Raw genomic sequence first — 57,671 nt, 5'->3', positions numbered from 1 at the left:
GCAGCATGGACAGTTGCGCTGGCATTCCGTCGCGTGTCACCGGCCAGATGAAGCGTCCCCGCTCCAGGCGCTTAGTGAACAGGCACAGACCATCACGGGCAGCCTACAGCACTTTTATGATGTCGCCGCGACGACCGCGGAAGATAAACAGACGACCGCTAAACGGGTCATCCAGTAACGTGTTTTGCACCCTGGAAGCAAGGTCATTGACGCTGTTGCGCATGTCCATCACGCTGGCAACCAGCCAGTTGCGTGAGCCTGCGGAGGGGGATATCACCAGTATCGCCACTGTCAGCCACTACGGTCGTATGCTGTTTTAACGCCTCTAACTGGTTCATCTCTTCACTCCATAACGAGAAAATAAGGCGGCAACAGAGCGACAGGCGCACTTTTTCCTGCGAAAGCAACGTCGCAACGCCTGAAACAGGCGAAGCCGTCAGACGGCTTCGCATGAAGATGTGAGGGGGCTTATTTTGCCTGGCACGCCTGTTCGTAATAATCGATTTTTTCCACTTTAGCGGTAGAGCCGCCACCTTCAAATTCGGACGCCATCCAGGCATTGACGATATTTTTTGCCAGCTCCGGACCAATGACGCGCGCACCCATTGTCATGATCTGGGCATTATTACTCTTACGCGCACGTTCGGCTGAGAAGGTGTCATGGCATTGTGCAGCGCGTACGCCCGGCACTTTGTTCGCCACGATGGCCACGCCGATCCCGGTGCCACACAGCAGAATGCCGCGATCGTGTTTGCCATCTTTAACGGCGTTAGCCAGCGCAAAGGCGACATCGGGATACATAGGACGCTCATTTTGCGCATCGTTGCTGTAATCCAGCACGTCGAATTGTTTCTCTTCTAAATGACGTTTGATCACATTTTTCAGTTCAATGGCCGCATCATCGGCACCAATTGCGATTGTTTTCATCGTTTACTCCAGTAGGTTACCCGGTTCAACCCGCCTATAGCGCAGGTCAAAAGATGTTCACCCCTAGCCTGCCACACCTCCGCTCATATGTTCAATAGTTGTTCATTTGTTTTTTGCGGCTCTTTTGCTTACCTTCCGGCTGGAAACCCCTTGTGTGGCCTGCTTTGCCACTGAAAGGGTGACATGAATCCGAAAAAAAATTTGTTTTGGATCATTTGAACGGTTTCACAGTTTTAACAAGTGCAGTTGAGGGATGAGCAATTATACGTGTAGTGTTCATTTGTTCGCGCAGTAATACCAATGCACAAGAAGACCCGCCGAGGACTCGAACATGCGTTACAAAAATCTTACATGTACCTGTACCGACAATGCGTACTGCGTATTGCCAACACCAACGTTCTTTTATCGCGCCCGTATCGGAGATGCGTCATGACCCAGGCAACAATGGCAGCGGTTGAACAATCCGCTGTTCGTAAAATTTCCTGGCGACTGGTTCCGTTTGTCGCCCTGATGTTCTTCATTAACTTCCTTGACCGAACCGCGATTTCTTTCGCCGGTCCCAACGGCATGACGCAGGATTTAGGGCTGACGGCGGTGCAGTTTGGTCTGGCATCCGGCGTATTCTTTATTGGCTACATCCTGTTAGAAGTGCCGAGCAACCTGGCGCTACATCGCTTCGGTGCGCGTCGCTGGCTGGCGCGGATTATGATCAGCTGGGGCATTGTGTCACTGCTGTTTACCTGGGTAAGCAGCGTGCCAGGGTTATATGGTCTGCGCTTGCTGCTGGGTATTGCCGAAGCCGGTTTTTTTCCAGGGGCGATTCTTTATCTGAGCATGTGGGTTCCGGCTCGCCATCGCAGCAAAATCCTGTCGCTTTTCTATCTCGCCCAACCGCTGACCGTGGTATTTGGTGCGCCGCTAGCGGCGGCCTTTATTGAGCAGCATGGTTTGTTCGGACTGGCGGGCTGGCGCGTGATGTTCCTGGGCGTTTCTATCCCGGCGATCCTGATCGGCATTATGGCCTTGCTCTGGCTGGTGGATTCGCCGCGCCAGGCGAAATGGCTGACCAGCGAAGAGAAAACCTGGCTGACCAATGAACTGGAAGCGGAGAGCAATGCAAAACAGCAGAAAGGCCATCAAAGTTTGCGTTCCGTCATGGGCAATGGCCGCGTATGGATGCTGTGCCTGATCTACTTTGGTTTTATTTATGGCCTGTATGCGCTGGCTTTTTTCCTGCCAACCATCATCGGTGGCTTCCAGCAGCAGTTTGGCATCACCTTTAACGTGATGCAGAAAGGAATCATTACCGGTGTGCCCTATCTGGTTGCTGCGGTCGTGATGTTCTTCTGGTCACGCGATGCGTCACGTCGCGGTTGTAAAACCTGGCATATCGCTGTTCCCGCCCTGGCAGGCGCCATCAGCGTGCCACTGGCGCTTTATATGGATTCGCCATTTACCACCATTCTGGTGATTGCGATTACCGCCAGCTCAATTTTTTCCGCCTTGCCGAACTTTTGGACCTTGCCTACGCAGTTCCTGACAGGGGCGTCTGCCGCTGCTGCCATCGCCCTAATCAACACCCTGGGCAACGTAGCGGGGTTCTCGGCGGGCTATATCACGGGCGCGCTGCACGACGCGACGCAAAGTTACACCGTACCGATGTTTGTGGTAGGCGGATTTATGCTGCTGTCAGCTGTGCTGATGCTCCTGTTAAACCGTAGCCGCCAGATTCATCCGACCTCTTTAGCACAGGAGCAATAACAATGACCTGCCTGTTTAACCAACCTTCAGCCTTTGCCTCCGAACTGATCGAAGGATTTGTCGCCGCAAACGCAGACAAAGTGCGGCAGGTGCCGGGCGGCGTAGTACGCAGTACGCGCAGCCAACCGGGCAGCGTAGCGGTTATTGTCGGTGGTGGCTCAGGGCACTATCCGGCATTTGCCGGATTAGTCGGGCAGGGGCTGGCGCATGGTGCGGCGATGGGGAACCTGTTTGCTTCGCCTTCCGCACAGCAAATTTACAATGTGGCGCGTGCCGCGGATAACGGCGGCGGCGTGTTACTGATGTTCGGCAACTATGCAGGCGATGTGCTGCATTTCGGCCAGGCGTGTGAACGTTTGCGCAGCGAAGGTATTCCTTGCGAAGTGCTGGCGGTTACCGATGACGTTTCCAGCGCCAGCGCAGATGAAATTGAAAAGCGTCGTGGTGTGGCAGGTGATCTCACGGTATTCAAAGTGGCCTGTGCGGCGGCAGAAGCGGGCCACGATTTAGCCAGCGTGTTGAAAGTGGCAAGCCATGCCAATGATCGCACCCGCTCATTTGGCGTCGCGTTTTCCGGCTGCACTTTGCCGGGTGCGTCCCATCCGCTGTTTGAAGTGGGAGAAGGCCGCATGGCGCTGGGCTTAGGCATTCACGGTGAGCCGGGGATTAAAGAAACCGACGTACCGACTGCAAATGAGCTGGCCGAGATTTTTGTGGATCGCCTGCTTAGCGAACTGCCGCAGGATATTACACAGGCGGAAGGTCAGCGCGTGGCGGTGATTCTCAATGGTCTGGGAACGGTAAAATACGAAGAGTTATTTGTTGTCTATCGTCGTGTTGCCCAACTGCTTGAAGCAGCAAAACTACAGGTTATTGAGCCCGATGTCGGCGAATTCGTCACCAGCTTCAACATGGCGGGCGCATCATTAACACTGATGTGGCTCGACGATGCGGTAGAAACCTTCTGGCGCGCGCCCACAAATGCCCCGGCTTATCGTAAAGGCAGCGTGATTGTCGCCGAACAGCTGGCGCCAGCGGAATGCGTGGAGCAGGCGCAGGAAACCTTGCCGCAGGCGAGCGCTGAATCGCAGGCAAGCGCCCAACGCGTGCTGCAACTGCTGGAAGCGGTAGCGAAAATGCTGCAAGCCAACGCTGAAAAACTGGGAGATATTGATGCGGTAGCGGGCGATGGCGATCACGGCATTGGCATGGAACGCGGCGTTTTGGGCGCGGTAGAAAAAGCGCGTGAAGTTGCCAGGCGGGGAGCCGGAGCGGGAACGCTACTGTGCCGCGCCGCCGATGCCTGGGCAGACAAAGCGGGAGGCACGTCCGGCGCGTTATGGGGCGTAGCGCTGACCGCGCTTGGCACGGCGCTTGGCGATCAACAACAACCTGATGCACAGCGCGTCGCCAGTGGCGTGCGTCACGCACAGGAAGGCATTATGCACTTTGGTAAAGCCAAAGTGGGCGACAAAACCATGGTCGATGTGCTGGTGCCATTTGCCGACAGCCTGAACGATGCCGTAGCTAAAGGCGAATCACTGACAGCCGCATGGTTACAGGCAGCGAAAATAGCCAATGAAGCAGCCCAGGCCACCGCGCAGTTACTGCCCAAAATGGGCCGCGCCCGTCCGCTGGCAGAAAAAAGCCTCGGCACGCCTGATGCGGGGGCCATTTCTCTGGCGATGATCGTCGATACAGTGGGAAATCTACTCAACGATAACGCGACCGCAGATCAAGGAGTATAAGCATGTCTCAACCTGCCATTTGGCTGGGCGTCAGCCTGAAAATGTACTTCGGCTATCAGCAAACGCTGACATGGTGTCGCGATGTCGCCGAGCTGGCGCGTCGTCATCCAGCGATCGTGAGCGGTGAAATCGGACTGTTTGTTCTGCCTGCTTACCCGGCGATCCCCGCTGTTGCGGAGATTTTTGCCGACACCCCGGTACGCTTTGGCGGACAGGACGTTTGTCAGGCCGAAAACGGCGCATGGACCGGCGAAGTCAGCGCCAGCATGTTACAGGAGCTGGGCTGTTCGCTGGCAGAAATTGGTCATGCCGAACGTCGTCGTCATTTTCATGAAGATAAAACGCAGATCGCCGCCAAAGTGGCAATGTCGTTACGCCATGGTTTGACGCCGGTATTGTGCATTGGTGAAGAACAGGAAGGCGAACCCGCCCAGGCGATTGCACTTTGCCAGCAGCAGCTGGCCGAAGCGTTAGCCAGTGCGGAACAGCAGGGGCTGCGCGGCAGCGTATTTTTTGCCTACGAACCGCAATGGGCGATTGGCGCGCCACAACCCGCGCCCGACAGTTACATCCGCACGGTATGCGCCGGTTTAGGTGATTTACCGACCCCCGCCGGGATCGATTTGCAGGTGATTTATGGCGGCAGCGCCGGTCCTGGCCTGATTCAACGGCTGGCAGGAGACGTTGATGGTCTGTTCCTTGGCCGTTTTGCTCACGATCCTGACGCGTTGGCGCAAATTGTTGATGAAGCCAGTGCGCTGCTCAGGGAGACCCCATGAGCCGTATCGGACTCAGCACTTACGCTTTTTTCTGGCGTATGTCATCGCAGGTGCCAAACCCATTAAGCCTGGCGCAGATGCTGGAGCAAACGGCAGCGCTCGACGTTTCCGTGTTCCAGATTTGTGATTATCCCGCCATTGAAAGCTGGACAGACGCGCAGCTTCAGGAGTTACGTCAGCAGGCAGACGCGCTAGGCATCACCATTGAACTGGGTACGCGTGGTTTGGGTACTGAGCATCTGCAACGGTATCTGCATATGGCGCGCATTCTGGATGCCCGCGTTGTGCGTTCGATGTTCTATACCGCCAGCCATCGCCCTTCGCTGGAAGAGGCTGCACAGCTGATTGAAGCTATCCTGCCCCAGTATGCGCGTCAGCAGGTAAGGCTGTGTCTTGAGACTTACGAACAGGTTAAAACCGCCGATATGATGTCGGTGATCAACCAGTTCCCGTCGCCCTGGCTGGGGGTATGTCTTGATCCCGCTAACTGCGTCGCCGGGCTGGAATTGCCTGAACAGGTCATTGCCAACACCGCCGCGCGCGTCGGCAATTTACATATCAAAGATTTCGCTTTTTCCCGTCGGGACGGTTGGGTGGGTTTCACCTACGCCGGTTGCCTGATGGGAGAAGGCCTGCTCGATTACGACCGGATGATCGCCAGCGTGCGACCGGCGGAAAAGGGCATCAATCAAATCGTCGAACACTGGTTACCGTGGCAGGAAGAGGCAGACCTCACCTGCCAGCGTGAAGCCGAGTGGACACTTCGCACCGTGGAATTCTTACGTAGTAAACAAGCTCAGGAGTAATAACAATGAATCCCTTAAAAACCATTACCGTGATTGGCGCAGGCGGCAAAATGGGCATGCGCATCTCTGCTAATTTCCAGAAAAGCGATTATCAGGTTTTTTACTGCGAGAATTCCGCCAGTGCGCAGGAGCAGGTCACAGCCCAGGGCCGTGAACTCTCCGATGCGGCTTCTGTCGTGCCGTTGAGTGATGTGGTCATTCTGGCCGTGCCGGATATTGTGCTGGGCAAAGTGTCTGAAAGCGTCGTGCCACAGATGAAAAAAGCGGCGGTGCTGTTAACGCTTGATCCGGCTGCGGCCTACGCTAATCTGATCGCGCATCGTGAAGATATTGATTACGCAGTAGCGCATCCTTGCCATCCTTCGGTATTCCTTGATCGTTACACCAAAGAAGAGCACGCCGATGCTTTTGGTGGCGTAGCGGCAATTCAGCACGTTGCGGCGTCTTATGAAGCGGGCAGCGACGAACAGAAAGCAGAACTGAGCAAAGTCATCAGCGTCATGTACGGCCCGGTTGAAACGGTACACTGGGTAACGGTAACGCAGCTGGCTTACCTTGAACCGACGCTGGTCGAAACCGTGGCCTGTATGGTGGGTGCGTTTATGAAAGAAGCGCTGGATGAAACAGTTAAGCACAGCGGTGTGCCAGAAGAGGCCGCCAAAGCGATGTTGTATGGCCACATACAGATCGCACTGGCAGTGGCTTTCCGCGCCACCAACCCCTTCTCTGATGCCTGTATGATCGCCATGGAATATGGCCGCGAGAAGATTGTTAAGCCTGACTGGAAACAGATCTTCGATCAGAAAGAGCTGGATATTGTGATTGCCCGTATGCTGAAAATTGATGCCATTCGTCGTTAATCTGTAATATTAGCGCGGCTCAAAGAGTCAATACCTGGCGATTTGAGCCGCATCAGTGATATAAATCCCCTCCGGAAACGCCTGTGCTTAGTCAGGTAACTCGTTGCGAGACAGATAACGCATGGAAAAACACACGCTCTCTCAGGATTCCGAACTGCTGACAGAAATTGCCGTTGCCTATTATCAGGATGAAACTACTCAGGAGGAGATAGCGCGTAAATTTGGCATTTCACGTATCAAAGTTGGACGACTGTTAAAACGCGCCAGAGAAGAAGGCATTGTTGAGATTAACGTGCGCTACCATCCGGTATTCAGTACCCGTCTTGAGCAACAGCTTCTTGATCGTTTTCCTCAGTTACAACGTGCGCTGATTGCCCTGGATCTACAGGATGACGATGAACAACGTCGTCAGGTGGCGGCGTTGGTGTCTACCTATCTTGAGCAATCGTTAAAAGAGAGTTCGGTCGTGGCTGTCGGGCAGGGACGTAATGTCGCAGCGGTTGCCGATCATCCCGGCCAGGTGCCTACGCGTAACTGCCATTTTATCAGCGGCATTGGCGGTACACATCGTCCTGGCGATGCGATCAATGCGGACCACATTAGTCGGCGACTGGCGAAAAAATTTGGTGGCATCAGCGAAACGCTATATGCCCCTGCCTATGTTGAAAATCGTGCGCTAAAAGAAGCCTTTATGCAAAACGGCACGATTAAAGAGACCCTTGACCGCGCACGCAAAGCGGATATTGCGTTGGTGGGTATCGGCGACATGAATGAAAACAGCTATATGGTGAAGCTGGGCTGGTTTACGCCGCATGAAATTATCGACGCCAGCCTGAATCAGGGCGTAACCGGCGACGTGGCAGGCTACGACTTTTTCAATTCTCAGGGCCAGCATGTTGATACGGTGATGAATGACCGGGTGATTGGGTTGAGTATTGATGAGTTACGCAAGATCCCCTGCGTGATTGCGTTAGCTTCAGAGAATACTAAAGCGCTGGCGATTCTGGGGGCGCTGCGGACAGGCGCGATAGATATTATCGCTACCACCGCACAGAATATTCGGACCATTTTAAATATGACGCAGTAGTTTCAGCGCGCCGCATTCTCTTTTCCTGGCTTCCCCCGTCTGCAAATAAAACCGGGGGAAGGGGATAATGTACTGATCTGTCAGGCTTCGTCTAGCGAATACGGCAGTGGTTGAATGGTCAGTTGACCGCCTTCATCACCCTCTACCCGTAAAATGCTGTCTGGCTCAAGATCGTTATTCATCACTACCTGCACCCAGCAAACGCCATCGTCCAGCTGCACCGCTGACAGCACCGTACCGGTGCGGCGCCAGCGCTCGCCCATCTGCAATTCCAGCGAGTCATTTGCTACCGGAACATGGCTGGCCTGACCTGCCAGCCAGTAAAGCGCACGCTTGTTAGCACCGCGATATTTAGCGCGCGCCACCATTTCCTGGCCGGTATAACAGCCTTTCTTAAAGCTGATGGCATCCAGTGCATGCAAATTAGTGGCTTGTGGAATCAACTGTTCGCTGGTAGCCGCATCAATTACCGGAACGCCCGCTTCTATATCCAGCGCCAGCCATTGCGTGCTGTCATTCAGCTGCGCATCGTTCGCCAGCTTTTGTTGCAGCGCCTGCGCCTGCGCCAGTGTCGTCACCAGTAAGAAACGCTCAGCGGGATGCTTAAACCACAGCAGCGTGGTTTCACCCTGCTGAACCACGGGTGTCTGGTCGTCTGGTAGCGTATCAAACAGGTTAGCCAGCGCTGCGCGCGCCTGAAATCCGGCTACGCCCAGCAGCACCGCATCATCGTCAGCGGTTAGCGTCACCTTTGAAAATACGGCGTATTTTTTTAGCGCCGTTAACTGAATGTCACGTAGTTCGCGACGCACCAGGTAAGCGTAACCCTCTCCACGATGAAACAGGCGCAGGTTACTCCACATTTTGCCTTTCGCATCACAGTGTGCTGCCAGCGAGTGATGCGCTGCATCCAGTCCGGCCACGTCCAGCGTTAGCTGACCCTGCAAATAGCCGGTGCTGTCAGCGCCATAAACCGAAACCAGCGCCCAGGCTTCCAGGGAAATCAGCGTTAAAGGCAGACGTGACGATGCCGCAGGTTGGCGCGGTGGTAAGGTAAAAGTAGGCATGGAGGTATCCTGAGTTGAAAGGTTCATCCGAAACAATGTTATCAATGTTAAAAGAGCCGTGAAGCATTGCAACCTGTTTACCAAAAACGGCGCACAAATCGCGTTACTGCATTGAAAAGGGTTAGGTTTAATTGCGGCCTGTTGCACAGCATTGTGCAGAGCCCCTGCAGTCTGATGTAATCCAGGTTACACTAGCCGCCATTGTTTGAACTGTGGAAACTGATCGATGGATATTCATGATAAATCGCGTATTCACTGGGCTTGCCGTCGTGGCATGTTAGAGCTGGATGTCGCGATTATGCCGTTTTTCAAATACGAATATGACAGCCTGACTGACAACGATAAACAGGTGTTTATCGCTTTATTGAAAAGTGATGACCCCGATCTGTTTAACTGGCTGATGAACCACGGCGAACCGGCTGACCCAGAACTGAAGCGGATGGTACACCTTATTCAGCAGCGTAATCATGAACGTGGCCCAGTGGAGATGTAATTTGCGTCCTTCGCGCCGCGCACGCCAGTTTCACGGCATGGTGCTCAGCGGCGCGATGGCGTTTGTAGTATTAATGCCTGCCCATGAAAACGCATTGATTTTAAAATTAATGCTGTTAGCGCTGATGGGCTGGGAAGGCTGGCGTAATGATAGGCGTTTAGCCCGGCGACGCGGCTGGCTACAGCGTGAAAGCGCGCAAAGCTGGCGTTGGCAGGGAGTAAGCTGGCAACCGCAGCAGCCGCTGCTGTGGTTACCTGCTGCTGTGCTGCTGGTAGGAAAAAATGCGCAGGGCGAAAGGTTGCGGATGTGGGTAAGACAGGACAACATGCAGCCCGCTGAATGGCGCGCGTTACGCGCCTGTTGCCTCCGGATCGGCTGCTGTTAATGCTTTAAACTAACCCGTCAGAGCAAGTCCGCGGTTTCGGTTAAGATCTGTTCGCACCATTGCTCAACACGTTCGTCGGTCAACTCAAACTGGTTCACATCATCAAGAGCCAACCCAACAAACTGTTTGCCATCAGCGGTCAGGGGTTTGGGGCTGGTAAATTCAAAACCTTCCAGCGGCCAGTAACCAACGAAACGTACGCCCATTGGCTGCAATAAATCATGCAGCATACCTAACGCATCAAGAAACCATTCGCCGTAGCCAATTTGATCGCCCATGCCGTACAGCGCGACAATTTTGTTTTGCAGGTTCAGCGTAGGCAGCTGTTGCCAGATTGCTTCCCAGTCCTCCTGCAATTCACCGAAATCCCAGGTGGGAATGCCCAGAATAAGCAGGTCGTATTGCTCCATCAGGCTGGGATCGTCATCCTTCACATTGTGCAGCGTAACCAACTCTTCCCCAATGAAATCACGGATTTTCTCCGCTACGATTTCGGTATAACAAGTACTGGAACCGTAAAAAAGACCAATCTTCATGCAGTTAATGCTCTGTTGAGGCTGACTTTGGCGCAATTGTACCAGAAGTCGGTTTAAATCAGGCATAATGAGCACGATTTCACAGCGAACGGCGGGGATAACGTGCAAGATAGCGAACTGACAGACCAGTTTCTAGATGCGCTCTGGATTGAGCGCAATCTGGCGCAAAATACTTTGTCCTCTTATCGTCAGGATCTGCAAACGCTGACCGGCTGGCTGGCGCATCATCAGCTTACGCTGCTTAGCCTTAGCGCACTCGATTTACAGCAATTTCTCGCCGAGCGGGTAGAAGGCTGCTACAAAGCCACCAGTTCTGCGCGCCTGCTCAGCTGCATGCGGCGCATGTTTCAATACCTTTACCGTGAGAAGCTGCGCCTGGACGATCCCAGCGCCATGCTTGCGGCGCCGAAATTGCCGCAGCGGCTGCCAAAAGATCTCAGTGAGGCACAGATTGAGCGGCTGTTACAGGCACCCAATAGTGATGTCCCGCTGGAACTGCGCGACAAAGCGATGCTGGAACTCCTTTACGCTACCGGCTTGCGCGTGACGGAACTGGTCGGCCTGACGATGAGCGATATGAGTCTGCGTCAGGGCGTGGTGCGCGTGATCGGCAAAGGCAATAAAGAGCGCCTGGTGCCGTTAGGTGAAGAGGCCGTTTACTGGATCGAGCATTATCTGGAGCACGGACGTCCCTGGTTGCTGAATGGTCAGACGCTCGATGTGGTATTTCCCAGCAATCGTGCACAACAAATGACGCGGCAGACCTTTTGGCATCGCATCAAGCACTATGCCATGCTGGCGGGTATTGATAGCGAAAAGCTGTCGCCACACGTGCTGCGCCATGCTTTTGCTACTCATCTGCTGAACCACGGAGCCGATCTGCGTGTCGTACAAATGTTGCTGGGTCACAGCGATCTTTCGACTACTCAAATTTATACGCACGTCGCCACTGAGCGTTTGCGTCTGTTACATAAACAACATCATCCGCGCGCATAACCGGCGGAAATAAGGAAGAAGATGAACAAATATTTTGCCATGCTGGCCCTGTTGACTGGCACCTTTTCCGCTCTGGCTCAGGCTGATGACAGTGCGATCCAGCAATCTTTGAAAAAGTTGGGCTTGCAGCAGGCTGAAATTGTGCCGGCACCGCTGCCAGGGTTTAAAACAGTGCTAACCGAAAGCGGCGTATTGTATGTAACGGACGACGGCAAACATATGATCCAGGGTCCGCTGTATGACGTAAGCGGCGCGCAACCGGTAAACGTGACCAATACGTTACTGGACAAAAAAGTAGAGGCGCTGGCCCCGCAAATGATTGTTTATAAGGCAGCGAAAGAGCAACACGTTGTCACTGTTTTTACCGACATTACCTGCGGTTATTGCCACAAGCTACATGAGCAAATGGCCGATTACAACGCGCTGGGCATTACCGTGCGCTATCTGGCGTTCCCACGTGAAGGTTTGCATGGCCAGGTGGAAACGGCGATGAAAGCAATCTGGTGTAGCGCCGATCGTAACAAAGCCTTTGATGAAGCGATGAAGGGCGACAGGCCGAAAATGGCCGCGCCGGACACCTGTAAGATCGATCTCGACCAGCACTATAAACTCGGCATTCTGTTCGGGATCCAGGGCACGCCTGCGATTCTTACCGACAGCGGCATGATGATTCCGGGTTATCAGACTCCGCAAGAGCTGAAGCAGGTGCTGGATAATCAGAAGCGTGGCGGTTAACCGGTGTTGAAGAAAGAAGTGGAATTACGACGCCGTGGCGTGCAGGTTGATGACAGTTTACCGGCGGATCTGCCGCCGTTATTAAGGCGTCTTTACCTGCAACGCGGCGTGCGCGACGCGCTTGAGCTGGAGCGTGGTGCAAAAAATCTCCTGCCATTTCGGACCCTGACCGGCATCGACAGAGCGGTCGCGTTGCTGCATCAGGCATTGCAGGATGGGCGACGCATTATGGTGGTGGGAGATTTTGATGCCGATGGCGCAACCAGCACCGCATTAACCGTATTAGCGCTACGCAGCATGGGCGGGAGCAATGTTCAGTATTTAGTGCCAAACCGTTTTGAAGATGGTTATGGACTCAGCCCGGAAGTGGTTGAACAAGCGCGCGCGCGCGGCGCGGAAATGATCCTCACCGTGGATAATGGCATTTCGTCACATGCCGGTGTGGAGTGTGCGCATCAGCACGGCATTCCGGTACTTATTACCGATCACCATCTGCCCGGCGAAACGCTGCCTGACGCCGACGCTATCGTCAATCCCAACCTGAATGATTGCCGGTTTCCGTCGCGTTCGCTTGCGGGGGTTGGCGTGGCGTTTTATCTGATGATGGCGCTGCGTGCGCACCTGCGCACGCAAAACTGGTTCGGCGACGAGCGCGCCGAGCCAAATCTTGCGGGGTTATTAGATTTGGTGGCACTCGGCACGGTTGCTGATGTAGTGCCGCTTGACGTGAATAACCGCATTCTGGTGTGGCAAGGTTTGAGCCGGATCCGGGCGGGAAAATGCCGCCCCGGTATTCGTGCGCTGCTGGAAATTGCGCATCGTGATGCGCGTCAGCTGGTGGCCAGCGATCTGGGCTTCGCGCTGGGGCCGCGCCTTAATGCAGCAGGACGGCTGGATGATATGTCGGTCGGGGTAGCCATGTTGCTCACGGAAGATCTCAGCCAGGCACGTATGCTGGCCAGCGAACTTGACGCGCTAAACCAAACGCGCAAAGAGATTGAGCAGGGGATGCAAAGCGAGGCGCTGGCGCTGTGCCAGAAGCTAGAGCGCGAACAGACCGACTTACCGCTGGGACTGGCGTTCTATCATCCTGAATGGCATCAGGGCGTGGTAGGTATTTTGGCCTCACGGTTAAAAGAGCGTTTTCACCGTCCTGTGATCGCCTTTGCCCCGGCGGGTGACGGCACGCTGAAAGGATCGGGACGCTCCATTGCGGGTTTGCATCTGCGCGACGCGCTGGAACGACTAGATACGCTCTATCCTGGTATGATGCTGAAGTTTGGCGGACACGCGATGGCGGCGGGTTTATCGCTGGAAGAGGCGCGCTACCACGAGTTTCGACAGCGTTTTTCCGCGCTGGTAGGAGAGTGGCTGAAGGGCGAAGCGTTGCAGGGTGTTATCTGGTCAGATGGCGCGTTACAACCGGCTGAGTTTTCACTGCAAACGGCAGAGCTGCTGCGTGAAGCGGGCCCCTGGGGTCAGGCCTTCCCGGAACCTGCGTTTGACGGCAAATTTAAGCTGCTACAACAGCGTTTAGTCGGCGAACGTCATTTAAAAGTGATGGTTGAGCCGCTTGATGGCGGTCCGTTGCTTGATGGCATTGCGTTTAACGTTGATACCACCTTATGGCCGGATAGCAGCGTGCGCCATGTCGAACTGGCGTTTAAGCTGGATATTAATGAATACCGCGGTAATCGTTCGGTGCAGTTGATTATTGATCACCTGTGGCCGCTGGGCTAGAAAACACGGCGCAAATGTGACATGTAATTCTCTGTATTAAATAGATTGATAACGGTATTTCCCGTGGTTCACCCTGCGTTCCTTTTGTATTGTTTCTGTTTATCAACGGTTACCCGAAGCCGGATTGTCTCAGCGCTACAAACTGGCGCTGGTTTCGGGTAAACTTACGCGTTAATTTTCTCATCCCATCGAACGCTAAAAAGACGCTAAAGCCATGTTTGAAATCAACCCGGTCAAAAACCGTATTCAGGACCTCACTGAGCGCAGCGACGTTCTTCGGGGGTATCTTTGACTACGATGCCAAGAAAGAACGTCTCGAAGAAGTAAACGCTGAACTGGAACAACCGGACGTATGGAACGAACCAGAACGTGCGCAGGCGCTGGGCAAAGAACGCTCTTCGCTGGAAGCCATTGTGGAAACCCTCGACCATATGACACAGGGCCTGGACGATGTGCAGGGCCTGCTGGAGCTGGCCGTTGAAGCCGACGACGAAGAAACCTTCAACGAAGCCGTTGCTGAGCTGGATGTGCTGGAAACCCGGCTGGGCGAATTAGAGTTCCGCCGCATGTTTTCAGGTGAATACGATAACGCCGACTGCTATATCGATTTGCAAGCCGGTTCAGGCGGCACCGAAGCGCAGGACTGGGCCAGCATGCTGATGCGTATGTATCTGCGTTGGGCCGAAGCCAAAGGCTTCAAAACCGAAATCATTGAAGAGTCTGAAGGTGACGTGGCTGGGATTAAATCGGTCACGATTCGTGTGTCAGGTGATTACGCTTTTGGCTGGTTGCGTACCGAAACCGGCGTGCACCGCCTGGTACGTAAAAGCCCGTTTGACTCGGGCGGTCGTCGTCATACCTCATTCAGTTCGGCGTTTATCTACCCGGAAGTGGATGACGATATTGATATTGAAATCAATCCAGCCGATCTGCGTATCGATGTCTATCGTGCTTCTGGTGCAGGCGGTCAGCACGTTAACCGTACCGAATCTGCGGTGCGTATTACGCACGTGCCAACCGGCACCGTAACGCAATGTCAGAACGATCGTTCTCAGCATAAAAATAAAGATCAGGCCATGAAGCAGATGAAGGCGAAGCTGTATGAGCTTGAGATGCAAAAGAAAAATGCCGAGAAGCAGGCCCTGGAAGACAATAAGTCCGACATTGGCTGGGGAAGTCAGATCCGTTCTTACGTTCTCGACGATTCGCGTATCAAAGATTTGCGCACCGGCGTTGAAACCCGCAACACGCAGGCGGTGCTGGACGGCGATCTGGATCGATTCATTGAAGCAAGTTTAAAAGCAGGGTTATAAGGAACCGACATGTCTGAACAACAACCGCAGAGCGCTGACGTCGCACTTGAGTTAAATAACGAACTAAAAGCGCGTCGCGAGAAGCTTGGCGCGCTGCGTGAAACCGGCGTGGCGTTTCCTAACGATTTCCGTCGTGACACCACTTCTAATTTGCTACACGCCAGCTACGATGAGAAGAGCAACGAAGAACTGGAAGATCTCGGCATTGAGGTCAGCGTTGCGGGTCGTATGATGACCCGCCGTATCATGGGTAAAGCTTCATTCGTAACGCTGCAGGACGTTGGCGGTCGTATTCAGCTGTATGTGGCGCGTGACGATCTGGCGGAAGGTATTTACAACGAGCAGTTCAAAAAGTGGGATCTCGGCGACATCCTCGGCGCACGCGGTAAGCTGTTTAAGACGAAAACCGGCGAACTGTCGATTCACTGTTCAGAACTGCGCCTGCTGACCAAAGCGCTGCGTCCGCTGCCAGACAAGTTCCACGGCCTCGCCGATCAGGAAACCCGCTATCGACAGCGTTACCTTGATCTCATCGCCAACGATGAATCACGCAATACTTTCAAAATCCGTTCGCAAATCATGGCCGGCATTCGTCAGTTCATGGTGAGCCGCGACTTTATGGAAGTCGAAACCCCTATGATGCAAGTGATTCCTGGCGGTGCATCTGCGCGTCCGTTTATTACGCATCACAATGCGCTGGACATTGATATGTACCTGCGTATTGCGCCGGAGCTGTATCTGAAGCGCCTGGTGGTGGGCGGCTTTGATCGCGTGTTTGAGATTAACCGTAACTTCCGTAATGAAGGTATTTCGCCGCGTCATAATCCAGAGTTCACCATGATGGAGCTCTATATGGCGTATGCGGATTATAACGATCTGATCGAGCTGACCGAAAGCCTGTTCCGTACGCTGGCACAAAATGTGCTGGGGACGACCGTGGTGCCTTATGGTGAGCAAGCGTTCGACTTCGGGAAGCCGTTTGAAAAGCTGACCATGCGTGAAGCGATCAAGAAATATCGCCCGGAAACTGATCTGGCTGATCTGGACGATTTCGATAAAGCGGTGGCGGTTGCGCAGTTAATCGGCATCAAAGTTGAGAAAAGCTGGGGCCTGGGCCGTGTGGTTACTGAAATTTTCGAAGAGACTGCAGAAGCGCATCTGATTCAGCCAACCTTTATTACAGAATACCCGGCCGAAGTGTCACCACTGGCGCGTCGTAATGATGAGAACCCGGAAATCACTGACCGTTTTGAGTTCTTTATTGGTGGACGTGAAATCGGTAACGGCTTCTCAGAACTGAACGATGCGGAAGATCAGGCAGAGCGCTTCCTGCAACAGGTGAACGCCAAAGATGCGGGCGACGATGAAGCGATGTTCTATGACGAAGATTACGTCACTGCGCTGGAACATGGCTTACCGCCTACCGCAGGTTTGGGTATTGGTATCGACCGGATGGTCATGCTGTTTACGAACAGCCACACCATCCGCGACGTTATCCTGTTCCCGGCGTTGCGCCCAGGCGGCAAATAATCTTTTGTTGTGAAAGCATAAAAGCCGGGATAATCCCGGCTTTTTGTTGCACTCTCCACCACGATTCTGAGCCAGCCTGCTCTGTGCGGCTTGAGACCTTACAAAAACAACAAGCGACGATTGCTGACCGGAGCCGTCGTTATATCATCAGGATTTCACCGCCTGCGTAAGCCAGTTTTTAAAGCGCGCATACGGTATATACAGCGCTACATTTTTATAGAGCGTTTTGCCACTCTTGTTATCGTTGATGCGGTCGCTATAGCCAACGATCACGCCTGCCAGCGTATCATCGGAGGCGTTATACACCGCTCCCCCTGACATGCCTTTCACCACCCCCGCATTGGCTGCCACCACAACGCAAGCCGCCTTGTTCCAGCTATTGGCTAAGGTGGTATTAATCAGATTTTGCCCGGCAGAGCTCACCGGCATCGCTGAGATAAAACTGTAACCGTAGAGATTGACGCGCTCGCCGATATGGCTGTTGCGGAAATTCGGCGGCAAATTCGCTTCATGATTCTTATGATAAACCACGGCCAGATCACATTCAGGATGCCAGGCCTTCACCCGGTAAAGAGAAAATTTGGCGACATGGGCGGCGGTCAGGCTGTAGTCCGCTGTCAGCGGGATGGTGGTGCCAAGTGTGCCTAAGCCCAACACGGTAGGAATACCGGTAACGGTCATATCGACGCGCTTCGCGGCCTCTTTACTGTATTCATAATGACCCACCGAACAGCCGGTTAAGCCAAATACCATTAAGACAATAAGCCGTCGCATTCTCTTTCCCATGTCAGATTGATGTCATTTCATCTGGCGATCCAATAGGAGTATCGGCAACGCTAACGCTTTATTGATTGGTAAAACGAGAAAAGGATAGCTTCTGTCGGCGGGATAACCAGGCGTAGTGCGGAAACTCAGATCTGTCTTAACGTGGAGTCAGAAGCCCATTATTGCATAGCAGGCAAATTACTCTTGCGAGCGTCGGGGTGTATGACAGGAAGCGGCTATGATTTAATACGCACCGTGACGAAGATCAAATTTTAATAAGCGTCCATCGTACCGCGTAAATCTTGCGCGGGTCGCCTGCGTGTTCTTTATTGGGAGAGTGTTATGCCTGTTGCGTTATTGGCGCTGGCGCTGAGTGCGTTTGCCATCGGCACCACCGAGTTTGTGATTATGGGCCTGTTACCGGAAGTGGCTGGCGATTTACAGGTGTCGATTCCGTCGGCAGGCTGGCTGATCAGCGGTTACGCGCTGGGCGTTGCCATTGGCGCACCCATCATGGCGCTGCTGACGGCGAAGCTACCGCGTAAGCGCACTTTAATTTTGATGATGGTGATATTTATCATCGGTAACGTGCTGTGTGCGCTGGCTTACAGCTATAACCTGCTGATGATCGCGCGTGTTATCACGGCGCTGTGTCACGGTGCATTTTTTGGCATTGGTTCCGTCGTCGCGGCCAGTCTGGTAGCACCGGGGCGCCAGGCATCGGCGGTGGCATTGATGTTTACCGGTTTGACGCTGGCTAACGTCTTAGGCGTGCCGTTGGGTACCTGGTTCGGTCAGTTGTTCGGTTGGCGTGCGACTTTCTGGGGCGTGGCGATTATCGGCATCCTGGCGTTTATTGCACTGATCGTTAGCCTGCCGGGTAATAAAGAAGAAAAACCGGTACACCTGGCGAGTGAAATTAATGCGCTGGCAAACGGTAAGCTGTGGCTTTCGCTGTTGATGACGGTCTTTTTCGCCGCAGCAATGTTCGCGCTGTTTAGCTATATTGCGCCGCTGCTGTTGCAGGTTACCGGCATCAGCGCTCGCGGTGTGAGCTGGACGCTATTTCTGATTGGCGCGGGTTTAACCGTCGGCAATATTTTGGGCGGTAAACTGGCTGACTGGAAAGTATCGGTTAGCCTGATCCTGAGTTTTTCACTGATCGCTGTGTTTTCGCTGCTGTTTAGCTGGACCAGCCATGCGCTGTGGCTGGCAGAAGTGACGCTGTTTCTGTGGGCAATGGCGACGTTTGCCACGGTGCCAGGCTTGCAGATTAATGTGGTGCGTCACGGTAAAGATGCGCCCAACCTGGTGTCAACGATGAATATTTCCGCTTTCAACGTGGGCAATGCGCTGGGCGCATGGGTCGGCGGTGCGGTTATCGATCGCGGTTATGCTTTAACCGCAGTGCCGGTTGCTGCGGCTGTGCTGGCGGCGATTGGGTTGGTAATTTGTTTGATCACCTTTCGCAAATCCGGAGGTGCCGCAGTAACGGTGCGGGCTTAAACCAGCCGCGCGGCGATACGCGTTGAAAAGTGGGCCACCTGTTTTTGCAGGTGGTCGATGAAAGTGTCCAGCAGCGCTGACGCAGGGCGATGTTGCGGTTTTACCAGGCTGACGGTAAACGGCACCGCGATGCTGAATTTGCGCATTACCACACCGCTGTCAGCGTAATCCAGCGCCGTCAGCGGGTTCACAATTGAAATTCCCACACCCGCTTTCACCATTGCACACACCGATGCGGCGCTGTGCGTTTCCAGCACCAGCCTGCGTTCCACTCCCCGTTCCTGAAACAGACTATCCAGTAGTTGACGATAACTGTCGGTACGCGACAGGCTGACATAATTTTCCCCGGCAAAATCCTGGGGCGTAAGCACATTGCGCACACACAGGGGATGCTGCTGTGGCAATACGCACACTTCATCGCAGGTCAGCAGCGCAATTCGATCCGTACCCGCCGGTGCATGTTGTGTTTCAGTCAGTCCAAGATCGTAGCGCTGTGCCGATAGCCACTCTTCCAGCAGCGGTGATTCCTGCGGAATGATATTCATACTGACGTCGGGATAGCGTTGCAGAAACGGTTGACACAGCGGTGGCAACAGCGATTGTGAAAAGACCGGTAAACAGGCAACAGAAAGCTCGCCCTGACGAAACTGGCGCAGCCCTTCGGCTGCCTCCATAATGCGATCCAGCCCATACCATGAACGCTGAACTTCTTCGAACAACCGTAAACCCTGCACGGTCGGTTGCAGACGTCCACGTATCCGTTCAAACAGTTGTAATCCAAGCTGCTGCTCCAGACGTGCCAGCTCACGGCTCACTGTTGGCTGTGAAGTCCGCAACAGCGTGGCGGCCTGGGTCAGGTTACCACTGGTCATCACCGCATGAAAAATTTCGATGTGCCGCCAGTTAATGTTCGCCACAGATCTTCCCATATCAATTTTGCATAGACGATATTTAAACAGATATTTTTCGACATGGCACGATTCTGGCTTAATAAGCAGATTGCTACAGGAGAATAGCTATGCCCATTTCGCTAAATAACACCGAAACTGCATTAACCCGCGCTAACTTATTGCCGCTGGCGCGTCATTACAGCGGTCCATTCTGGGCCTACGATGCCCAAATTATTCTGGCGCGCATTGGCCAGTTACATGCATTTGATGTGGTGCGTTTTGCCCAAAAAGCCAGTTCAAATATTCATATTCTCCGCCTGATGCGTTCAGCGGGAGTGAAGGTGGATTCAGTGTCACTGGGCGAAATTGAACGTGCGCTGGTGGCGGGGTATCAGGCGGGCGGGGATGAAATTGTTTTTACCGCTGACGTATTCGATACGCCAACGCTGGCACGTATTGCCGAATTAAACATACCGGTCAACGCCGGTTCAGTGGATATGCTGCATCAGCTTGGCAATGTTTCGCCGGGCCATGCGGTGTGGTTACGTGTGAATCCGGGCTTCGGTCACGGCCACAGCCAAAAAACCAATACTGGCGGCGAAAACAGCAAGCACGGCATCTGGCATGACGATTTGCCGCAGGCGCTGGCCGCCATTCAGCAATATGGCCTGCGCCTGGTTGGCATTCATATGCATATTGGCTCTGGCGTGGATTACGGGCATTTGCAACAGGTCTGCGATGCAATGGTCAATCAGGTGATTGAGTTCGGTCAGGATCTGGAAGCTATCTCAGCAGGTGGAGGCTTATCCATCCCTTATCACCACGGTGAAGAGGCGATTGATACGGCCCATTATTTCGGTTTGTGGGATGCAGCACGCCAGCGTATCGCGGCGCACCTTGGACATCCGGTGAAACTCGAAATCGAACCCGGTCGCTTCCTGGTCGCTGAAGCCGGCGTGCTGGTTTCGCAGGTCCGGGCAGTCAAAGAGATGGGCCGCCGTCATTTCGTACTGGTGGATGCGGGTTTTAGCGATTTAATGCGTCCATCTATGTATGGCAGTTATCACCATATCTCGCTGATGCCAGGCGATGATCGTCAGATTGATGAGCAGAATACGGTGGAAAGTGTGGTGGCCGGCCCGTTGTGCGAATCCGGTGATGTGTTTACCCAACAGGAAGGTGGCAAAGTGGAAACCCGCGCAATTCCTGCGGCGCAGGTAGGCGATTATCTGGTGTTTCATGATACTGGCGCTTATGGCGCTTCCATGTCCTCCAACTACAACAGCCGTCCTTTGATCCCTGAAGTGCTGTTCGGGCAAGGCCAGCCACGTGAAATTCGTCGGGCGCAAACCATTCAGGAATTGCTGGCGCTGGAGCTGGGTTAAGAAGCGTGAGCGGCGCAGAGCCGCTACGCGCAGGAGAAACGTACAGGTTTGCCGCTCAGCGCGGTGCTACAAAAAATACGAGTCTGGCGTGCTGTTAATAAAGTGATGCCGGGCTTTTGCCAGCCGAGATACTGTAGCTGGCAAAAGAATTCTCACGGTGCGGGATAAGTATAGCGCTGGTGAATGATCTCTAATTCTTCGGATACTTCTGCGCTCAGGGTCAGATTGAAGCTGTCGATATTGGTTTTTAGCTGTTCCAGCGTGGTCGCGCCGAGCAAAGTACTGGCGACGAAAGGCTGTTGACGCACAAAGGCCAGCGCCATCTGCGAAGGATCTAACTGATGCTTCTTCGCCAGCTCAACGTATTCCGCCACCGCTTTTTCCGACTGTTTGTTGCTGTAACGGGTAAAGCGACTAAACAGCGTATTGCGCGCTCCCGCCGGTTTAGCGCCGTTCAGGTATTTACCACTCAGGGTGCCAAACGCCAGGCTGGAATAGGCCAGCAACTCAACGCCTTCATGTTGGCTGATTTCTGCCAGACCGACTTCAAAGCTGCGATTCAGCAGGCTGTAAGGATTTTGAATGGTGACAATACGCGGCAGCTCATGTTTTTCCGCCAGTTGCAGGTAGCGCATTACGCCCCACGCGGTTTCGTTCGACACACCGATATAACGAATTTTACCGGCACGTACCTGCTCGGCCAGCGCTTCCAGCGTTTCCAGTAAGGTTACCGGCGAGGTATTTTCACTGTACTGATAACCCAGTTTGCCAAAAAAATTCGTCTGGCGCTGCGGCCAGTGCAGTTGATAAAGATCGAGATAATCAGTGTTCAGGCGTTTCAGGCTGGCTTCCAGCGCTTCGCGGATATTTTTGCGATCCAGCGCCATATTGGATCGAATCGAGGCATCATTACCACGCGAAGGACCGGCGACTTTACTGGCCAGAATGATTTTGTCGCGGCTGCCACGCTTTTTGAGCCAGCTGCCAATATATTGTTCAGTTAAACCCTGGGTTTCCGGGCGTGGTGGCACTGGGTACATTTCGGCGGTATCAATAAGGTTGATGCCGGAACTAACCGCCAAATCCAGTTGAGCATGGGCGTCGGCTTCGCTGTTTTGCTCACCAAACGTCATAGTTCCCAGCCCCAATTGACTCACTTCCAGCGTGCTGTGGGGGATACGGTGATAATGCATTGCCGGCTTCCTTTTTCTTTATGGAATGGAATGTTGTGTCCTCAGGGACTATAGCGCGAGCAATAGCGGGGAAGGAAGGGGGAAAAGATGGGGAAATCGCCTGCCAGTGGGGAAAATGTGGCAGGCTAAGGCAATTTGCGCTTAACGTTCGATAATAGTCGAAACTTCGTCACCGTTAATCTGCATCTCATGACCTGACTGATCGGTGTATTGCACCAGGCCCGTTTCTTTATCTATCGCTGGTTTACCTTCGGTCATGATCATTCGACCGTCTTTTGTTGCCATTACATAATCTGAACTGCAAGCACTCAGTGTCGCCACTGCTATTACCAAACCGACTACGCCAGCCAACCCTTTCATCATTCTGCGTCCTCACCCTCACGCTGTATCACGTGCAAAAGTGTAGTAATAAAACGTTTTGTTGGCTGTGTTAATCGCATCAATCTGAAAATCAACGGACGAGCCAGCTCGTCCTTGACAATATCAGGCGGTATTTTTTTTGCTGCGCACCAGATTCAGGCACTCCACTGCCATTGAGAAGAACATGGCGAAATAAATGTAACCTTTTGGTACATGGACGGCGAAACTTTCCAGAATCAGCGTAAAACCCACCAAAATCAGGAAGGAGAGCGCCAGCATTTTCACTGAAGGATGACGTTCTACAAACTCACCAATGGCACGGGCAGCAAACATCATCATCAGCACCGCAATTACCACCGCTGCCATCATGATAAACAGATGATCGGAAAGGCCAACCGCGGTAATCACCGAATCGAGACTGAAAATAATGTCGAGCAACATAATCTGTACAATCGCGCCGAGAAAAGAGTGCACATTGGTTTTATGCTCTTCTTCGCCGCCTTCAATGGTTTCATGAATTTCCATGCTGGATTTCCACAGCAGGAACAAACCACCAAGCAGCAGAATAAGGTCGCGTGCTGAGAAAGCGTGGCCCATTAAGGTAAATAAAGGATCGGTCAGTTTTGCCACCCAGGCGATAGATGCCAGCAAACCGAGGCGCATTAACATTGCGCCCATCAAACCGAGGCGGCGCGCGTTGGCTTGCTGATTTTTAGGCAGTTTTGCGACAACCAATGACAGGAAGATAATGTTATCAATACCCAACACCACTTCAAGAATGGTCAGGGTTCCCAGTGCCAGCCAGGCATTGGGATCGGCAATCCAGTCAAACATGCTTACATTCAATCCTAAACGAAAATTAAACGGCGATTATACGCATCCAGTTTGCGTCGCACGCAAAAAAATACGTCATCTCCGTTAATTCACTAAAAATTCACAATAAAAAGTGTCGTGCCAGCAGCGGTCCCGTGAAGCTTTTTTTCAGATAGAAGCCGCGTGGGAGTGTCAGAATTGGCTGACCTTGTTCTCCAATGCCTTCCGTTAACGCTTTATTGTTGGCCGCTTTTGGGCGGATTTGCAGCCAGGCGCCATGACGTGCAGTGATACGTTCGACCTGGCCCAGCACAATCATATCCATTAACTCTTCCCAGTCCTGGCGTAGCATATTGTCCTCTTCCGGGTCAGGGCTCCACAGCAGCGGTGCGCCTACACGCCGCTCACCTAACGGAATCTCGCGCTCGCCTTCGACCGGAATCCACAACACGCGCGCCAGCTTGTGACGAACGTGGCTGGTTTGCCAGGTTACGCCGCTGTTACCGGTGAGCGGAGCCACGCAAACAAACGTGGTTTCCAGTGGTTTGCCAGAGGCATCAACTGGGATAGTTTTGAGTTCAATGCCGAGATGAGCGAAATCCTGCTCAGCTTTACTTCCTGCGCTGGCGCCAAGGTGACGCTCCAGCAACGTACCCACCCAGCCTTTATCGCGTTTAAGGTTAGCAGGCAGGGGTAAACTCGCTTTTATCGCCAGCGCTTTGAGCGTCAAACCCGCTAAAGACTGCGCACGTGCCAGCAGAATGGATTCATCTTCAGGCGGCCCTGGAAGGTGGCTCATGGTGATAACTCGTATTGATTAAAAAAATGAACAGTTTCTGGCGTCAGATTTTTTCCACAGAAAATAGCTGTGCGTAGAATGCATAATAGCATGATAGATCATGCTTTTTTTCTGCATTATTTTTACAGAGGCAATCTTACGTTTAAGGTTATCCCCGGTTGCTATCAACAATGAACAGGATCTTAAGCCCGGTTATCCACAGAAAAGTGGGATAACCGCACGTTAACGCAGACACTGGTTCCATTTACAGCCTTGACTTTTGCTTTTATTAACAGATTTCGACCACACTGGCCTAAGGATGCACACTTCACTGTGGATAAAAAGCCTGGTGGTGGATCTTTCGCCATATACAAAGGCAACGCTGTTTTGCAAAGTGAAAACGTATTCCTATGGCTCCGTCTTATTAAATTAATATCAATAAAATCAAAAGATAATGAAATTTATGGGTTGAAGTGGCTAAGAATCGTCTTACGATGTTATTCAGTTAACTCCCGCGTTCTGCACAAAGCTATCCACAGAAAAGGTGAATAAGATCTTTCTTTTAATCCTTAATTGTTCATAACTTGGCGCTGCGTGATAAGTTATCCTCTTATTAATCCATTTATACCCTCCTAATCCAGTGGTTTACCGCCTGTAAGGAGTGTGAAACAATCAGGCTATTCAAATTTAGCTTTGAGGTAGTCCGGTGATCGATGATGATGGCTACCGCCCGAATGTTGGTATCGTAATTTGTAACAGGCAGGGACAAGTGTTATGGGCCAGGCGCTTTGGACAGCACTCCTGGCAATTTCCTCAGGGAGGCATCAATCCTGGTGAAAACCCCGAACAGGCTATGTATCGCGAGCTGTTCGAAGAAGTGGGGCTACACCGTAAAGATGTTCGAATACTTGCATCTACCCGTAACTGGTTGCGCTACAAGTTGCCAAAACGTTTGGTGCGTTGGGACACAAAGCCGGTATGTATCGGCCAGAAACAAAAGTGGTTTCTTCTGCAGTTGATGTGTAATGACGCGGATATTAATGTTCAACACAGCAGCACACCGGAATTTGATGGCTGGCGCTGGGTGAGCTTTTGGTATCCGGTGCGTCAGGTAGTCTCCTTCAAACGCGATGTTTATCGCCGTGTAATGAAGGAATTCGCTGGCGTGGTGATGTCTATGCAGGAGAGTGCGGGGCAGCGAAATAATCCTGCTCATCGACGTAAAAGAGGATAGGCCACGCCCTTTATGCTCATTCAGTTGCGCGAAATAGTAGAAAAAGTGGCGAGTGCACCGCGCCTGAATGAAGCACTCGACATTCTGGTTAATGAGATCTGTCTGGCGATGGAAACGGAAGTCTGTTCCGTTTACCTCGCCGATCACGATCGTCGCTGCTATTACCTGATGGCGACGCGTGGGCTCAAAAAGCCGCGCGGCCTTACGGTAAAACTGGCTTTCGACGAAGGCATTGTTGGGCTGGTCGGGCGTTTAGCCGAACCCATCAACCTCGCGGATGCGCAAAGTCATCCCAGCTTCAAATACATTCCCGCCGTCAAAGAAGAGCGCTATCGCTCGTTTCTGGGTGTGCCGATTATCAGTCGTCGCCAGTTGCTTGGCGTGCTGGTGGTGCAGCAGCGTGAACATCGTCAGTTCGACGAAAGCGAAGAATCGTTTCTCGTCACGCTGGCCACTCAAATGGCGGCACTGCTGTCACAATCGCAACTCAGTCAACTGTTTGGCCAGTTTCGCCAGGCACGGGTGAAGGCCATTGCCGCTGCGCCCGGCGTTGCTGTCGCAACGGGCTGGGTCGATGAAACCCAGCCGCTTCTTGATCAGGTTTCTGCTGCTTCAACATTAGATACCCAACGTGAACGCGAGCGTTTATCGCTGGCAATGAGTGAAGCTGCCAGCGAATTTCGTCGTTTCAGTAAACGATTTACCGCCAGCGTGCAAAAAGAGAGCGCGGCGATTTTCGATCTCTATTCGCATCTGCTGACCGATGCGCGCCTGAAAAATGATCTGTTTGCAGAGATCGAACGGGGATCGGTCGCGGAATGGGCGGTGAAAACGGTCATCGAAAAGTTTGCTGAACAGTTCGCCAGTCTGACTGACAGCTATTTACGTGAGCGTGCGGGTGATTTACGCGTGTTAGGCCAGCGCCTGCTGTTTCATCTCGACGACTCGCTGGTTGGCACCAATGCCTGGCCGGAACGTTTCGTGTTGGTGGCCGACGAACTTACCGCCACCACTTTAGCCGAATTGCCGCAAGAACGCCTTGCTGGTGTGGTGGTGCGCGACGGCGCAGCCAATTCACACGCTGCCATTTTGACGCGTGCAATGGGCGTCCCGACCGTGATGGGCGCGGATATACAACCACATCAGCTCAACAAACGTTTATTGATCGTCGATGGCTATCGGGGCGAGCTATTGATCGATCCCGAACCGGTGCTGGTTCAGGAGTATCAACGGCTGATCAGCGAAGAAAACGCGCTGAGCAAGATGGCTGAAGGCGTGGTTGATCAACCCGGTGAATTGAAGAGCGGCGAGCGCGTACAGGTAATGCTGAACGCGGGTCTGAGCCCGGAGCATGAGCAAGCGCTGGGCAGCTGGGTAGACGGTATTGGGCTGTATCGCACCGAAATTCCTTTTATGCTGCAAAACGGCTTCCCTTCTGAAGAGGAGCAGGTTGCGCAGTATCAGGGGATGTTGCAGCTGTTTCACAATAAGCCGGTGACGCTACGTACGCTGGATGTTGGCGCAGACAAGCAACTACCCTACATGCCGATCAGTGAAGAGAATCCGTGCCTGGGCTGGCGTGGCATTCGCCTGACGCTCGATCAGCCAGAGATTTTTCTGGTACAGGTGCGCGCCATGCTGCGTGCCAACGCGGCGTCCGGTAACCTCAGCATTTTATTGCCGATGATCAGCCATATTGATGAGATCGACGATGCAAAACGCCTTATTGAGCGTGCCGGGCGTGAAGTTGAAGAGATGCTGGGATACGCCATTCCCAAAACGCGTATTGGTGTGATGATTGAAGTCCCGTCAATGCTGTTTATGATCCCTCATCTGGCATCGCGGGTAGATTTTATCTCTGTCGGCACCAATGATTTAACGCAATATTTGCTGGCGGTTGATCGTAACAATACGCGCGTCGCAAACCTTTATGATCCGCTGCATCCGGCGATGCTGCACGCTCTGCAATCTATCGCACAGGAAGCCCGTTTGGCGAAGCTGGAGTTATGCCTGTGTGGTGAAATGGCTGGCGATCCAATGTGTGTCGCGCTGCTGGTTGGAATGGGTTACCACCATCTCAGCATGAACGGTAAAAACGTCCCGCGGGTGAAATATCTGTTGCGCCATCTTGATCGTGAAGAAGCGCAAAAACTCAGTGAACAAGGGTTAAAGGCGCATACCGCAACCGAAGTGCGTCATTTAGTCTCGGCATTTATGGAACGGCGTGGTTTAGGTGGCCTGATACGTGGCGGACGCTAACCGTAAACAGGGTTTACATTTCCGTGCCAACTCGCAAAACCGGCTGTGCTATTATGCGCGGCTTTTACTTTATGTGCCTGTCGCCCGCTTTTTCAGGGCTGAAAAATGAACGGTGAATGATGAATAACGGCTATATCGCATTTCCTCAATTCGATCCGGTGATCTTCTCCATCGGACCGATTTCGCTTCACTGGTACGGATTGATGTATCTGGTGGGCTTTATCTTCGCAATGTGGCTGGCTATACGTCGTGCTAACAAGCCGGGTAGTGGCTGGAAAAAAGAGGAAGTGGAAAACCTGCTGTATGCCGGTTTCCTGGGGGTATTCCTCGGAGGTCGCATCGGTTACGTGCTGTTTTATAACCTACCGCTATTTCTTGAGAATCCGCTCTATCTGTTTAAGGTCTGGGATGGCGGCATGTCGTTCCACGGTGGTCTGATTGGCGTAATCCTGGTGATGTTGTGGTTTGCGCATCGTACTAAGCGAACGTTCTTCCAGGTCTCTGAATTTATTGCTCCCCTGATCCCATTTGGCTTAGGGGCCGGTCGCCTCGGTAATTTCATTAATGGCGAGCTGTGGGGACGCGTAGCCCCGGACTTCCCTTTTGCCATGCTTTTCCCTGGTTCCCGCAGCGAAGATCTGGCGCTGGCCGCGAATAATCCGTTATATCAGTCGATTATGAACGCGGCGAACAATCCCTACGGTGTCCTGCCACGTCATCCTTCGCAGCTGTATGAACTGGTACTTGAAGGGGTGGTGCTGTTCATCATCCTTAACCTTTTTATTCGTAAGTCGCGTCCGATGGGCAGCGTGTCAGGCTTGTTCCTGATTGGCTATGGTGCTTTCCGCATTATCGTGGAGTTTTTTCGCCAGCCGGATGCGCAGCTTGGCCTGTTCGACGGGGGGATCAGCATGGGACAAATCCTCTCCATCCCGATGATTATCGCCGGTATTATTATGATGATTTGGGCATACCGCCGTCGCCCTCAGCAGCAGCTTCGTGAGGAAAAATGAAACAGTATCTGGACCTGATGCAACATGTGCTGAATGAAGGCACGCCAAAAGCTGACCGTACCGGCACTGGCACGCTTTCAATTTTTGGTCACCAGATGCGTTTCAATCTGCAAGACGGCTTTCCGCTGGTGACCACTAAAAAGTGCCATCTTCGCTCCATCATTCATGAACTGCTGTGGTTTCTGCAGGGTGACACCAATATTGGTTATCTCAAAGAGAACAGAGTTTCGATTTGGGATGAGTGGGCTGATGAGAAGGGCGATCTCGGGCCGGTTTACGGTAAACAGTGGCGCAGCTGGGGAACCGCCCACGGTGAAGAGATCGATCAGATCACCAGGGTGATTGAGCAGCTAAAAAGCGATCCTGACTCGCGGCGTATTATCGTTTCGGCGTGGAACGTCGGCGAGCTGGATCACATGGCGCTGGCGCCTTGCCATGCTTTTTTCCAGTTTTATGTGGCAGACGGAAAATTATCGTGTCAGCTATACCAGCGCTCGTGTGATGTCTTTCTCGGCCTGCCATTTAACATTGCCAGCTATGCGCTGCTGGTGCATATGATCGCACAGCAGTGTGATCTGGCAGTGGGTGATTTCGTCTGGACCGGTGGCGATACGCATCTGTACAGTAATCATCTGGAACAGGCGCGCTTACAGTTAAGTCGTGAACCGCGTCCGTTGCCGAAGCTGGTGATCAAGCGTAAACCGGCTTCCCTCTTCGATTATAAGTTCGATGACTTCGACATTGAAGATTACGATCCACATCCCGCGATTAAAGCGCCTGTCGCTATTTAAATCTTAACAGCGGCAACCAGAGTCCCGGCTGTGTTTTACACGCCGGGGCTTTTTTAATTAATCTCCCTTTGTGAGCCTGCTCGCAGCGTTATGTGGTTAGCGGTGATCCCGTCAATAAGATTGCGAGGCTTTACCCGACACGCCACAAACACGGTTGTTCAGTTACCGGTTAACACGCAAGCTGCCGCAATGAAAACGCAAACTTCACATGGCTTTACGCTACCAGAACTGCTGTTTGTTATGGTGATAGCGGGCATTCTCAGCATCGGCGCGTTGCAGGGCTGGCAGCGCTGGCAGCAACGCCAGCAATTACGAGACACCGCGCAGCAGTTGCAGGGTTTTCTGCAGCGCTTACGGGCGCAGGCGAACTGGCATAATCGCGATCTGATTTTATGGTCTCGCACGGAGACCCCCTGGTGTATTGGCAGCGGACCCAGGCCTACCGAAAAGTGTACTGAGGGCAAACGGCTGCACTTTGTCACACCCAACAGCCAGGTAAAATTGTTCGGTATTCGTGGTGAACCCGGCTTTTATGGGCGCCGAAATATGGCGAAGGCAGGCAGCATTGAAATAGGTAATGAAGCGGGGCGGTTACGATTAATCATCTCGGCCCGAGCGCGTATCCGCGTATGTCAGCCAGACGAGAGGGGCTGTGAATGAAAATAGCCGGATTCAGTCTGCTGGAGATGCTTATCGCAATGGCGATAAGCGCCGTGCTGATGATAAGTGCTGGCCGTTTTCTGCCGCTATTGCTGGGCGAGAACCTCAAATTGCAGCAGCGAGTGCAGTTGCGTCAAGAACTAGCACAGTTGATGTCAACGCTGGAGAAGGCGGTACGACGGGCAGGTTATTGCAACGGTGATTGTGGCAGCAACGCGCTTATCCTATCCAGTAACTGTTTACTGGTGCGCTGGGATGAGAACAGCAATGGCAAATGGGAAGCGATTGATCACAGCGAAAGCGATCATTATGGGTATCGTCTGCGGCAAAACCAGCTGGAAATGCAGCGCGGAGTAGATACCTGTAGCGGTAACGGCTGGGAGCGCCTTTCTGATCCTGCATTTCTTACGATAGAAACGTTCAGCGTGGCCCAGGCGGGCTCGCTGATAAAACTGCTGCTGAAAGGGCGTGCCGGACCCTGGAGCGAAACGCTGGAGAGTTGGGTTGAAGGTGAAAATCTGTGAAACAGCATGGCAATAGCGCGCTGGGTATGGTGTTGATGATTTTGCTAATGGGTAGTCTCACACTGCATACCAGCCGGGAAATGTTGGGACAGGGAATGACGCTGATGGCAGATGAACAGCACTTTATACAGCATTTCTGGCGTGCGCAGTCTGCGCTGCAATGGGGGTTGAAACTGAACTGGCCCCCCACGGAAATGCTGTCTTGCCAGCAGGAAAACAAGGCCGGTTGGCGCAGTTGCTTACAGCGGGGTGAAAATGGAAAAGGGCTACTCAAAGGCGAAGCCAGCGGCAGTGGAATGGCACTGTGGCATTGGGTTTCAACCCGGGATAATCGTATTCAGGCGCTGCCCCATGGCTGGATTGATTATTGCCCACAGTCGAAACCTGAATTATGTCCGTAAGGCAGCGGGATTTAGTCTGCCAGAAGCGTTATTCGCTCTGCTGTTAATGGCGTTAAGCAGTAGTGCACTGTTGCAGTATCATCGCGCGTTAGGTCTTGGTTTTAGTCAGCAATGGCAACAGCGTGAAGCCTGGCGCGTCGCCGAGCAGCGCTTAACAGGGCGGGAAGTGACAGGCTGGCAAAGCGTCTTACAGCGTAGCAGTGGGCCTGGCGGCTGTACGCTGGAGCGTGTGGAAGTCAGCGGGCCGCATCAGCGATCCGCTACCTTGTCGCGATTGCGCTGTTAAAGTGGACAATACGCAGGCAAATTGCCCTCTTTATATGGGCATCAGCCATGATACGCGGTAAAGTTACCGGGCCGCTTTTGATACGCTATTCAATCATTACCGCAGCAGAAATACCTTGTTTCACCATCAGGAGTTTTAATGTTTCACGTTTATCACTCTAATCAACTTGAATTATTGAAGACTCTGGCGGCTACAGTAATTAAACGTTCCCCTCTTGCCGATCCCTTTGCTGCTGAAATGGTCCTGGTGCAAAGCCCAGGTATGGCGCAATGGCTGCAAATGGAACTGGCGCAAACGTTCGGCATTGCAGCAAATATTGCGTTCCCGCTGCCCGCCAGCTTTATCTGGGAAATGTTTGTAAGCGTACTGCCGGACATCCCGGTTGAAAGCGCCTTTAGCAAAGCCAGCATGAGCTGGAAACTGATGCACCGTTTGCCGGTTTTACTGGAACAAGATGAATTTATCTCGCTACGCCACTATCTCAATGATGACGCAGACAAACGCAAACTGTTTCAACTGAGTTCGCGTATAGCGGACCTGTACGATCAGTATCTGGTATATCGTGCTGACTGGTTAAATCGCTGGGAGCACGGCGAACTGATCGAAGGTTTAGGTGATGCTCAGCAGTGGCAGGCGGCGCTGTGGCGCGATCTGGTCACCTACACGGAAGCGCTGGGCCAGCCGAAATGGCACCGTGCCAATCTGTATGCACGCTTTATCGAAACGCTGGAAGCCGCAGAAAGCCCTCCGAAAAACCTGCCTGAACGCGTTTTTATTTGTGGTATTTCTGCTTTGCCTCCGGTGTATTTGCAGGCATTACAGGCGCTGAGTCGCCATGTAGAAATCCATCTGCTGTTCACTAATCCTTGCCGCGATTATTGGGGCGATATTCAGGATTATGCTTTTCTGGCGAAGTTGCAGAGTCGCCAGCGTCGCCGACATGATGCAGACGAGGCGCGGGGCTTATTTCGCGATACAGCACAGGCGCCTGCACTTTTTAATGTCTCGGGTGAGCAGCAACTTACAAATCCGCTGCTGGCATCCTGGGGGAAGCTTGGGCGCGATAATCTTTTCCTGCTCAGCCAAATGGAAGCAAACGACGACATTGACGCTTTCGTTGAGGTTGAGGAAGACAATGTGCTGCATTGCATTCAGTACGATCTGCTTAATCTACAGGATAAGGCCATTATCGGTCTGAATGCTGAAGAGCTGGCCTACAGCGGCAACAAACGCAGACTCGATCCTGAAGATCGCTCCATCTCGATTCAGATCTGTCACAGCGCCCAGCGTGAAGTCGAAGTATTACAGGATCATCTGCTGGCGCTAATGGAAGCCGAGCCACACCTTAAAGCCCGCGATATTATCGTGATGGTGGCAGACATTGACAGTTACGCACCGTTTATTCAGGCGGTATTTGCTAACGCACCGCCCGAACGTCATTTGCCGTTTGCCATTTCAGACCGTCGCGCCAGCCAGGCGCATCCGGCAATAGTCGCCTTCCTTCATTTACTGGCGCTGCCGGACAGCCGTTTTGTTTCAGAAGATATCCTGGCGCTGTTGGATGTGCCGGCGCTGGCCACGCATTTTTCTATTGATGAAAGCGGATTACGGCTATTGCGGCGCTGGGTCAGTGAATCAGGCGTACGCTGGGGCCTGGATGATGCCAGCGTCGAGGCGCTTTCACTGCCGATTACTGGCCAGCATACCTGGCGCTTTGGCTTGCAACGTATGCTATTGGGCTATGCGATGGAGAGCCATAACGGTGACTGGGAAGGTATCTTACCTTATGACGAGTCCAGCGGGCTGGTGGGTGAACTGGCCGGGCATTTAGCTGAGTTGCTGGCACGATTGAATCACTGGCGTGAAGCACTGGCGCAGACTCGTTCTTTAGACGCGTGGTTGCCGCTGTGTCGCGAACTTATTAACGCCTTTTTCAGCGCCGATACTGAAGCTGAAGCCGCATTGCTGTTGGTTGAAGAACAGTGGAAACAGTTGATCGCATATGGCATAGATGCGCAATTTGATGAAGCGATCCCGGTGACGCTGCTGCGCGACGCTCTGCGAGGGCGGCTCGATCAGCAACGTATCAGCCAGCGCTTTCTGGCCGGGCCGATTAACTTCTGTACGTTAATGCCGATGCGGTCTATCCCCTTCAAAGTGGTTTGTCTGCTGGGAATGAATGACGGCGTTTATCCGCGTACGCTGGCACCGCTCGGGTTTGACCTGATGCAACAGCATATGCGTAAGGGTGATCGCAGCCGCCGCGATGACGATCGCTATCTGTTTCTGGAAGCATTAATATCGGCGCAGCACCAGCTTTACATCAGCTATATTGGCCGTGCGATTCAGGATAATACGGAACGCTATCCCTCCGTGCTGGTCACAGAACTGCTGGAATACATTGGGCAGAGTTTTTATCTGCCAGGCGATGAACAGTGTGAGTTGGATGAAAGCGCCGGGCGCGTGCGCATGCATCTTGAACAGCTTCATAGTCGCATGCCATTTGCCGTCGAAAATTTCCAGCCAGCTTCACGTACACAAAGTTTCGCCCGTGAATGGTTGCCTGCTGCGTTAGGCAAAGGCCATCCCCAACCCGACTTTGTTCAGCCGCTGGACGTTCCCGAGCTGGAATCGCTGACGCTAGATGCGTTTTTACGCTTCTGGCGTCACCCGGTACGTGCCTGGTTTCACCAGCGCCTGGGAGTGAGTTTTTGGCTGGAAGATAGCGAACTACCAGACACCGAGCCATTTGCGCTTGACAGCCTGGAACGCTATCAAATCAACGCTGAGTTACTCAATGCGTTGATTGAGGGCGATGATACACAGCGGCTTTATGCACGTCATCGTGCGGCAGGTAACCTGCCATATGGCGCGTTTGGCGAACTGTTCTGGCAAGCGCAGCATGAAGAGATGCAGGAAGTCGCGGCTGAGGTTTCTGCTGAGCGTAGCGACGGAGAAAGCTGGGAAATTAATCTGCAACCCGGCAACGTCACCTTAACCGGCTGGCTGTCACAGGTGCAGAGCGATGGCCTGCTGCGCTGGCGTCCTGGCGTGCTCAATATGAATGATGGTTTGCTATTGTGGCTGGAGCATCTGGTGTATTGCGCTTTAGGGGGAACGGGAGCCAGCCGGATGTATGGGCGAAAACATAGCCGCTGGCATTTCCCGTCTATAGATCAGGATGCGGCATTAGAAGCGCTGAAGAAATATGTCGAAGGCTTTCGACAGGGTATGGGGCAGCCGTTAATGTTGCTCAACAAAAGCGGGGGGGCCTGGTTAGAAGCCAGTTACGACAAAAAAACGCAGCAGCTGTTAACCGATGATGTTACCCAACTGAAGGCGCGTAATAAATTGCTGCAGGCATGGCAGGGCGGTTATCAGCAGGAGGGAGAAGGTAGCGATCCCTATTTGCAGCGTCTGTGCCGGGTATTAGATGAAACGCAGTTACAACAAATCACTGAGGCCGCAACGCAATGGTACCTGCCGGTGTTACAGGCCCATCAGGATGATGAATAGCAGGCCAGAGAGCGTATCCGTTTGATGGCTAAACAGTAGAAACAGTAAAAAGCTTGCTGTACTTCAGCTACGTGTGCTTGCACCGTGGCTTCCTGGGTAATAAGGGGTTTACATGCGTACACACGCACGCTGGTTGGCGGCGGTTTTGTTTAGCCTGGTGACGTTTCACGTACTGGCGCAGGTAAAATCGGGCTGGCAGCCAGTCAATGACACCATTCACAAAAGTGAACACGATCCACGTCAGTATCAGGCAATAACGCTCGACAATGGCATGACTGTTCTGCTGGTCTCTGATAGCGGCGCCCCGAAATCACTGGCGGCGTTAACCTTACCTATTGGTTCACTGGACGATCCTGATCAGCAGCTGGGTTTAGCCCACTATCTTGAGCATATGGTATTGATGGGCTCGAAACATTATCCCCAGCCCGATAACCTTGCGGAGTTTCTCAAGAAGCATGGTGGCAGCCACAATGCCAGCACCGCGTCGTATCGCACCGCATTTTATCTGGAGGTTGAAAACGACTCGCTGGAACCTGCCGTAGATCGTCTGGCGGACGCGGTGGCAGCACCGTTGCTTGACCCGGTAAATGCCGATCGCGAACGGCACGCGGTGAATGCGGAGCTGACAATGGCGCGCTCGCGTGATGGTTTACGTATGGCGCAGGTCGGCGCGGAAACGCTGAACCCAGCCCACCCGGGCTCGCGCTTTTCGGGCGGTAATCTGGATACTCTGAAAGATAAACCTGCTAGCAAGCTGCATCAGGCGCTGACAAACTTCTATCAGACTTACTATTCAGCCAACCTGATGAAAGCGGTGATTTACAGTAATAAGCCGCTGAAGGAAATGGCTGCGATTGCGACGAAAACCTTCGGGCGTGTTTCGAATCATAACGCCAGCGTTCCAGCCATTAACGTGCCGGTGGTGACGGAGGCACAGCAGGGTATCATTATTCACTACGTACCCGCGCAACCGCGTAAGCAGCTAAAAGTTGAATTCCGCATTGCTAATAACAGCGATCGCTTTCGCAGCAAAACCGATACGCTAATCAGTTATCTGCTTAGCAACCGCAGCAAAAATACCTTAACCGACTGGCTGCAAAAACAAGGTTTAGCAGACGACGTTAATGCGGGCGCAGACCCCATGACCGATCGTAACAGCGGCGTATTTGCTATTACGGTATCGTTGACTGACAAAGGTCTGGCGCAGCGTGACGACGTGGTTGCGGCCATATTTAGCTACATCAATATGCTGCGTGAGAAGGGCATTGATAAACGCTATTTTGATGAAGTGTCGCATGTATTGGCTCTGGATTTCCGTTATCCCTCGATCAGTCGTGACATGGACTACATCGAGTGGCTAGCCGATACCATGCTGCGTGTGCCTGTTGAGCATACATTAGATGCGCCTTATTTAGCGGATGACTACGATCCCGCTGCGATAAAAGCGCGCCTTGACGGCATGACGCCGGAAAAAGCGCGAATTTGGTACATCAGCCCACAGGAGCCGCACAATAAGCAGGCTTACTTTGTTAATGCGCCTTATCAGGTCGATTCTGTTAAGCAGCAGACTTTTGTCGACTGGCAGCAGCGTGCCAGTAAGATTCAGCTTTCCATGCCGGTTCTTAACCCCTACATACCCGATGATTTCACCTTAATCGCTGAGGACGGGAAAAAATATAACCATCCGGTGAAGCTGGAAAATAATTACGGGATGCGGATCTACTGGATGCCGAGCCAGTACTACGCCAGTGAACCGAAAGCCACCATCACGCTGGCATTGCGAAACAAGCAGGCGATCAGCAATGCGCGCCAGCAGGTTCTGTTTGGTCTGAATGACTATCTCTCCAGCCTGGCGCTGGATGAGCTGAACTCACAGGCTTCTGTGGGCGGCATTAGTTTCTCCACTGGTGAAAATGATGGCCTGATATTTAGCGCCAGCGGCTTTACTCAGCGTCTACCGACCTTATTGAAAAAGCTGGTAGAGAAATATTCAACATTTCAGCCGAACGAACAGCAGCTTGAGCAGGCGAAATCCTGGTATCTGGAACGTCTGGAGACAGCAGAGAAAGGTAAAGCTTTTGAACAGGCGATTCAGCCCATGCAAATGCTGTCGCAACTGCCGTATACCCAGCGCGAAACGCGTCGCAAACTGGTGAGTGCGATGACGCTGAAAGAGGTGGTAACTTACCGTGATAACCTGATTCGCAATGCCACGCCAGAAATGATGGTGCTGGGTAATCTAAGTGCTGACAGCGTGACGCAACTGGGGCGCGATCTGAAGCAGCAGATGCAAAGCGACGGTTCGCGGTACTGGCACAGTAAGTTCGTGACGTTTGACAAGCCGATCAAAGCCAACCTGCAACAAACAGGCAGTAGCACTGACTCAGCGCTGGCAGCGCTCTATATTCCGCTTGGGTACGGCGAATATCAGAGCATGGCAAACAGCTCAATGCTGAGCCAAATTATCCAGCCGTGGTTCTACAACCAGCTGCGTACCGAAGAACAGCTCGGTTATGCGGTATTTGCCTTTCAAATGCCGGTGGGAAGGCAGTGGGGGATCGGCTTCTTACTGCAAAGTAACAGCAAGCAGCCCGCCTATCTATTGCAGCGCTACCAGGCATTTTATCCGCAAGCGGAAAAGCGCTTGCGTGACATGAGCAAGCAAGACTTTTCGCAATATCAGCAGGCAATGATCAATGAGTTGCAACAGCATCCACAAACGCTGGATGAGGAAGCGACACGCTATAGTCGTGATTTTGATCGTCAAAACTATGCCTTCGATACCCGGCAAAAAATTATTGAGCAGATTCAGCAGTTAACCGCTTCTGGCCTGGCGGACTTTTTCCACCAGGCGGTGATGCGTAAAAACGGCATGGTCATGACATCGCAAATTGCCGGTAGCGGAGAAGCCAAAACAGAATTCGCTTATTTACCGGGCTGGAAAACCTGGAATGAAGTGGCGAAACTGCAACAGTCGCTGCCGGTGAAGAGTGAAACACAATGACGCAGCCACGCCCCGAACCATTAAATCCACTGACGTTGCCGCTACGCGGCGAGCGGTTGATAGAGGCGTCAGCGGGAACCGGAAAAACCTTTACTATCGGTTTGCTCTATTTGCGTTTGTTATTAGGACTTGGCGAAGAGAATGCCTATAGCCGACCGCTATCGGTAGAAGAAATTCTCGTCGTGACCTTTACCGAAGCCGCCACCGCCGAACTGCGTGGGCGTATTCGCGATAACATTCACCAGCTGCGGCTGGCCTGCGTGCGTGGCACAAGCAGCAATCCGATGCTGCAAACATTGCTTGAGCAGATCCCTGATCTGGCGCAGTCTGCCTCGCAGCTGCTGGCAGCTGAACGGCAAATGGATGAGGCGGCCATTTTTACCATTCATGGTTTCTGCCAGCGGATGCTTAACCTGAATGCTTTCGAGTCGGGCATGTTATTTGAACAGGAGCTGATCGAGGATGAACAGGCGCTGTTAAAACAGTCGGCTGCCGATTTCTGGCGTCGGCATTGTTATCCTTTGTCACTGGATGTCGCCCGGGTCATTGCGGCAGAGTGGAGCAGCCCCGACCATTTGCTGACCACGCTGCGCCCGTGGTTGCAAGGGGAAACGCCCACGCTTAAACGTCCACCGGCTGCTGAAGAAACCCTGGCATCGCGTCATGCCAGTAATCTTGCCCGCATAGCGGAAATTAAGCAGCAATGGCAGGCGTTGAGTAGCGATATAGAAGGGATTATTGCTAACTCAGGTGTCGATAAACGCAGCTACAGTAGCAAGCATCTGCCTAACTGGATCAGTAAAGTCTCTCAATGGGCGACCAGTGAAACACTGGATTATCAGCCGCCAAAAGAGCTGGAGCGTTTTGGTCAGCAGGTTCTGGTTGAGAAAACTAAAAAAGGCGAGGCACCGAGCCATGCACTGTTTGAAGCGATTGATGTGTTCCTTGCCGAACCGCTGTCGCTTCGCGATGTGATTATTTCTCAGGCACTGACTGAAATACGTGAAGTGGTGCAGCGCGAGAAGCGCCTGCGTGCGCTCCTTGGGTTTGACGATCTGCTGAGCAAGCTGGATGAGGCATTGCAGCAGCCCGGCGGCGCGCTACTGGCCGAAACGATTCGGACGCGTTTTCCGGTAGCGTTGATTGATGAATTCCAGGACACCGATCCGCAGCAATATCGTATCTTCCGCTCGCTGTATATCAATCAACCGGAACAGGCATTGTTGCTGATTGGCGATCCTAAGCAGGCGATTTACGCTTTTCGCGGCGCTGATATTTTTACTTATCTACGCGCACGTAATGAAGTCAGTGCTCACTATACGCTCGACACAAACTGGCGCTCTTCACCGGCAATGGTAGAAAGCGTCAACCGGTTATTTTCCCAGGTTGATGCACCGTTTCTGTTCTCTGCTATCCCTTTTTTAGCGGTAAACCCCGCGCCGCCGAATCAAAATTTAAACCTGATTTTCGACCATCAGCCACAACCCGCGCTGCGCTTTTGGTTACAACCCGGCGAAGGAGTGGGTGTAAGTGATTACCAACAATTTATGGCGCAGCAGTGTGCGTCTGACATCAGCCGTTGGTTATTGGCAGGGCAACAAGGGCATGCGCAGCTTGGCAAAGGCGATGCGCTGCGTAATGTGCAGGCATCTGACATTACGGTGCTGGTGCGCAGCCGCAATGAAGCTAATGTGATTCGCGATGCGCTGAATGCATTGTCGATTCCCTCCGTCTATCTTTCCAGCCGCGATAGCGTTTATACCACTCCGGAAGCACGTGAACTGCTGTGGCTGTTGCAGGCTATTCAGGCTCCTGAGCAGGAGCGCCTGTTGCGTAGCGCACTGGCCACCTCTGTTTTCGCCATTGATGCCGCCACGCTGGACGCGCTAAGCCAGAATGAGCGCGAATGGGATGCGCTGGTTGAGCAGTTTGCCGCATGGCAGCAGCTTTGGCAGCAGCGAGGCATTCTGCCCATGCTACGCGACGTAATGATCAAGCGTCAGTTAGCGGAAAACATGCTGGCCTCAGAAAACGGTGAGCGCAGGCTGACGGATTTAATGCATCTGGGCGAACTGTTGCAGGAAGCGGCGATACAACTTGATAGCCCACATGCGTTGGTGCGCTTTCTTGCTCAGCAGATTGCACAGCCTAACAGTCAGGCCGCGAATCAACAACTTCGTCTGGAGAGCGATCGTCATCTGGTGCAGATCGTCACCATCCATAAATCGAAAGGGCTGCAATATCCGCTGGTCTGGCTACCGTTTGCCGCCGGTTTCCGTGAAGCGGCTAACGCGCTTTATCACGATCGCGAGAGTTTTATCGCGCTGCTGGATGTGCAGGGCGATGAGCAAAGTATGGAACTGGCAGAAGAAGAGCGGCTGGCGGAGGATTTACGTCTGCTTTATGTAGCATTAACGCGCTCGGTTTACCATTGCAGCGTCGGGATTGCGCCGTTAATTAAAGGGACGCGTAAAAAAGAAGGCGAAAGCGATCTGCATAAAAGTGCACTGGGTTATCTGGTACAGCGCGGCAAAGCGGCAGATGCCATACAGCTGAGCCAGCATTTGCATACTTTAAACGGTGCAGGAATTGAACTTGTCACGGGCGAGTTGCAACCGGGTGAAGCCTGGCAAAATGGCTGGGTTTCTGACGAGGCGCTAACTAGCCGCAGCGTGACGCGTGGGCTGGCAGACAGCTGGCGCGTAACCAGTTATTCAGGTTTACAGCAGCACAGTAGCTCGCCATTACTGGAGCTTATGCCGAGCTTTGATATTGATGCCGCAGGCGAAGAGGGCAGCGATGAAGCGCCAGCGCTGACGCCGCATCATTTCCCGCGCGGTGCTGCACCCGGCACGTTTTTGCATGGCTTATTTGAATCCATTGATTTTGCGGAGCCGCCCGACGACATCTGGCTGGAGGATCAGTTACAGCAGAATGGTTATTCTCTCGACTGGTTGCCGGTGATGAAGCAGTGGATCGAGCGCGTCCTGCACACGCCGCTGAATGATGGAAAACTGACGCTGGCAGCAATAAAAATGGAGCAGCGGCTGATCGAACTGGAGTTTTATTTGCCGATCAGTAATCTGCTGACCGCAACAGCACTGGATGCATTGCTGCGTCGCCACGATGCGCTGTCGCAACGGGCACCCGCGCTGGATTTCCGTCAGGTCCAGGGAATGCTGAAAGGCTTTATCGATCTGGTGTTCCGCTGGCAGGGGAAATATTATCTGCTGGATTATAAATCGAACTGGCTGGGTAACAGCCATGCCGATTACACACCACTGGCAATGGAACAGGCCATGATCGATCATCGCTACGACTTACAGTATCAGCTGTATACGCTGGCGCTGCATCGTTATCTCCGGCATCGCCTGCCTGATTATGATTATCAGCGCGATTTTGGTGGCGTGTTTTATCTGTTTCTGCGCGGCATGGATGGCAATTCACCTGACAACGGTATCTTTGCCACCCGCCCTGGTGAAGCCTTTGTTGAAGAAATTGATGCGTTATTTGGCAGTACCGGGGAGATGTCATGACTGAGATGATGTCATTACTCACGCAGGCAGTAGAAAAACGCCTGCTGCGTCCTTTAGATATTCAATTTGCCCGGCTGCTGGCAGACGAGTCGCAACCCGCTTTATTACTGGCTGCGGCCTGTGTCAGCGCGGAAGCGGGCGAAGGGCATGTCTGCCTGCCGCTGGTGAATCTGAGCGAAACCGGTCTGTTTGCCGGACGCCAGCCCGTCCTGGCTCAGGCGATCTGGCAAGCGGCGGGGGCGCCGGGAAGCTGGTCTGAATGCCTGGCGGGCTGGAGCGCAGTGAGTGATGGCAGCCGGGTCACGCCATTAGTGCTCAGCCATCAGCGACTTTACCTGCATCGCTTATGGCAGAGTGAAGGGCAGGTCGCAGCTTTCTTTTCGCTTCAGGATACCAGCGCGGTATTTGACGCGCATACAGCCAGTGAAGTGCTCAATGACTTATTTGGCAACCAGCCGGACGACTGGCAAAAAATTGCGGCAGCGGTGGCGTTAACACGAAAAACTGCCGTGATTTCCGGTGGGCCAGGCACAGGTAAAACCACTACGGTGGCAAAATTACTGGCAGCGATGATTCGTCTGAACGACGGCTCCTTGCGTTTCCAGCTCGCCGCGCCTACTGGCAAAGCGGCGGCACGCTTAACCGAATCCCTTGGCAAAGCCTTACAGGAATTATCTGTCAGCGACAAGGAGCGGGCACGTTTTCCCTCTGAAGCGACGACCTTACACCGCCTGTTAGGCGCGCAACCAGACACGCAACGCTTGCGCTACCACGCCGGAAACCGGCTGCATCTTGATGTGCTGGTGGTTGATGAAGCCTCCATGGTCGACCTGTCTATGATGGCAAAATTGATTGCCGCATTGCCGCTTCATGCGCGCGTTATTTTTCTCGGCGATCGCGATCAGCTGGCTTCCGTCGAAGCGGGGGCGGTGTTGGGTGATATTTGTCGCTGTAGCGAAAACGGCTACAGCCTGGCACGGGCTGAGCAGTTGGCATTACTGACCGGTTGCGCCCTGGAAGGAGTAGACCACCAGCAGGCACCTAGGGTGCGTGACAGCATTTGCCTGCTGAGAAAAAGTTATCGTTTCGACGCGAAATCAGGCATTGGTCAGTTGGCGAGTGCGGTGAATCTGGGCGATATACAGCAGATTGAGAAGGTGTTTGCTGCGGCGTTTGACGATATTCATTATCAAACGTTGGATAGTGGCGAAGCCTACCAGCTGATGCTGAATGAGGTAGTACAAGGCTATCAGCCTTTCCTGCAACTGATTAAGCAAAACGCAGCGCCAGAGGAGATCATTGCGGTGTTTGGTCGTTATCAACTGCTATGCGCATTACGCGATGGGCCTTTCGGCGTACAAGGATTAAACCAGCGCGTAGAGCAGCGATTAATACAGCTACAGCGTATTCGCCGTCCCGTTACAGGCAGTCGCTGGTATCCGGGGCGTCCAGTGATGATTACTCGCAATGACAGCGCGCTCGGGCTGTTTAATGGCGACATCGGCATTACGCTGCGGGACGCAGAAAATCAGCTAAAAGTATTTTTTTCACTGCCGGACGGCTCTGTCAAAGCGGTTCAGCCCAGTCGTTTACCTTCGCATGAAACGGCGTGGGTCATGACCGTGCATAAATCGCAGGGGTCGGAATTTGAACATACGGCATTAGTTATGCCTGCTCAGTTTTTGCCGCTGCTAACCCGCGAACTGGTGTATACCGCTATCACGCGCGCACGTAAGCGGTTAACGCTTTATAGCGATCTCGGGATTTTTCAGCGGGCGGTTGCATTACAAACGCAGCGGCGCAGTGGCCTGGTGGAACGCCTTGCGGGCTTAACGTAGGAAATAAATCGGGCGGCATCATTGCCGCCCGCATCGTGTTAAGTTAAATCGGCCATCAGCACCTTGGAACGACGCTGATAGTTGTACATCTCTTTCTTACTTTCCGGCAGTGATTCAATATCCACCGGCGTAAAGCCGCGTTCCTGGAACCAGTGGATACTACGCGTAGTGAGCACAAACAGCTTTTCCAGCCCCATCTGACGCGCCTGCAGCGCCACGCGTTGCAGCAGCATTTCGCCTCGTGACGAACTACGATAATCCGGGTGCACTGCGACGCAGGCCATTTCACCAATTTTTTCATCCATAAACGGATAAAGGGCGGCGCAGGCGATAGTCAAATTGTCGCGCTGATTAATCGTGAACTTATCGATTTCCATTTCCAGCTGTTCACGTGAACGACGTACCAGAATGCCTTGTTGTTCCAGCGGACGGATCAATTCAAGGATGCCGCCAATGTCATTGATGGTAGCGCGGCGGATCTGTTCCGCGGATTCCATCACGATTTGCGTACCGATTCCGTCGCGTGAGAATAATTCCTGTAACAGCGCTCCGCTTTCCCGATAGCTAATCAAATGGCTGCGACGCACGCCGCTGCGGCAGGCTTTTACCGCGCCACGCAGGAAGCGGACGGTGCCGGAAAGGTAATCGCCTTCACGTTCAAACGCTTCAATACGCGCCTGGGCATCGTTAGGAAACAGCTCGGAGATAATATCGCCTTCGCTGTTGATGACGCCCTGCTCGGAGCAAAAGCCAATCATCTTTTCCGCTTTCAGTTTAATGGCTAACTGCGTGGCGACTTCTTCCGACGTCAGGTTAAAACTTTCACCGGTGACAGAAACTGCAACCGGACCCAGCAAGACAATCGCATCATTATCAAGCTGGCGGTGAATGGCTTCTTCATCGATACGACGAATGCGTCCGCTGTGGCAATAGTCCACGCCATCGTCCACACCCAGCGGCTGAGCAATAATAAAATTGCCGCTGACGACATTAATATGCGCGCCCTGCAGCGGAGTATTGTTTAGACTCATCGAAAGGCGAGCGGTAATATCAAGCTGAAGACGACCCGCCGCTTGTTTCACTAATTCGAGCGATTGCGCATCGGTAACCCGGGTAAACTTGTGATAAACCGGCTCCAGCTGGTGTTCTGCCAGGCTGGCATCAATCTGCGGACGGGCGCCATAGACCACCACCAGACGAATACCGAGGCTATGCAAGAGGCTGATGTCGTTGATGATGGTCGGGAAGTTCTCATGCTCAATGGCTTCACCGCCGAGCATGATGACAAAGGTTTTATCCCGATGAGCATTGATATAGGGAACGGTATGGCGAAAACCCTGAACCAGTTCAGTACTACGTTCCTTCACGGCTAACCCTCAGTGAATGGTTATTCGAATTTTTTGTATTTTTATTCTTTTGTGAAGGTTATTGCAAGCGCTAATCCTGACGTTAATTTACGAATTTTTGCATGCCAAAGCCGCTAACAGCCTGCATTATTTGGAGTTTCCAGGATGACATCGCATCAGGGATTGGATAAAGTTTTCGCCACACAATATTTAACTGGCGTTTTTTTAGACATTACACAGCAGCTGGAGCGGCATGTCCGAAGTTAATTCCTTATTTTCACGCAGACGATTTTTACAAGGTACGGGAGCATTACTGTTGTTGAGTGTCAGCCGTGTCGGCATGGCGGCAAACAGCCACATCGTTGCAGTGCGCATCTGGCCTTCCTCAACGTATTCCCGCATGACGCTGGAATCTAATGTTCCGCTTAAGTACAAGCAATTTGCGCTGAGCCATCCTGACCGGCTGGTTATTGATATTGACGGCCTGCATCTTAATCCGGTTCTGAAAGGCGTTAATAAACTGGTTCGCGTTGACGATCCCTTTATCAAAAATGCCCGTGTGGGTCAGTTTGATGCCCACACCGTGCGCATCGTGCTGGAATTAAAGCGCAACGTGTCGCCAAAAATATTCAGCCTTACCCCCATTGCCGGAATCAAACATCGTCTGGTGGTTGATCTTTATCCCAGTCAGGATCAGGCAGAAGACGATCCGCTGCTGGCATTGCTGAAAGATTACAACCAGGGCGATCTGGAAAAAAATGAACCTGCTCAGGCCCCGCTGCCAGGCAAAGCCGGTCGCGATCGACCAATTATCATTATGATCGATCCCGGACACGGCGGCGAAGATCCCGGCGCGCATGGCAAATATAAAACGCGCGAAAAAGATATTGTGCTGAAGATTGGTCGCCGGCTGAAGGCATTAATCGACAAAGAGCCGAACATGAAAGCCTATATGACGCGTAATGAAGATGTGTTTATTCCGCTGCGGGTGAGAGTCGCAAAGGCACGTAAGCAGCGAGCCGACCTGTTTGTGTCGATCCATGCTGATGCGTTTACCAGCCGGGCCGCGCGTGGCTCATCTGTGTTTGCGCTTTCTACCCGCGGCGCCACATCTGCTGCTGCGCGCTTTTTAGCACGAACCCAGAACGAATCGGATTTGATTGGGGGCGTCAGCATGAGTGGCGATCGCTATCTCGATCACACTATGTTCGATATGGTACAGCGGCAAACCATTCATGACAGCCTGAAGTTTGGCAAGGAAGTGTTGCATCGCATGGGGCGTATTAATCATTTGCACAAACACACCGTAGATCAGGCGGGTTTCGCTGTATTGAAAGCGCCGGATATTCCGTCAATTCTGGTAGAAACCGCGTTTATCAGTAACGTGGAAGAGGAGCGCAAGCTACGCACCACGCGCTATCAGCATCAGGTTGCTGAGGCCATCCTGCATGGCATTAAGGCGTATTTTGATAGCGGAGCGGCGCTGGCGCATCGCGAATAGAGAAAAAAGGATAGCCCTGGCTAACCTTTTTCGGCAATGCGTATGGCAACCAGACATTGCCAAATTCCAGAAACAAAAAAACACCCTTTCAGGTGCTTAAATGATTGGTTGCGGGGGCCGGATTTGAACCGACGACCTTCGGGTTATGAGCCCGACGAGCTACCAGGCTGCTCCACCCCGCGTCCGTATTGCGCATTGCGACTTTTCATATTGTCTTTTCCGCAGAAGAGTTGGTTGCGGGGGCCGGATTTGAACCGACGACCTTCGGGTTATGAGCCCGACGAGCTACCAGGCTGCTCCACCCCGCGTCCGTACTGCGCATTGCGACTTTTCATATTGTCTCTTCCGCAGAAGAGTTGGTTGCGGGGGCCGGATTTGAACCGACGACCTTCGGGTTATGAGCCCGACGAGCTACCAGGCTGCTCCACCCCGCGTCCGTGGAAGCGCACTATACGCCGAGTGATGATTGTTGCAACCCCTTTTTGACCTAAAAGATTAAATTTACAGTTATTTGCTGAAGGTTTCGTCCATCTGGCGAAAAAGTAAACTGATGTGAAGCGTGTCAAAGCGGATGGATTTCATTCTGACGGACGCTTTGCTATCGTCGCCTGGCGAACATTTTATAAAAAGAGATGATGATGAAAGGACGTTGGAAGAAGTATGCACTTACTGGCGCATTTTTAGCGCTGCTGGCTGGCTGTAGTTCCAAACCGACCGATCGTGGACAACAATATAAAGATGGCAAACTTGAACAACCTTTAGCGTTAGTAAACCAGCCTAATGCCAAAGGCCGTCCGGTTAATGGCAGGGATTTTGGCGAACAGGTGCGACAGATTCAGTATGCATCGTCGGGTTTGTATGGACGTCAGACCAGCACTTACAGTGCGATTGAAAGCTGGTTATTAGCCGGAGCCGATACGCGTCAGTTGCGTCAGTTTGGTTTGAATGCGTTTCAGATGGAAGGCACCGACAACTACGGCAACGTGCAATTTACCGGTTACTACACGCCAGTAGTGGAAGCGCGTTATACCCGACAGGGAGAGTTCCAGTATCCTATTTACCGGATGCCGCCCCGTAAGCGTGGCGCAAAATTGCCAAGCCGTGCGTCTATATATAGCGGTGGCATTGACGATCGCTACGTCATCGCTTACAGCAACTCCTTGATTGATAACTTTATGATGGACGTACAGGGTAGCGGTTACGTTGATTTTGGCGATGGTCGCCCAATGAAGTTCTTTGGCTACGCGGGAAAAAATGGCTGGGGATACCACAGTATTGGGAAAGAGTTGATCGATCGCGGTGAAGTGAAGCGTGAAAATATGTCGATGCAGGCGATTCGCCAATGGGCAGCGGAGCATTCGCCACAGGAAGTGCGTGCGCTACTGGAAACGAATCCTTCATTTGTGTTCTTCAAGCCAGAAGAGTTTACACCGGTTCGCGGCGCAAGCGCGGTGCCGCTGGTCGCTAAAGCGTCGGTAGCCTCTGATCGCTCCATTATTCCTGCCGGAACCGTATTGCTGGCAGAAGTGCCACAGCTAAATGAGAAGGGCAAGTTCAACGGGAAATATGAAATGCGGCTGATGGTGGCGCTGGATGTTGGCGGGGCAATAAAGGGCCAGCATTTCGACATCTATCAGGGCATTGGTCCGGATGCGGCGCACCTTGCCGGTTTCTATAATCACTATGGTCGCGTCTGGGTCTTAAAAGCCGCTCCCGGTACGGGTCAGCCGCTTTTCAGTAACCCGCAAAGTGGTAATAATGGTTCACTACTGTTAGGTTCTAATTAATTTTTTTTCTGCGGGCCTGCTGGCCCGCACGACTTTACAGGTTCAATTATGAGTGTGGTTAATGAAGCCTGGCGCCAGCGCTTTGGCGGCACGGCGCGTCTTTATGGTCAGGATGCGCTGCAACGTTTTGCCGACGCGCATTTTTGTGTGATTGGTATCGGCGGTGTTGGCTCCTGGGCGGCAGAAGCGTTGGTACGCACAGGCATCGGTAAAATCACCCTGATTGATATGGATGATGTCTGTATTACCAACACTAACCGGCAAATCCATGCGTTAAATGGCAATGTCGGCCAGGCGAAAACCGAAGTGATGGCCGTGCGTTTGCGGGCAATCAATCCTGATTGTGAAGTAATTTGTATTGATGATTTTATCACTCCGGACAATACCGCCGAGCTGATGGCGGCAGGTTATGACTTCGTCATTGATGCGATTGACAGCGTGCGTCCCAAAGCCGCGCTGATCGCCTGGTGCCGTCGCAATAAGATTCCATTAGTCACTACCGGTGGCGCAGGCGGACAGATCGATCCCACCCAAATCCAGGTCGCCGATCTGGCAAAAACCATTCAGGATCCGCTGGCAGCCAAACTGCGCGAGCGCCTGAAACAACTGGGTGTGGTTAAAAACAGTAAAGGGAAGTTGGGCATTGACTGCGTGTTTTCTACCGAAGCGCTGGTTTATCCACAACCTGATGGCAGCGTATGTGCGTCTCGCAGTACGGCGGAAGGCCCGAAACGAATGGATTGTGCAGCAGGTTTTGGTGCGGCCACCATGGTAACCGCGACGTTTGGATTTGTTGCTGTGTCACATGCGCTGAAGAAGTTTCTGGCGCGCGCAGCCCGCCACGCTTAAGGCAACGCTTTACGCGCCTGAGCCTGAACGGCATCAGCTAATGCCTGTAAACCGCTGCTGCGTGATGCGCTGAGTTGGGCGCGTAAGCCTAACTCATCAAAGAGCTGCAAAGGATCTGCATTAAGAAGCATTTGCGGCGATTTGCCTTCAACGGCGGTAAGTAAAACTGCCAGCAAGCCGCGTACAATGCGACCTTCGCTGTCGCCATAAAAGTGCAGCGTGCCATCGTGGCGTAACTGGCTACTCAGCCAGACGCGATTTTCACAGCCGCTTAGCTCAATTTCAGGCGTTTTTAACCCTTCCGCTAACGCTGGCAGCTGGCGGCTGAGTTGAATTAAGTGACGATAGCGATCTTCCCACTGATGAAAATGTGCAAACTTTTCTTGCAGGCTTTCAACGGTGATGAGATCGCCAAAAGGATGTGGCGCTAACAGGGGTGAACTCATATTAAGGCTCCGATAACAACGCAATGGCGCTACGCATGGCGCGAATCAATGCATCAACATCTTGCAGATTATTATAGGGTGCAAAGGAGACACGCAGCGTGCCGCTGACTCCCAGCGCTGCCATCAACGGTTGTGCGCAATGTTGGCCGGCGCGCAGTGCAATACCATGTTCCGCCAGCAGCGTAACAATGTCGCTGTGATGAATGCCGACAAAATCAAAAGCCAGCAGGCTGGCATTGCCGCAGCGGAAACTGCGAAAGCCCGGCAGTTCGGTAAGCTGTTCTTCAGCGAGACTGGCAAGTTGCTGACTCCACATTTCAGCTTTGCTTTGATCATGTTGCTTAAGCCAGGATAAGGCGGCGCTCAAGCCAACCACGCCAGCAACGTTAGGCGTGCCGGCTTCAAAGCGCCAGGGCACGGGTTGTGATGTGAAGCCGTTGAAATCAACATGAGTCAGCATTTTGCCGCCGCCTTGCCACGGCCCCATCTCTTCCAGCAGTTCGGCTTTGCCATACAGCACACCGATACCCATCGGCCCATAAAGTTTGTGTGCCGAAAAAGCGTAGAAGTCGATATTCAGTGCCTGCATATCCGGCGGACAGTGCACTACGCCTTGCGCGCCATCAACCATCACTTTAGCGCCTACCGCATGCGCAAGCTGTATCGCCTGGACCAGGTCGGGACAGCCGCCGGTGACATTTGACATCTGTCCAATCGCCAGCAAACGCGTACGGCTGTTCATTAAGGCCGGCAGCAGCGAAATATCGGGCAGGCGATCGGCGCCAATCGGCCATTTAACCACTTTGGCCCCACGCGTTTGCGCTGCCATTAGCCACGGAACCAGGTTGGCATGATGTTCCGCCTCACTGACTACGATTTCATCACCGGGCTGTAAACGGGGCAGCAACCAGCTATTTGCGACTAAATTGATAGCTTCGGTAGTACCGCGCGTCCAGACAATTTGGTGCGCATCAGCAGCATTTAACCAGTCAGCCACCTGACTGCGCGCCTGCTCGTAACGCTCGGTAAGCTGACGCGCTGTGGCGAACTGGCTGCGATGTACCGTACCTGCGCTGAGGCTGTAGAACTGTTGCGCGTTGTCGATAACAGCCTGCGGCTTTAACGTGGTTGCGGCGCTGTCGAGGTAGACACCTGCATCAGCGAGCGCGGGAAATTGCTGGCGAAAAGCACTGGGATTGAATGCGGTCATGCTCGGCTCTTGAGAATAATTCGTAGTAATAAGAAACAGGACCAGGCCGAAAGAAGGGCCCCTGCCTGGCAAAGCTGAAAAAGCGCGTTATGCTGAATATTGCAAGGTTTGAACCAAACCCGCATAACGATAAGACCTTATTTAGTCGATTTCACTTATCTGCTGCTTCTGGTCAGCGTCACGCGGGTGGTTTAATGCAATCAATCTGCAAGGAGATAGAAGATGAAAAAACTCGCCGCAGTGCTGGCCATGTGTACGATGGCCTTTACCCTGGCTGCTTGTTCGAGCAACTACGTAATGCATACCAATGACGGACGTACCATCGTAGCCGATGGTAAACCTCAGGTCGATGATGAAACCGGCATGATCCGCTATAAAGATGCCAATGGCAATAAACAGCAGATTAACCGCACCGATGTGAAAGAGATGGTTGAAATAGATCAGTAAGCAGGTAAAAAAAAGCACCGCAATTTGCGGTGCTATACTAAAAATTTACTATGGACAGACAGGGTAAATCTACAGGAATCAAAAGGTTGATCTGTAAAAGTCAGATCAAAATTGCAAACACAACATCACGACCACAAGCCAAAAGCTCTCGGAAAGTCTGCGAACTCACTCACAAATCCTAAAACTTTTCGTTCCGGCTCAGGAAGTGCGGCAACTATAGGTATTTGCTGGAGCTTCCTCAATGGACAAATTATAATGTATCGGATTAAAAATTCTAATACGTAAAGGCTTTGTATAAGCTTTGGTATTTACTGCCAGTCCGGATACGGAAAACCATGTCGAAACGTCTTCCTCCTCTTAACGCACTGCGTGTTTTTGACGCAGCTGCGCGCCATTTAAGTTTCACAAAAGCGGCTGAAGAGCTATTTGTCACCCAGGCAGCTGTAAGCCATCAGATAAAATCCCTGGAAGATTTCCTTGGCTTAAAGCTATTTCGCCGGAGGAATCGTTCGCTTTTACTAACAGAAGAAGGGCAAAGCTACTATTTAGACATCAAGGAGATTTTTTCCGCGATTAACGAAGCGACGCGCAAATTACAGGCCCGCAGCGCAAAAGGCGCATTGACGGTTAGTCTGTTGCCCAGTTTCGCTATTCAGTGGCTGGTTCCGCGCCTCTCTAGCTTTAATATGGCTTATCCGGGAATCGATGTGCGTATCCAGGCTGTTGACCGCGATGAAGAAAAATTAGCCGACGATGTCGATGTGGCTATTTTCTATGGGCGCGGCAACTGGCCGGGTTTACGCGTTGAGAAGCTGTATGCCGAATATCTGTTACCGGTTTGCTCACCCGCGTTAATGACTGGCGATAATCCGCTCAAAACACCCCTGGATCTGTCGCGCTTTACCTTGTTGCATGATGCTTCGCGTCGCGACTGGCAATCCTATATTCGTCAACTGGGTGTGCAGCATATTAACGTTCAGCAAGGACCGATTTTTAGCCACAGCGCGATGGTTTTACAGGCCGCTATTCATGGTCAGGGGGTTGCGCTAGCGAACAATGTGATGGCGCAAAGCGAAATTGAAGCCGGGCGACTGATTTGCCCGTTCAATGACGTATTAGTCAGTAAAAATGCTTTTTATCTGGTTTGTCATGACAGTCAGGCAGAACTGGGTAAAATAGCCGCTTTTCGTCAGTGGATTCTGGCAAAAGCCGCAACCGAACAAGAAAAATTCCGCTTTCGCTACGATCAGTAAATGTTGATTTCTGCACAGCGACGTGCAGATACACCTTGAGGGTAGTTTGATGTCCAGTCGTGCCATGTTTATTTTTGCCGCCATCAGTGGATTTTTACTGGTGGCTTTTGGTGCTTTTGGTGCCCATGTTTTGAGTCGCTCGCTTGGACCCGCCGAAATGGCGTGGATCCACACCGGGCTTGAGTATCAGGCTTATCACACGTTAGCGGTGACTGGACTGGGCGCTGCGATGCTACGTCGCGCCAATATCTGGTTTTACTGGAGTAGTGCATTTCTGGCACTGGGCACTGTGCTGTTTAGCGGCAGTCTGTATTGCCTGGCGCTGTCGCATTTGAAGTTTTGGGTTTTTGTCACCCCAGCTGGCGGGCTGTGCTTTCTCGTTGGTTGGTTTTTGATGTTGATTGGCGCGCTGCGTCTGAAACGAAAGGCAGATCGCCATGAATAAAGTTTTGCTGTATTGCCGTCCCGGCTTTGAAAAAGAGTGTGCCGCTGAAATTGCGGCAAAGGCTGCAGAGCGCGAAGTCTACGGCTTCCCGCGGGTTAAAGACGAGTCAGGTTATGTGCTGTTTGAATGTTATCAGCATGAGGATGCCGATCGTCTGGTCCGGGATTTGCCTTTTGCTCAGCTAATTTTTGCTCGCCAGATGTTAGTTGTCGGCGAACTGTTGTGTGACCTGCCGCAGGAAGATCGTATCTCACCGGTTGTCGGGATGCTCACTGGCGTGGTTGAGAAGGGCGGCGAATTGCGTGTGGAAGTGCCGGATACTAACGAAGCCAAAGAGCTAACCAAATTCTGCCGCAAGTTTACCGTGCCGCTGCGTGCCAGTCTACGTGACCACAAAATCCTGTTGAATTACGAAAGCCCAAAACGTCCGGTGGTGCATGTCTTTTTCATCGCACCGGGGACCTGCTATGTAGGGTATTCCTATCCGGAAAACAGCTCACCTTTCTATATGGGGATCCCGCGTCTCAGGTTCCCTTCTGATGCGCCAAGTCGTTCAACGCTGAAGCTGGAAGAAGCTTTTCATGTCTTTATTCCGGCAGATGAGTGGGATGAACGCTTAGCGAGCGGCATGTATGCCGTCGATCTCGGTGCATGTCCTGGCGGCTGGACCTATCAGTTAGTAAAGCGCAGCATGATGGTTTATGCCGTGGATAATGGCCCCATGGCACCGGCTCTGATGGACACCGGTCAGGTTATGCATGAGCGCGCAGACGGCTTTAAATTCCGTCCACCACGCAGCAATATCAGCTGGCTGGTCTGCGACATGGTGGAAAAACCGGTACGCGTGGCGAACCTGATGACAGAATGGGTGGTAAATGGCTGGTGCCGTGAAGCGATATTCAATCTGAAGCTGCCAATGAAAAAGCGTTATGAAGAAGTGACGCAAAACCTGGCGATGATGGAAGAAAAGCTGCAGGAGAACGGCATTAATGCTCAGATCCGTGCACGCCAGCTTTATCACGATCGTGAAGAAGTAACGGTACATATTCGTCGTATCTGGGCGGCAGCGGGCGGGCGTCGCGACGAACGTTAATTTTCAGGGCTGAGTGCTACGGCACTCAGCTTTCGTAACGCAGCGTTTTTAAGTTGCCCTGCAACTCTAAATCTTGTTTTAGCGTTGCGACGGCTTTGTTGAATAAATCGAACTTTTGCTGAGTTGAAGGATCAGATCACGCATCCTCCCGACAACACAGACCGTTCCGTGGCAAAGCAAAAGTTCAAAATCACCAACTGGCCCACCTACAACAAAGCCCTCATCAACCGTGGCTCCCTCACTTTCTGGCTGGACGATGAAGCGACTCATGCCTGGTATGAGTCGGCAACGCCTTCATCACGGGGAAGACCTCAGCGCTATTCTGACCTTGCCATCACCACCGTCCTGATGATTAAACGCCTGTTCCGGCTGACCCTGCAGGCTGCGCAGGGTTTTATTGATTCCATTTTTGCCCTGATGAACGTTCCGTTGCGCTGCCCGGATTACAGCAGTGTCAGCAAGCGGGCAAAGTCGGTTAATGTCTGTTTCAAAACACCCACCCGGGGTGAAATCGCACACCTGGTGATTGATTCCACCGGGCTGAAGGTTTTTGGTGAAGGCGAATGGAAAGTCAAAAATCACGGCAAAGAGCGCCGTCGTACCTGGCGGAAGCTGCATCTGGCCGTTGACAGCAGAACACATGAAGTCATCTGCGCGGACCTGTCTCTGAACAACGTCACGGACTCAGAAGCTTTCCCGGGTCTTATCCGGCAGACACACAGAAAAATCAGGGCAGCCGCAGCAGACGGCGCTTACGACACCCGACTCTGTCACGATGAACTGCGGCGCAAGAAAATCAGTGCCCTCATCCCGCCCCGAAAAGGAGCGGGTTACTGGCCCGTAGAGTACGCAGACCGTAACCGTGCAGTAGCGAATCAGCGGCTGACCGGGAGTAATGCCCGGTGGAAATGGACAACAGATTACAACCGTCGCTCGATAGCGGAGACGGCCATGGACAGGGTAAAGCAACTGTTCGGAGGTTCACTGACGCTGCGTGATTACGATGGTCAGGTAGCAGAGGCTTTGGGCATGGTGCGTGCGCTGAATAAAATAACGAAGGCTGGTATGCCAGAAAGCGTGCGTATTGCCTGAAAACCCGGTCAGCTACAGAGTCACTCGTCCTGAAGCTGATTTATTCAACAAAGCCCGTTGCGACCTGACGACTGATTTGCGCCATCTGCTGTTCCGCCTGGAGTTTATTGCGCCATTTGGTGGGTACCTGATCCAGCTGCTGATAAATACCTTCCAGCGAACCAAACCGCTGTAATAATTCTTTAGCACTTTTGGGGCCGATACCGGTGATTCCTGGAATTTTGCTGCTACTGATACCACACAATCCCCAGTAATCTGGCAAAAGCTGTGGCGAAACGCCAAATTCCGCTTCAATAAAAGGGACATCCAGCCAACGTTTTTGAAAATAATCGCGGATGCGGATCGCCGGAGCCAGCAGCTGACAATATCCTTTGTCGGTGGATACAATCGTGGCCTGATGACCAGCCTGCGCCATTTTTACCGCCAGGGTAGCGGCTAAATCATCGGCTTCATCCTGTCCGGCAACCCAGCAGCTAACGCCTGCGGCGCGAAATGCGTTTTGTAGCGCGGGCATTTCTGCCTGTAAATCTTCCGGCATCGGTGGGCGTCCGTTTTTATAATCCGGCAATAAATTATGTCGCCAGCCCTGATGGCGGATTTCGCTATCGAATACGGCGACAACATGGGTAGGTCGCGTATGTGCCAGCAACTGACGCAGCGCCGCCACGCAACCTTCAACACAAGGTGAACCTTGCACGGCATGCAAACGACGAATAAGGTTCAGCGCATCAACGATGAGAAGATGAAAAGACATGTGAATTCAGGCAGCCTGTAGACTGCCTCCTGATTTATTTAATGATTTCATAGCAGGGAATATAAGCGGTTCCCGGCAGCTTCATGCGGTGCTGGGCAACGAAGCCCTGCAACAGTTCGTCCATGCGATGCATAATGTCGGCATCCCCGTGAAGCTGATACGGACCTTTTTCACGGATTTCACGAATGCCTACCTCTTTTACATTACCGGCGACGATACCAGAGAAGGCACGGCGTAGATCGGCCGCCAGTTTTTCCGCTGGCTGGTGAGTATATAAGTTGAGGTTTGCCATGTTTTCATGGGTAGGCATAAACGGCACCTGCAAATCTTGCGCAATGCGAATCGACCAGTTGAAACTGTAAGCGTCGCCGGTTTCACGACGATACTCCTTCACCTGCGGCATCGCTTTTTTCATCAGGCGCGCGACTTCAGCAGCATCGTCAATGATGATTTTATAGTGCTTACGAGCAGGTTCGCCCAGGGTGCTGACAATGAAATCATCCAATACGCGGAAGTAGTCAGCGCTCTCGCTGGGGCCGGTCAAAATCAGCGGTAAGACCTGATCGCTGTTCTGTGGATTCATCATAATGCCCAGCAGATAGAGCAGCTCTTCTGCTGTACCCACACCGCCTGGAAAAATAATGATGCCGTGTGCGATACGAACAAAGGCTTCAAGGCGTTTTTCAATATCCGGCATGATGATCAGTTCGTTCACCAGCGGGTTTGGTGGCTCTGCCGCAATAATGGATGGCTCAGTTAAGCCAATAAAACGGCTGTCACGATAGCGTTGCTGAGCGTGTCCTACCGCCGCCCCTTTCATCGGCGCTTCCATCACGCCGGGTCCACAGCCGGTACAAATATTCAGCTCACGCAGGCCCAGTTGGGTGCCGACGTTGCGGCAATATTGATATTCAACCGCGTTAATTGAATGGCCGCCCCAGCACACCACGGTGTTGGGATATTCGCCAACGTGCAGCGCACGCGCATTACGCAGGATTGAAAATACCGTATTAGTGATGTTGGCCGAATCATCGGCGTCAGCATGTTGAAAACTTCCTGACCCGGAAAACTGACCGCTGACAAACAGAATGTCGCGTAATACCGCAAACAGGTTGGCTTGTAACGAGCGAATGATGCGTCCGTCAACAAATGCCTCTTCCGGCGGGTTGATCAGTTCAAGCTTCACCCCACGTTCACGGCGCAACACATTAATGTCGAAATTTTCAAAGCGGGAAAGCAGCTCATGACTGCTGTCGGTCTGGCTACCTGAATTGAGCACGGCGAGTGAACAATTACGAAATAGTTGATAAAGATCGCTGCTGGCCGTGCGTTTCAGCATATCGACTTCCAGCTGGGAGAGCAGATCCATCGAGCCAAGGGGGCTGATATGGGTAATCAAATGAACTCCTTTACACCCGCCTGGGTGATTGTTGACACTGTAATGACAGTGACGAAAATCCCTGGTCGGCAAACTTACCGTTTGCCGCCGTGTTCAGAGTAGCCTTGTCCGCTGGAATAGCTCAAGTGGAACTGTGCAGGTTAAGCACAGCCTGCGAGAGATCTCGCAATCTATTGACGAGCCAGACGTGAGTAAGCCGGAGAAAAGGGAACATTGCTGCGCCACGGATTAATATCTAAACCACCGCGTCGGGTATAGCGCGCATATACCGTCAACGCTTCCGGATGGCAAAAGCGCAACACATCATTGAAGATGCGCTCAACACATTGTTCATGAAATTCATTATGCTGGCGGAAAGAAATCAAATAACGCAGCAGCTTTTCACGATCAAGACGCGGGCCTTTATAGCGAATCATCACCGAGCCCCAGTCGGGCTGGTTAGTAATAAGGCAATTGGATTTCAGCAAATGGCTAACCAGCGTTTCCTCTATAATTTCACTGCCGGTAGCATCGGCTAAATAGTCAGCATTGAAG

The 57,671-nt window shown here is 52.7% G+C and carries 50 protein-coding genes, 3 tRNA genes and 1 pseudogene (2 of these 54 cut by a window edge); 35 read left to right on the top strand and 19 right to left on the bottom strand.

Translation table 11 applies throughout. The annotated features are described in order from the left end of the window. Both tnpB and rpiB read right to left on the bottom strand, forming a co-directional pair. A pseudogene (tnpB, locus tag H2P46_RS16295) lies at window positions 1-277 on the bottom strand (IS66 family insertion sequence element accessory protein TnpB) (it extends 59 nt beyond the left edge of the window). Window positions 278-468: 191 nt separating this feature from the next. Next, window positions 469-927 carry a ribose 5-phosphate isomerase B gene (rpiB, locus tag H2P46_RS16290; RefSeq protein ID WP_193405967.1) on the bottom strand — a complete coding sequence of 153 codons (459 nt, stop codon included), beginning with the start codon at window positions 925-927 and terminating at the stop codon, window positions 469-471. A 429-nt stretch (window positions 928-1,356) separates the two neighbouring features. Between rpiB and H2P46_RS16285 the strand changes: the two genes are divergently transcribed. The 6 genes from H2P46_RS16285 (at window position 1,357) to H2P46_RS16260 (ending at window position 7,968) form a co-directional block, all read left to right on the top strand. After that, on the top strand, window positions 1,357-2,688 hold the full coding sequence (locus H2P46_RS16285; protein WP_193405966.1) for an MFS transporter: 1,332 nt from the start codon (window positions 1,357-1,359) through the stop codon (window positions 2,686-2,688). Window positions 2,689-2,690: 2 nt separating this feature from the next. Next, window positions 2,691-4,436, top strand: a complete 1,746-nt coding sequence (locus H2P46_RS16280; RefSeq protein WP_193405965.1) for a dihydroxyacetone kinase family protein — start codon at window positions 2,691-2,693, stop codon at window positions 4,434-4,436. A gap of 2 nt (window positions 4,437-4,438) precedes the next feature. Next, entirely contained in the window at window positions 4,439-5,215 is a 777-nt protein-coding gene (locus H2P46_RS16275; RefSeq protein WP_193405964.1) for a triose-phosphate isomerase family protein, read from the top strand. Continuing rightward, complete coding sequence (locus H2P46_RS16270; RefSeq protein ID WP_193405963.1) at window positions 5,212-6,021, top strand: sugar phosphate isomerase/epimerase family protein; 810 nt, start codon at window positions 5,212-5,214, stop codon at window positions 6,019-6,021. The genes H2P46_RS16275 and H2P46_RS16270 overlap by 4 nt, the downstream gene beginning before the upstream one ends. 5 nt (window positions 6,022-6,026) lie before the next feature. Beyond that, a complete protein-coding gene (locus H2P46_RS16265; RefSeq protein WP_193405962.1) occupies window positions 6,027-6,881 on the top strand; it encodes a phosphogluconate dehydrogenase C-terminal domain-containing protein in 855 nt (284 codons plus the stop codon). A gap of 121 nt (window positions 6,882-7,002) precedes the next feature. Continuing rightward, the gene (locus H2P46_RS16260) at window positions 7,003-7,968 is read left to right on the top strand and encodes a sugar-binding transcriptional regulator (RefSeq protein WP_193405961.1); all 966 of its coding nucleotides are present in this window, start codon (window positions 7,003-7,005) and stop codon (window positions 7,966-7,968) included. Window positions 7,969-8,048: 80 nt separating this feature from the next. Here H2P46_RS16260 and ygfZ read toward each other — a convergent pair whose 3' ends face one another. Beyond that, window positions 8,049-9,035 (bottom strand): tRNA-modifying protein YgfZ, encoded by a 987-nt coding sequence (gene ygfZ / locus H2P46_RS16255; protein WP_193406026.1) that lies wholly within the window; start codon window positions 9,033-9,035, stop codon window positions 8,049-8,051. 226 nt (window positions 9,036-9,261) lie between these two features. Between ygfZ and sdhE the strand changes: the two genes are divergently transcribed. Next, window positions 9,262-9,528, top strand: a complete 267-nt coding sequence (gene sdhE, locus H2P46_RS16250; RefSeq protein WP_193405960.1) for an FAD assembly factor SdhE — start codon at window positions 9,262-9,264, stop codon at window positions 9,526-9,528. A gap of 1 nt (window position 9,529) precedes the next feature. Further along, window positions 9,530-9,913: a protein YgfX gene (locus H2P46_RS16245; RefSeq protein ID WP_338103650.1), complete on the top strand. Its 384-nt coding sequence runs from the start codon at window positions 9,530-9,532 to the stop codon at window positions 9,911-9,913. Window positions 9,914-9,930: 17 nt separating this feature from the next. Here the strand turns inward: H2P46_RS16245 and fldB are convergent, their stop codons facing one another. Next, a complete protein-coding gene (gene fldB, locus H2P46_RS16240; RefSeq protein ID WP_193405958.1) occupies window positions 9,931-10,449 on the bottom strand; it encodes a flavodoxin FldB in 519 nt (172 codons plus the stop codon). Window positions 10,450-10,551: 102 nt separating this feature from the next. On the opposite strand from fldB, the gene xerD reads away from it, so the two are divergent. The 5 genes from xerD to lysS all read left to right on the top strand — a co-directional run bounded on the left by xerD (window position 10,552) and on the right by lysS (window position 16,763). After that, window positions 10,552-11,445 carry a site-specific tyrosine recombinase XerD gene (gene xerD, locus H2P46_RS16235; protein WP_193405957.1) on the top strand — a complete coding sequence of 298 codons (894 nt, stop codon included), beginning with the start codon at window positions 10,552-10,554 and terminating at the stop codon, window positions 11,443-11,445. Window positions 11,446-11,466: 21 nt separating this feature from the next. Next, a complete protein-coding gene (gene dsbC, locus H2P46_RS16230; protein ID WP_193405956.1) occupies window positions 11,467-12,180 on the top strand; it encodes a bifunctional protein-disulfide isomerase/oxidoreductase DsbC in 714 nt (237 codons plus the stop codon). 3 nt (window positions 12,181-12,183) lie between these two features. Then, on the top strand, window positions 12,184-13,920 hold the full coding sequence (gene recJ, locus H2P46_RS16225) for a single-stranded-DNA-specific exonuclease RecJ (RefSeq protein ID WP_193405955.1): 1,737 nt from the start codon (window positions 12,184-12,186) through the stop codon (window positions 13,918-13,920). A gap of 214 nt (window positions 13,921-14,134) precedes the next feature. Then, window positions 14,135-15,233 (top strand): peptide chain release factor 2 gene (prfB, locus tag H2P46_RS16220; protein WP_193405954.1). Its coding sequence is split into 2 segments (ribosomal slippage): window positions 14,135-14,209 and window positions 14,211-15,233, totalling 1,098 coding nucleotides; the frame shifts between segments, so codons are not numbered across the junction. 9 nt (window positions 15,234-15,242) lie between these two features. Beyond that, window positions 15,243-16,763, top strand: coding sequence for a lysine--tRNA ligase (gene lysS, locus H2P46_RS16215; protein ID WP_193405953.1), 1,521 nt, complete (start codon window positions 15,243-15,245; stop codon window positions 16,761-16,763). Window positions 16,764-16,910: 147 nt separating this feature from the next. Here the strand turns inward: lysS and H2P46_RS16210 are convergent, their stop codons facing one another. Next, window positions 16,911-17,537 (bottom strand): serine protease family protein, encoded by a 627-nt coding sequence (locus H2P46_RS16210; RefSeq protein ID WP_193405952.1) that lies wholly within the window; start codon window positions 17,535-17,537, stop codon window positions 16,911-16,913. Window positions 17,538-17,870: 333 nt separating this feature from the next. On the opposite strand from H2P46_RS16210, the gene H2P46_RS16205 reads away from it, so the two are divergent. Continuing rightward, window positions 17,871-19,034, top strand: a complete 1,164-nt coding sequence (locus H2P46_RS16205) for an MFS transporter (RefSeq protein ID WP_193405951.1) — start codon at window positions 17,871-17,873, stop codon at window positions 19,032-19,034. Here H2P46_RS16205 and H2P46_RS16200 read toward each other — a convergent pair. After that, window positions 19,031-19,951: a LysR family transcriptional regulator gene (locus tag H2P46_RS16200; protein ID WP_193405950.1), complete on the bottom strand. Its 921-nt coding sequence runs from the start codon at window positions 19,949-19,951 to the stop codon at window positions 19,031-19,033. The two genes, H2P46_RS16205 and H2P46_RS16200, sit on opposite strands and share 4 nt — an antisense overlap. Window positions 19,952-20,052: 101 nt before the next feature. Here H2P46_RS16200 and lysA point away from each other — a divergent pair, with 101 nt between their 5' ends. Further along, on the top strand, window positions 20,053-21,309 hold the full coding sequence (gene lysA, locus H2P46_RS16195) for a diaminopimelate decarboxylase (protein ID WP_193405949.1): 1,257 nt from the start codon (window positions 20,053-20,055) through the stop codon (window positions 21,307-21,309). Window positions 21,310-21,461: 152 nt separating this feature from the next. On the opposite strand, the gene H2P46_RS16190 is transcribed toward lysA, so the two are convergent. The 4 genes from H2P46_RS16190 to mutH all read right to left on the bottom strand — a co-directional run bounded on the left by H2P46_RS16190 (window position 21,462) and on the right by mutH (window position 24,474). Then, window positions 21,462-22,502, bottom strand: coding sequence for an NADP(H)-dependent aldo-keto reductase (locus H2P46_RS16190; RefSeq protein ID WP_193405948.1), 1,041 nt, complete (start codon window positions 22,500-22,502; stop codon window positions 21,462-21,464). A 141-nt stretch (window positions 22,503-22,643) separates the two neighbouring features. Then, the gene (locus H2P46_RS16185; protein WP_193406025.1) at window positions 22,644-22,862 is read right to left on the bottom strand and encodes a YgdI/YgdR family lipoprotein; all 219 of its coding nucleotides are present in this window, start codon (window positions 22,860-22,862) and stop codon (window positions 22,644-22,646) included. A gap of 123 nt (window positions 22,863-22,985) precedes the next feature. Then, the gene (locus tag H2P46_RS16180) at window positions 22,986-23,696 is read right to left on the bottom strand and encodes a TerC family protein (protein ID WP_193405947.1); all 711 of its coding nucleotides are present in this window, start codon (window positions 23,694-23,696) and stop codon (window positions 22,986-22,988) included. A gap of 100 nt (window positions 23,697-23,796) precedes the next feature. Beyond that, entirely contained in the window at window positions 23,797-24,474 is a 678-nt protein-coding gene (mutH, locus tag H2P46_RS16175) for a DNA mismatch repair endonuclease MutH (RefSeq protein WP_193405946.1), read from the bottom strand. Window positions 24,475-25,159: 685 nt separating this feature from the next. On the opposite strand from mutH, the gene rppH reads away from it, so the two are divergent. The 12 genes from rppH (at window position 25,160) to recD (ending at window position 43,515) form a co-directional block, all read left to right on the top strand. Continuing rightward, window positions 25,160-25,687, top strand: a complete 528-nt coding sequence (gene rppH / locus H2P46_RS16170; protein WP_193405945.1) for an RNA pyrophosphohydrolase — start codon at window positions 25,160-25,162, stop codon at window positions 25,685-25,687. Between the two features lie 12 nt (window positions 25,688-25,699). Next, window positions 25,700-27,946, top strand: coding sequence for a phosphoenolpyruvate--protein phosphotransferase (gene ptsP / locus H2P46_RS16165; RefSeq protein ID WP_193405944.1), 2,247 nt, complete (start codon window positions 25,700-25,702; stop codon window positions 27,944-27,946). Window positions 27,947-28,065: 119 nt separating this feature from the next. Then, window positions 28,066-28,959, top strand: a complete 894-nt coding sequence (gene lgt, locus H2P46_RS16160) for a prolipoprotein diacylglyceryl transferase (protein ID WP_193406024.1) — start codon at window positions 28,066-28,068, stop codon at window positions 28,957-28,959. Continuing rightward, window positions 28,956-29,750 carry a thymidylate synthase gene (gene thyA / locus H2P46_RS16155; protein ID WP_193405943.1) on the top strand — a complete coding sequence of 265 codons (795 nt, stop codon included), beginning with the start codon at window positions 28,956-28,958 and terminating at the stop codon, window positions 29,748-29,750. The genes lgt and thyA overlap by 4 nt, the downstream gene beginning before the upstream one ends. Before the next feature lie 189 nt (window positions 29,751-29,939). Then, the gene (locus tag H2P46_RS16150) at window positions 29,940-30,410 is read left to right on the top strand and encodes a prepilin peptidase-dependent protein (protein WP_193405942.1); all 471 of its coding nucleotides are present in this window, start codon (window positions 29,940-29,942) and stop codon (window positions 30,408-30,410) included. Then, entirely contained in the window at window positions 30,407-30,934 is a 528-nt protein-coding gene (locus H2P46_RS16145) for a prepilin peptidase-dependent protein (RefSeq protein WP_193405941.1), read from the top strand. The genes H2P46_RS16150 and H2P46_RS16145 overlap by 4 nt, the downstream gene beginning before the upstream one ends. After that, the gene (locus H2P46_RS16140) at window positions 30,931-31,335 is read left to right on the top strand and encodes a DUF2509 family protein (protein WP_193405940.1); all 405 of its coding nucleotides are present in this window, start codon (window positions 30,931-30,933) and stop codon (window positions 31,333-31,335) included. The genes H2P46_RS16145 and H2P46_RS16140 overlap by 4 nt, the downstream gene beginning before the upstream one ends. After that, window positions 31,286-31,621, top strand: a complete 336-nt coding sequence (locus tag H2P46_RS16135) for a prepilin-type N-terminal cleavage/methylation domain-containing protein (protein ID WP_193405939.1) — start codon at window positions 31,286-31,288, stop codon at window positions 31,619-31,621. The genes H2P46_RS16140 and H2P46_RS16135 overlap by 50 nt, the downstream gene beginning before the upstream one ends. Window positions 31,622-31,759: 138 nt before the next feature. Then, on the top strand, window positions 31,760-35,137 hold the full coding sequence (recC, locus tag H2P46_RS16130; protein ID WP_193405938.1) for an exodeoxyribonuclease V subunit gamma: 3,378 nt from the start codon (window positions 31,760-31,762) through the stop codon (window positions 35,135-35,137). A 112-nt stretch (window positions 35,138-35,249) separates the two neighbouring features. Then, window positions 35,250-38,141 (top strand): pitrilysin, encoded by a 2,892-nt coding sequence (gene ptrA, locus H2P46_RS16125; RefSeq protein ID WP_193405937.1) that lies wholly within the window; start codon window positions 35,250-35,252, stop codon window positions 38,139-38,141. Continuing rightward, window positions 38,138-41,677, top strand: coding sequence for an exodeoxyribonuclease V subunit beta (gene recB / locus H2P46_RS16120; RefSeq protein ID WP_193405936.1), 3,540 nt, complete (start codon window positions 38,138-38,140; stop codon window positions 41,675-41,677). The genes ptrA and recB overlap by 4 nt, the downstream gene beginning before the upstream one ends. Next, window positions 41,674-43,515 carry an exodeoxyribonuclease V subunit alpha gene (recD, locus tag H2P46_RS16115; protein WP_193405935.1) on the top strand — a complete coding sequence of 614 codons (1,842 nt, stop codon included), beginning with the start codon at window positions 41,674-41,676 and terminating at the stop codon, window positions 43,513-43,515. The genes recB and recD overlap by 4 nt, the downstream gene beginning before the upstream one ends. 38 nt (window positions 43,516-43,553) lie before the next feature. Here recD and argA read toward each other — a convergent pair whose 3' ends face one another. Continuing rightward, on the bottom strand, window positions 43,554-44,882 hold the full coding sequence (argA, locus tag H2P46_RS16110; RefSeq protein WP_193405934.1) for an amino-acid N-acetyltransferase: 1,329 nt from the start codon (window positions 44,880-44,882) through the stop codon (window positions 43,554-43,556). A 232-nt stretch (window positions 44,883-45,114) separates the two neighbouring features. On the opposite strand from argA, the gene amiC reads away from it, so the two are divergent. Next, the gene (gene amiC, locus H2P46_RS16105) at window positions 45,115-46,362 is read left to right on the top strand and encodes an N-acetylmuramoyl-L-alanine amidase AmiC (protein WP_193405933.1); all 1,248 of its coding nucleotides are present in this window, start codon (window positions 45,115-45,117) and stop codon (window positions 46,360-46,362) included. A gap of 105 nt (window positions 46,363-46,467) precedes the next feature. On the opposite strand, the gene H2P46_RS16100 is transcribed toward amiC, so the two are convergent. From H2P46_RS16100 to H2P46_RS16090, 3 genes are all read right to left on the bottom strand, one after another. Then, window positions 46,468-46,544: transfer RNA gene (locus tag H2P46_RS16100), tRNA-Met, on the bottom strand. Between the two features lie 49 nt (window positions 46,545-46,593). Further along, window positions 46,594-46,670: transfer RNA gene (locus tag H2P46_RS16095), tRNA-Met, on the bottom strand. A gap of 49 nt (window positions 46,671-46,719) precedes the next feature. Then, window positions 46,720-46,796, bottom strand: a tRNA-Met gene (locus tag H2P46_RS16090). Between the two features lie 204 nt (window positions 46,797-47,000). Between H2P46_RS16090 and mltA the strand changes: the two genes are divergently transcribed. Both mltA and tcdA read left to right on the top strand, forming a co-directional pair. Beyond that, on the top strand, window positions 47,001-48,149 hold the full coding sequence (mltA, locus tag H2P46_RS16085) for a murein transglycosylase A (protein WP_193406023.1): 1,149 nt from the start codon (window positions 47,001-47,003) through the stop codon (window positions 48,147-48,149). A gap of 48 nt (window positions 48,150-48,197) precedes the next feature. After that, entirely contained in the window at window positions 48,198-48,998 is an 801-nt protein-coding gene (tcdA, locus tag H2P46_RS16080; protein ID WP_193405932.1) for a tRNA cyclic N6-threonylcarbamoyladenosine(37) synthase TcdA, read from the top strand. Here tcdA and csdE read toward each other — a convergent pair. Continuing rightward, window positions 48,995-49,444 carry a cysteine desulfurase sulfur acceptor subunit CsdE gene (gene csdE, locus H2P46_RS16075; protein WP_193405931.1) on the bottom strand — a complete coding sequence of 150 codons (450 nt, stop codon included), beginning with the start codon at window positions 49,442-49,444 and terminating at the stop codon, window positions 48,995-48,997. The genes tcdA and csdE overlap by 4 nt on opposite strands. A 1-nt stretch (window position 49,445) precedes the next feature. Next, window positions 49,446-50,654 carry a cysteine desulfurase CsdA gene (gene csdA, locus H2P46_RS16070; protein WP_193405930.1) on the bottom strand — a complete coding sequence of 403 codons (1,209 nt, stop codon included), beginning with the start codon at window positions 50,652-50,654 and terminating at the stop codon, window positions 49,446-49,448. Window positions 50,655-50,876: 222 nt separating this feature from the next. Between csdA and H2P46_RS16065 the strand changes: the two genes are divergently transcribed. The 5 genes from H2P46_RS16065 to H2P46_RS16045 all read left to right on the top strand — a co-directional run bounded on the left by H2P46_RS16065 (window position 50,877) and on the right by H2P46_RS16045 (window position 54,984). Further along, window positions 50,877-51,101, top strand: a complete 225-nt coding sequence (locus H2P46_RS16065) for a YgdI/YgdR family lipoprotein (protein WP_193405929.1) — start codon at window positions 50,877-50,879, stop codon at window positions 51,099-51,101. A 335-nt stretch (window positions 51,102-51,436) separates the two neighbouring features. Beyond that, a complete protein-coding gene (locus H2P46_RS16060) occupies window positions 51,437-52,354 on the top strand; it encodes a transcriptional regulator GcvA (RefSeq protein ID WP_193405928.1) in 918 nt (305 codons plus the stop codon). Between the two features lie 49 nt (window positions 52,355-52,403). Further along, window positions 52,404-52,799 carry a DUF423 domain-containing protein gene (locus tag H2P46_RS16055; RefSeq protein ID WP_193405927.1) on the top strand — a complete coding sequence of 132 codons (396 nt, stop codon included), beginning with the start codon at window positions 52,404-52,406 and terminating at the stop codon, window positions 52,797-52,799. Beyond that, a complete protein-coding gene (rlmM, locus tag H2P46_RS16050; RefSeq protein ID WP_193405926.1) occupies window positions 52,792-53,892 on the top strand; it encodes a 23S rRNA (cytidine(2498)-2'-O)-methyltransferase RlmM in 1,101 nt (366 codons plus the stop codon). Before H2P46_RS16055 ends, rlmM begins: the two co-directional genes overlap by 8 nt. Before the next feature lie 123 nt (window positions 53,893-54,015). Further along, window positions 54,016-54,984, top strand: coding sequence for an IS5 family transposase (locus tag H2P46_RS16045; RefSeq protein WP_193405925.1), 969 nt, complete (start codon window positions 54,016-54,018; stop codon window positions 54,982-54,984). Between the two features lie 40 nt (window positions 54,985-55,024). Here the strand turns inward: H2P46_RS16045 and xni are convergent, their stop codons facing one another. The 3 genes from xni to queF form a co-directional block, all read right to left on the bottom strand. After that, window positions 55,025-55,738, bottom strand: a complete 714-nt coding sequence (gene xni / locus H2P46_RS16040; protein ID WP_193405924.1) for a flap endonuclease Xni — start codon at window positions 55,736-55,738, stop codon at window positions 55,025-55,027. 34 nt (window positions 55,739-55,772) lie between these two features. Continuing rightward, complete coding sequence (ppnN, locus tag H2P46_RS16035; protein ID WP_193405923.1) at window positions 55,773-57,137, bottom strand: nucleotide 5'-monophosphate nucleosidase PpnN; 1,365 nt, start codon at window positions 57,135-57,137, stop codon at window positions 55,773-55,775. Window positions 57,138-57,307: 170 nt separating this feature from the next. Further along, on the bottom strand, window positions 57,308-57,671 hold the 3' portion of the coding sequence (gene queF, locus H2P46_RS16030; RefSeq protein WP_193405922.1) for an NADPH-dependent 7-cyano-7-deazaguanine reductase QueF. Its footprint extends 482 nt past the window's final position; only the last 364 of its 846 coding nucleotides appear in the window; the start codon falls outside the window, past its right edge — the gene reads right to left on this strand; it ends in the stop codon at window positions 57,308-57,310.

Source organism: Mixta mediterraneensis (assembly GCF_014946725.1).
Taxonomy (GTDB): Bacteria; Pseudomonadota; Gammaproteobacteria; order Enterobacterales; family Enterobacteriaceae; genus Pantoea; species Pantoea mediterraneensis.
Note: the sequence above shows the minus strand (reverse complement) of the source record. Positions and strands in the feature narration are given on the sequence as shown.

Coding starts and splice junctions, on each gene's coding strand:
- lysA (WP_193405949.1), top strand. CDS start 20,053: ATGCCCATTTCGCTAAATAACACCGAAACTGCATTAACCCGCGCTAAC.
- mutH (WP_193405946.1), bottom strand. CDS start 24,474: ATGAGCCACCTTCCAGGGCCGCCTGAAGATGAATCCATTCTGCTGGCA.
- lysS (WP_193405953.1), top strand. CDS start 15,243: ATGTCTGAACAACAACCGCAGAGCGCTGACGTCGCACTTGAGTTAAAT.
- fldB (WP_193405958.1), bottom strand. CDS start 10,449: ATGAAGATTGGTCTTTTTTACGGTTCCAGTACTTGTTATACCGAAATC.
- tcdA (WP_193405932.1), top strand. CDS start 48,198: ATGAGTGTGGTTAATGAAGCCTGGCGCCAGCGCTTTGGCGGCACGGCG.
- H2P46_RS16285 (WP_193405966.1), top strand. CDS start 1,357: ATGACCCAGGCAACAATGGCAGCGGTTGAACAATCCGCTGTTCGTAAA.
- H2P46_RS16260 (WP_193405961.1), top strand. CDS start 7,003: ATGGAAAAACACACGCTCTCTCAGGATTCCGAACTGCTGACAGAAATT.
- recC (WP_193405938.1), top strand. CDS start 31,760: ATGTTTCACGTTTATCACTCTAATCAACTTGAATTATTGAAGACTCTG.
- H2P46_RS16275 (WP_193405964.1), top strand. CDS start 4,439: ATGTCTCAACCTGCCATTTGGCTGGGCGTCAGCCTGAAAATGTACTTC.
- H2P46_RS16270 (WP_193405963.1), top strand. CDS start 5,212: ATGAGCCGTATCGGACTCAGCACTTACGCTTTTTTCTGGCGTATGTCA.
- recB (WP_193405936.1), top strand. CDS start 38,138: ATGACGCAGCCACGCCCCGAACCATTAAATCCACTGACGTTGCCGCTA.
- H2P46_RS16210 (WP_193405952.1), bottom strand. CDS start 17,537: ATGCGACGGCTTATTGTCTTAATGGTATTTGGCTTAACCGGCTGTTCG.
- recD (WP_193405935.1), top strand. CDS start 41,674: ATGACTGAGATGATGTCATTACTCACGCAGGCAGTAGAAAAACGCCTG.
- H2P46_RS16190 (WP_193405948.1), bottom strand. CDS start 22,502: ATGCATTATCACCGTATCCCCCACAGCACGCTGGAAGTGAGTCAATTG.
- H2P46_RS16185 (WP_193406025.1), bottom strand. CDS start 22,862: ATGAAAGGGTTGGCTGGCGTAGTCGGTTTGGTAATAGCAGTGGCGACA.
- H2P46_RS16150 (WP_193405942.1), top strand. CDS start 29,940: ATGAAAACGCAAACTTCACATGGCTTTACGCTACCAGAACTGCTGTTT.
- H2P46_RS16265 (WP_193405962.1), top strand. CDS start 6,027: ATGAATCCCTTAAAAACCATTACCGTGATTGGCGCAGGCGGCAAAATG.
- H2P46_RS16135 (WP_193405939.1), top strand. CDS start 31,286: ATGGCTGGATTGATTATTGCCCACAGTCGAAACCTGAATTATGTCCGT.
- lgt (WP_193406024.1), top strand. CDS start 28,066: ATGAATAACGGCTATATCGCATTTCCTCAATTCGATCCGGTGATCTTC.
- H2P46_RS16055 (WP_193405927.1), top strand. CDS start 52,404: ATGTCCAGTCGTGCCATGTTTATTTTTGCCGCCATCAGTGGATTTTTA.
- H2P46_RS16060 (WP_193405928.1), top strand. CDS start 51,437: ATGTCGAAACGTCTTCCTCCTCTTAACGCACTGCGTGTTTTTGACGCA.
- xni (WP_193405924.1), bottom strand. CDS start 55,738: ATGTCTTTTCATCTTCTCATCGTTGATGCGCTGAACCTTATTCGTCGT.
- ptsP (WP_193405944.1), top strand. CDS start 25,700: ATGCTCATTCAGTTGCGCGAAATAGTAGAAAAAGTGGCGAGTGCACCG.
- H2P46_RS16205 (WP_193405951.1), top strand. CDS start 17,871: ATGCCTGTTGCGTTATTGGCGCTGGCGCTGAGTGCGTTTGCCATCGGC.
- amiC (WP_193405933.1), top strand. CDS start 45,115: ATGTCCGAAGTTAATTCCTTATTTTCACGCAGACGATTTTTACAAGGT.
- H2P46_RS16145 (WP_193405941.1), top strand. CDS start 30,407: ATGAAAATAGCCGGATTCAGTCTGCTGGAGATGCTTATCGCAATGGCG.
- H2P46_RS16280 (WP_193405965.1), top strand. CDS start 2,691: ATGACCTGCCTGTTTAACCAACCTTCAGCCTTTGCCTCCGAACTGATC.
- rpiB (WP_193405967.1), bottom strand. CDS start 927: ATGAAAACAATCGCAATTGGTGCCGATGATGCGGCCATTGAACTGAAA.
- ygfZ (WP_193406026.1), bottom strand. CDS start 9,035: ATGCCTACTTTTACCTTACCACCGCGCCAACCTGCGGCATCGTCACGT.
- thyA (WP_193405943.1), top strand. CDS start 28,956: ATGAAACAGTATCTGGACCTGATGCAACATGTGCTGAATGAAGGCACG.
- mltA (WP_193406023.1), top strand. CDS start 47,001: ATGAAAGGACGTTGGAAGAAGTATGCACTTACTGGCGCATTTTTAGCG.
- sdhE (WP_193405960.1), top strand. CDS start 9,262: ATGGATATTCATGATAAATCGCGTATTCACTGGGCTTGCCGTCGTGGC.
- csdA (WP_193405930.1), bottom strand. CDS start 50,654: ATGACCGCATTCAATCCCAGTGCTTTTCGCCAGCAATTTCCCGCGCTC.
- ptrA (WP_193405937.1), top strand. CDS start 35,250: ATGCGTACACACGCACGCTGGTTGGCGGCGGTTTTGTTTAGCCTGGTG.
- rlmM (WP_193405926.1), top strand. CDS start 52,792: ATGAATAAAGTTTTGCTGTATTGCCGTCCCGGCTTTGAAAAAGAGTGT.
- csdE (WP_193405931.1), bottom strand. CDS start 49,444: ATGAGTTCACCCCTGTTAGCGCCACATCCTTTTGGCGATCTCATCACC.
- H2P46_RS16065 (WP_193405929.1), top strand. CDS start 50,877: ATGAAAAAACTCGCCGCAGTGCTGGCCATGTGTACGATGGCCTTTACC.
- H2P46_RS16180 (WP_193405947.1), bottom strand. CDS start 23,696: ATGTTTGACTGGATTGCCGATCCCAATGCCTGGCTGGCACTGGGAACC.
- dsbC (WP_193405956.1), top strand. CDS start 11,467: ATGAACAAATATTTTGCCATGCTGGCCCTGTTGACTGGCACCTTTTCC.